The organism is Kutzneria buriramensis (genome assembly GCF_003387475.1).
GTDB classification, from domain to species: Bacteria; Actinomycetota; Actinomycetes; order Mycobacteriales; family Pseudonocardiaceae; genus Kutzneria; species Kutzneria buriramensis.
Map to the genome: position 1 here is coordinate 1 of NZ_QUNO01000017.1, position 56,216 is coordinate 56,216.

Here is a 56,216-nt window from a genome sequence, read left to right on the forward strand (position 1 = left end):
ACGCCGACCAGCCTGGCCGACAAGTTCACCCGCTTCGCCCGGCACGGGGCGGTGCACGGGTTCAACATCACGCCGTACCTCATCCCCGACGGCCTCGACGACATCGTCGACCTGCTGGTGCCCGAACTCCAGGAACGAGGCGTGTACCGAAGCTCGTATGCCGGGACGACGCTGCGGGAGCATCTCGGGCTGCGGCCGCCGCTGACCCACCGCGATGAGGCGGCGCGCGCGTCATGAAGTTCCTGGCGATCACCCTGATCGCGCACACGGCCGATCCCGCGACCGGGGCACCGAAGCCGACCCGGGCCCGCTTCCAGGAGGTGCTCGACAACGCGGTGCTGGCCGAGGAGCTGGGTTTCGACGGTTTCGGAGTCGGCGAGCGGCACGAGCGGCCGTTCATCTCCTCCTCGCCGCCCGTCGTGCTCAGCCACATCGCGGCGCTCACGTCGCGGATCCGGTTGTTCACGGCCGTGACGACGCTCAGCCTGCTCGATCCGGTGCGGGCCTACGAGGACTACGCGACCCTGGACAACCTGTCCGGCGGCCGACTGGAACTGATCATCGGCAAGGGCAACGGTTCCGCCCAGCGGCAGCTGTTCCACGTCACCGAGGACGACCAGTGGGACCGCAACGCGGAAGGCTACGAGCTGTTCCGGCGGCTGTGGCGCGAGGACGAGGTCACCTGGAACGGCCGGTTCCGGCCGCCGCTGGCGGACGCGGAGGTGTGGCCGAAGCCGTTGCAGCGGCCGATCCGGGTGTGGCACGGCAGCGCGACCAGCACGGAGTCGGTCGATCTGGCCGCCCACTACGGCGATCCGCTGTTCTCGGCCAACGTGACCAACCCGATCGAGCCGTACGCCGCCCTGGTCCGGCATTACCGGGAGCGGTGGGAGTTCTACGGGCACGACCCGGCGGACGTGGTCGTCGGGGCGGGCACCGCCGGCTACTACTCCACGCCGAGGTCCCAGGACGCGATCGACGCCTACCGTCCGGTGTTCGAGGCCAGCCTGGCTTTGCAGCAACGCCTGGGCCTCACTCCGGTCTTCACCACACTGGAGGATTTCGTCGAGCGAAGTTCGGCCCTGATCGGCAGTCCCGAGCAGGTCATCGACAAGGTGCACCGCTACCACGAGCGGCTCGGTCACACCGTCCTGCACCTGCACGCCGACGCGGGCGGTTTGACCGACGCCCAGCACCGCGAGTCCCTGGAGCTGTTCCAGCGGGACATCGCGCCGGTGCTGCGCAAGGACATCCCGGATCCGCCCTGGCCGCCGGAGGAGCCGTCATGACCCCGCTCACGGTCCTGGATCTGGTGCCGATCTCGTCCGGATCGACCGCCGGCCAGGCGCTGCGCAACAGCGTCGACCTGGCTCGGCGGGCCGAGGAGTTCGGCTACGCCCGCTACTGGGTCGCCGAGCACCACCTCAATCCCGGCGTAGCCGGCACGTCCCCGGCGGTCGTGCTGGCGCTGACCGCCGCCGCGACCTCGACGATCAGACTCGGGTCGGGCGCGGTGCAGATGGGGCACCGCACAGCGCTGTCCACAGTGGAGGAGTTCGGCCTGCTCGACGCCGTCCACCCTGGCCGCTTCGACCTCGGACTCGGCCGGTCCGGCGGTAAGCCCCGCGAGCCGGCGCCAGCTTCGGCACCGGCTCCACATGCGTCCAACGGATTGCTGATCCCGGCCCGGTTCTCGTACGCGCAGCTGCTGGCCTCGCCGCGGGTGGCGTTGCAGCGCAGGCTGTTGCAGCTGCCGAACGCACAGCCACAGGACTACGCCGACCAGGTGGACGACGTTCTCGCCCTACTCGCCGGAACGTACCAATCGGACGGTGAGGAGGCCCACGTCGTGCCGGGCGATGGCACCGAACTGGAGCTGTGGATCCTCGGCAGCAGCGGCGGCGAGAGCGCGACTGTCGCCGGCCGTCGTGGGCTGCGGTTCGCCGCCAACTACCACGTCAGCCCGGCCACCGTGCTGGAGGCCGTCGAAGGTTACCGCGCCGCGTTCCGTCCGTCGGCAGAGCTCGAACGCCCGTACGTGAGCGTCTCGGCGGACGTTGTCGTCGCCGAAACCGATGCAACGGCACGAGAACTGGCCACGGGGTACGGTCCGTGGGTGCACAGCATCCGCACGGCGCTGGGCGCCATTCCCTTCCCGACGCCCGACGAGGCCCGCGCGCACAGGTGGACGGACGACGACCGGCAGCTGGTCGCCGACCGGGTGGACACGCAGTTCGTCGGCACACCGGCACAAGTGGCCGATCAGCTGGAACTGTTGCGGGACGCCACCGGCGCGGACGAGCTGATCATCACCACGATCACCCACGACCACACCGACCGTGTCAGGTCCTATGCACTGTTGGCCGAGGAGTGGCACGGGCGCTGAGCGGAGCGGCGTCCCGGGCAGGGGACGTCACACGTCGCCCGGCGCCGCCGCCACCATGGTCGGTTGGCCCGCACGGACGTCGATGTCCTCCAGGGACAGGTGCCGGGTCTCCTCGGCCCAGGCGAGGCAAGCCAGGAAACCGATGAACGTGATGCCCGCGCCCAGCGACAACGTGGCCGAGGTGCCGAGCGACGTCAGCGCCAGCGGCACGAGAAAGGTTCCGACGGCCGCGCCGAACCGGGTCAGCGCGATGGCCACGCCCAGTGCGGCGGCGCGGACCCTCGTCGGAAACAACTCGTTGGGATAACCCCATTCCAGGATGCCGGGTCCACCGGAGAACAGCGCGTACAGGCAGAAGCACGCGACCGCGAACGGCGCCGGAGCGTGCGCCCACACACCCAACGCGAGCAGCGGCAGCACCATCAGACCGAAGGACCAGATGATGGTGCGCCGCCGGCCCACCGTCTCCAACAGCTTCATCGCCGGCAGGCAACCGATGGCGAAGACCAGGTTGATCAGCGCGGTGCCCAGGTTGGCCGCGTTGCCCGTGCCCAGGCCGAAAGCGCCCAGCAGTTGCGGACCGAAGGTCAACAGCGCGAACAGCGGGATGATCGCACAGGTGAAGAACACGACCACGAAGGCCATCCGGCGCAGGTGACCGCCGCGGAACAACTCGAGCAGGCTGCCACGCTCGCCGTCCCGGGGAACGTCGGCGAGGTCGGCAGCGCTGACCCGAACGCCGACCGCTCGCTCGATGACCTCCCGCGCCTGCTCGGACCGACCGGCGCCGACCAGCCAGCGTGGTGACTCGGGCGTGCCCAGCCGAAGCAGGAAGATCACCCCGGCCAGCACGGCCGCGCTGCCCAACATCCAGCGCCAGCCGCCGTCACCGACCACCGCCGTGATCAGGTAGCCGACCAGGTAGGCCAGGGCCGTGCCCACGTACCAAATGATGATCACCGAGGCGAACAGGCCGGCCCGGCGCTTGCGCGGCAGCCACTCGGTCAGCAGCGCGGTGGCGATCGGGTAGTCGGCGGCGATGGCGACGCCGATCGCGAACCGCAGCACGATCAGCTGCCACGCCGAGGTGACGAACACCGACAGCAGCGACGCGAGAAGGAGGACCAGCAGATCCACCGTGTACATGGGTTTGCGTCCGATGCGATCGGTGATCGGGCCGAACACCAGGCCGCCGAAGAACATGCCGACCAGGGCGGCCACGCCGATCACGGCGGACGTGGTGGTGCTGATGTGAAGCTCTGTGGTGATGCCGGTGAGGGCGATGCCCACGATGCCGAGCAGATACCCGTCCAGCAGTGGTCCGCCGCTGCACGCCGCGGTGAGCTTGCGGTGGAAGCCGGTGACCGGCGCGTCGTCGATGGCGGCGAAACTCATGCTGCCTCCTGCTCGGCCGGTGCGGGGTGGGTCAGAACGGCCGGTCGCCCACGATCGCGACGCGTTCGGCGACGCGTGCGTGCGGGTGGTAGTCGTTGACCGCGTAGTGCTGGGTGGCCCGGTTGTCCCAGAACGCCACCGAGTTCTCGCGCCAGCTGAACCGCACCTGGAACTCGGGCGTGTGGGCCTGGAGGAACAGGTAGCGCAGCAGCTGGTCGCTCTCGTCGCGGTCCAGGCCGACGATGTGCGTGGTGAACGCCTGGTTGACGAACAACGTGCGCCGGCCCGTCTCCGGGTGGGTCCGCACGACGGGATGGGTGACCGGGGGAAACGTGTCCTGCCACCGCGCGAGCAGCTCCGGGTCGGAGAATCGGTCGAAGCCGGGGATGTAGTCGTGCACGGCGACAAGCCCGTCAATGCGCTCGCGCACCGCCTCGGGCAGGTTGTCGTAGGCGGCAGCCATGTCGGCCCACAGGGTGTCACCGCCGATCGGCGGCACGTCGATCAGCCGCAGCACCGAGCCGAGTGCGGGCTCGGGTCGCCAGGTCACGTCGGTGTGCCAGATGTTCTCGTAGCCGGGCATGGCGGCGGTGCGTTCGAAGCGGGTCACCTCGGCGTTGTCGCCCTGGGGTATGAACGGGTTGGTCTCCAGCGCCCCCCAGTTGAGCGCGAAGGCCCGTTGCTGGGCCGAGGTGATGTCCTGGTCACGGAAGAACAACACCTTCCACTCCAGCAGCGCGCGGTTCAACTCCGCCCGCAGCTCGGGCGTCACCGGATCGCTGAGATCGACGCCGTCGATCTCAGCGCCGATCACCCTCCCCAAGGGGCGCAACGTGAACAGGTCGTACGATGCGGTGGACCCGGTCGAACGGCGCAGCACACGGGGACCTTCGAGGATGCCGTCCGCGGGCGTGCTGGCCGTACGAAGACGGTTCTGCATGGAGACGTCCACGGGCATGTCGCTGCTCCTGACACAATTCGCGGCGCCGCACCAGCACCGCCGCGTCCTCCTCGACCAACTGCTCGTGGATGCGGCCGAGCTGTCCGCCGCCGGGCTCGGCACTGGCGAACGTGGTCCTCATCGTCACCACGTTTCCCGCTCACCGTCAAGGATTCCACATGATGGACACGATCAGCCGAACCCGACGATGCCTCCCGACTGGCCGTCCACAGGCACGCGAACGGCGACGAATCGTGTCCGGCGGCGTAGTCGGAAGCCGAGCGTCTCGTACAGGCGGATCGCGGTGGTGTTGCCGGCGCGCGCGTGCAGGAACGGAGTGTCGCCACGGTCGACGATGCCGGCTGCGACGGCGAGCACGAGACGGGACGCCAGACCCTGCCCGCGGTACGCCGGGTCGGTGCACACGGCGCTCACTTCGGTCCAGCCGGACAGGCGTAGTCGTTCCCCGGCCATGGCCACCAGTCGACCGTTCCGGCGGATGCCCAGGTACCGGCCCATCTCGATGGTGCGTGGCAGAAACGGACCGGGCTGCGTCCGGGCGACGAGGTCGAGCATGTCGGGCACGTCGCCGTCGTGGAGGCGGACGGCCTCCACCTCCGGTGCGGTCGGGATCTGCTCGCCGGTGAGTTGGACGCCCGCCATGTCGGCGACGATCTCCCAGCCCGGTGGGGGCGGTGCCGTGATGGCGGACAGCGCCACCCTCGCACCGGGCCCGACCAGAGCGGCGAGGTCCTGCCAGTCCCGTGGACCGGGCTCGGCCGGCATGGTCACGAACCCGGCCACGTCCGGCCGGTAGCGCACCACCTGGCCGCGATGCACCGCGAGGTGCGAGTGCGGGCCGAGCAGTGCGGCGCGGGCCGGGTTGTCCAGCACGTGCTGGACAACCCGTTCCTCAGCAGTAGTCATGAACGCACCGCGCCGTCACGAGTTGGTGAGCGGGAGGCCGGGCGGATTGACCTCGGACTTCGCCACGGCCTCGCTGTCGAGGTGCCAGGCGCCGAGCCACTGCTTGTACTGGCCGTTGCCGATCAGGTGGTTGATCGCGGCGGCGAGCGGTTCGACGAGGCCACTGTCCTTCTTGGCCGTCGCGGCGATCAGGCCCTGCAGCGTGTCACCCGCGCCGGAGTGCGTGCCGGCGAGCTTCTTCGGGTGCGGTGAGCTCTTGCTCTGGCTGATCTGGTACAGCGCCCCGGGGCTCGGGCCGAGGTAGGAGTCGATCTGTCCGGAGTTGAGCGCCAGTTGCGCGGCGTTGATGTCCGGGTAGTAGGAGACCGTGAAGTCCTTGCCCTCGGCGCGCAGCTTGGTCTGCCACTCGAGCAGGATCTTCTCCTGGTTGGTGCCCTTGCCCACCGAGATCTTCTTGCCGGCCAGCACGTGGTAGTCGCCGGTGAACGTCCACGGGTTGCTCGCGAGGGCCTCGAAGGCGAGGTTGTCCTCGCGGTAGCTCGCGAAGTCGTACTTCTCCTTGCGCTTCTCGGTGTCGGTGATGTTGGAGAAGCCGACGTCGACCCGGCCGCTGTCGATCCCGACGAACAGGTTCTCCCACGTCGAGTTCTGGAACTCGACCTTGAGGCCGAGCACCCCGGCGACGAGCCGGGCCAGGTCCGGCTCGGAACCGGTGATCGTCTGGTTGTCGGTGCCGACGAACGCGAGTGGCGGGCTGCCCGACGGCAGCGCGCCGATACCGATCTTGAGCGTGCCGCCGTCGCGGATCTTCTGCGGCAGCTTGGCCCGGATCTCCTGCACCGCCGCGACGGTGATCGGTGTTGCCGTGGCCGCGCCGTTGGACAGGGCGCCAACGGTGACCGTCGTGGTGCCGTCCGCCGAGGTGACGGCCGACTGCGCGCTGCCGCACGCGGTGAGCGCGGCGGCCAGGGCGGCGGCGATCACCGGGAGGACGGCGCGACGGGCGAGGTGTCTGGACATCGTTCTCCTGAAAGTTCAGAGGACCTTGCTGAGGAACTCGCGGGTACGTGCGTGCCGGGGTTGGTCGAGAACTTGGCTCGGCGGCCCCTGTTCGACGATTCGGCCGCCGTCGAGGAACACCACCTCGTCGGCGACCTCGCGGGCGAAGGCGATCTCGTGCGTCACGATGATCAGGGTGGTGCCGGTGCTGGCCAGGTCCTTGATCGCGGAGAGCACCTCGCCGACCAGCTCCGGATCGAGCGCCGAGGTCGGCTCGTCGAACAGGATGACCCCGGGCCGCTGCGCGATCGCGCGGGCGATCGCGACCCGCTGCTGCTGCCCGCCGGAGAGCTGCCGGGGGTAGGCGTCCTCCTTGTCGGCAAGTCCGACGCCGGCGAGCAGCGCCCTGGCCTGCTCGAGCGCTTCGGACCTGGTCGCGGCGCCGGTGGTGACGGGTGCTTCCGCCACGTTCTGTACCGCGGTGAGGTGCGGGAACAGGTTGAAGTTCTGGAAGACGAAGCCGATGTGCCGGCGCTGCGCGAGAATGGCCCGCTCGGGCAACTCCTTGAACCGGTCACCGAGCCGTCGCACCCCGATGGGCTCGCCGTTGACGCTCACGTAGCCCTGGTCGAGCTTCTCCAGATGGTTGATCGCGCGGAGCAAGGTCGACTTGCCGGACCCGGACGGCCCGATGATGACGGTGACCTTCCCCGCCGCCACGGTCAGGTCGATCCCGTCGAGAACTGTGTGTGCGCCGAAGGATTTGACCGCGCCGTGAACCTCGACCGCGGCCGGGCGGACGTCTTGGTCGGTGGTCATCGCGGCACCGCCACACGTGCGCGCAGCTGGGTGAATCCACGGCGTAGCCGCTGCAAAGGGGTCGGTGGCAGCGTTCGCAGCGCGCCTCGGGCGAAGCGCCGCTCGACGTAGTACTGCACGATCGACACGACGCTGGTGAGGATCACGTACCAGACGGTCGCCACCAGCAGGAGCGGGACGATGTCACCGGGATAGGTGCTGCCGAGACTCTGCACGGTGCCGAACAGGTCGAGCAGCGACACGTAGAACACCAGCGACGTGCTCTTGACCAGACCGATCAGCAGGTTGACGTAGTTCGGGATGACCGAGCGCAGCGCCTGCGGCAGCACGATGCGCCGGAACTGAAGGTAGCGCGGAATGCCCAGCGCGGCTGCCGCTTCGTGCTGGCCCTGGTCGACCGAGAGAATCCCGGCCCGCACGATCTCCGCGGCATAGGCGGACTCGTGCAGCGTGAGCCCGAGGATGGCGATGACGGTGTCGGTCGCCAGCGCGGTGACACCGAACGTGATGAACGCCGGTCCGAACGGAATGCCGATGCTCAGCGTCTGGTAGAGCGCGCTGAAGTTGTAGAGGAACAACAGCACCACGATCAGCGGGACGGACCGGAACAGCCAGATGTAGGTCCAGCTCACGGCCTGGAGAACGGGACTGCGCGAGAGCCGTGCGAGCGCCAGAACCGTGCCACCGGCCAGGGCGAGCACGGCGCTGGCCGCCGTGACGTAGATCGTGATCACCAGGCCGTCGAGGACGGCCGGGTCGAAGAAGTAGTGGGCGAACCGACCCCATTGGTAGAACTGGTTGGTCACCAACCCGTGCGCCACCTGGGCGAGCAGGACCAGCACCACAATGGTGGCGATCCACCGACCGGGATGGCGTAAGGGGATGACACGCCGAGCGGCGGCGTCAGGCACTGGTGCGGCCGGCGCATCGGGCGTCGACACGTCGGTATGCGCGGTTGGGGGCACGGTCGACTCCAGACTTCGCGCATGCGCGAGCAACGAGTGATCAGATCCTGGTGCACAGGCGAGCCCGAACGGGTTTTTCCCGCTCAGCACAGTGGTTACCTCGGTGAACGACTCAGCATCAACACGACGCGCTGGATACCCGCAGGAGGTCGATGTGGCGCCGGGAGCGCAGCAGCGACCGGCTGCGGCGGCGCCACCCCACGGCCCATCGACTCGCGTTCATCCGGCTCTCCAACGGTTCTGTGCCCGCTCACGAACGGATCGAAAGTACGAAGCGGCCGGCACCGGCGTCAACGAGTCCCACAGTGTGGTTGCCCGCGGTCCGGCCATTGCGTGCTCACCCGCCGGAGACCACTCGGGGTAGGACCGGATCGGCAGGCGTCCCTTCCCAGTACCTCGCAGACCGACGTTTCCCACCTCGTGGATCGACTTAGTTTCACGACTCGCAATGTTGACCGCCGGATCGCCCGACTTCCATGATGAACGGCGAATCAGGTGCGAAATTGTTTCTGCCTGATGCAGGAAATCCCGTAGCCGCATCCTCGGGAGAGGTATGTCATGAGACGTTGGCGGAGCGTGGTCGCAGTCCTCGGCTTGCTGGTATTGGCCACGGGCTGCACCCCATCGAACACGGCCGAAAATTCGACCGGCGACTCGTTCGGCAACGGATCGGTGACACTACGCATCGGCGATCAACAGAAAAGCCTGGAACTGCCGCTGCAGTTGTCCGGGCAGTTGGCGGACCTGCCGTACAAGGTCCAGTTCGACCAGTTCAACAGTGGGCCCCTGGTGGACCAGGCGTTCTCCGCCGGAGCCGTCGACGCCGGGTTCATGGGCGACACTCCGGCGATGTTCGCCCAGGCCAGCGGGATTGCCGTGCAGGTGGTCACGGTGAGCAGGACCGACGGCCCCTACGACTGGCTGGTGGCACGGCCGGGCAGTGGCATCCACACCCTGGCCGATCTGAGGGGCAAGAAGGTCGCGACCACCAAGGACACCGCGCCGCACGGCTTCCTGCTGCGCGCACTGGCGAAGGCCGGGCTGAGCCAGCACGACATCACGCTGGTCGACGTGCCGTTGCTGCAATTGGGAAACATCCTGCAGTCGGGCACGGTCGACGCCGCCACCGTCAGCGTCCAACAGGCGGTCAACTACCAGAACCAGAACCCCGACGCGGTCCGTCTGGTCAGCGCGCAGCAGATCGCGCCGACCTACGGGTTCGGTCTGGCCACCCGCACGGCGTTGGCCGACCCGGCGAAGCTGGCCGCGCTGGAGGACTTCGCCCGTCGGCTGGTGTTGGCCAACGTCTGGAAACGCGGCCACGTCGACCAGTGGATCAGCGCCTACTACGTGCAGTACCAGAAGCAGACGCCGGCGAACGCGAAAATCATCTATGACGGCTCCGGCGCGACCACCTATATTCCGGTCGACGACACCGTACGCGCAAATCAACAGCATCAGGCCGACCTGTTCCTGCAGAACGGCCTGATCTCGAAGCCGGTCGATTTCACCGCACAGTTCGATCCGACCGTCATCGGCGAGTTCAACAAGGCCATCTCCGCCGTCACCGGACAGCAGTAGCACCGAAACCGAAACGGAGAACACGCATGACCGCGGTACAGGACACACCCACCGGCACGATCACGGTTCGGCCGGTCGCCGGCCACATCGGCGCCGACATCTCCGACGTCGACATCTCGCGGCCGTTGGACGAGCGGACGGTGGCCGAGATCCGGGACGCGCTGCACCGGTACAAGGTGATCTTCTTCCGGGACCAGGTCCTCGACCACGCCACCCAGATCGCCTTCGGCCGCCAGTTCGGCGAGCTGACCTACGCCCACCCGCACGACGACGCCCCGCCGACCGAGCACCCGGAGATCTTCACCATCGACCCGCGCCGGTACGAGGACCGCTACGGCGCCGACTTCCGCAAGGCGATCCGCCGGCAGTACAGCTACTTCAACGGGTGGCACACCGATGTCACCGCCGCGGTGAACCCGCCGGCCGCGTCGATCCTGCGCGCCGACGTCGTGCCGGAGATCGGTGGCGACACCCAGTGGACGAACCTGGTCTCGGCCTACGAGGGTCTGTCCGAGCCGGTCCGCCGCTTCGTGGACACCCTGCGCGCCGAGCACCGGTACGGCGGCTCACGGCCTGCGGAGGACAACAGCGCCTATGCCAAGCGCATCAACGACAACCTGCTGGTCGCCGTGCACCCGGTGGTGCGGGTCCACCCGGTCACCGGCGAGCGGGCGCTGTTCGTCAACCCTGGCTTCACCAGCCACATCGTCGACGTGTCGCCCGCCGAGAGCCGCGCCATCCTGGAGTTGCTGTACGCGGAGATCACCCGGCCCGAGTACACGGTGCGGTTCCGCTGGGAAGCCGGCAGCGTGGCGTTCTGGGACAACCGCGCCACCGCCCACCTCGCGCCGCGCGACATCGAGCACCTGGACCTCCAGCGGCGGCTGCACCGCATCACGCTGATCGGCGACGTGCCCAAGGGGCCGGACGGCCGCGAGTCGGACCTGGTGGCCGGCAAGCCGTTCACGAACGAGCACACCGTCGTCGTCGACTGACGCACGGCGGTCCGACTACCGACACGGGACATCGCATGTCGACAATCGACGCGCTGACGGCGGCCGGGTCCCCGGCCCCGGCTTTCCGGGAGGGCCGCCGGGAACTGGTCGAGGCCCGCACCGTCGGCGGCCGGCCCGGGTGGCGTGTTCCGCTGCCCCGGCCGGTCCGCCGGCTGGCCGGACCGGTGCTGCTGGTCGTGATCTGGCAACTGCTCGGCTCGCTGGGCGTGGTGTCCGACGCCGTGCTGGCGCCGCCGAGCGCGGTGCTGGCCGCCGGCTGGGACCTGGCCAGCACCGGCGAGTTGTCCGCCAACCTGGTGGCCTCGCTGGTCCGCGCGGCCGACGGGCTGGCCATCGGCGTGACCGTCGGGCTGGCGCTCGCGGTGCTGGCGGGACTGTTCCGGCTCGGCGAGGACCTACTCGACTCCACCATGCAGATCCTGCGTGCGTTGCCGGTGCTGGGCCTGGTGCCGCTGGTGATCATCTGGTTCGGCGTCGGCGAGGTGCCGAAGGTGGCGCTGGTGGTGTTCGCCACCCTGTTCCCGGTCTACATCAACACCTACGCCGCGATCCGCGGCGTGGACAACCGGCTGGTCGAGTCCGGTCGGGCCTTCGGGCTCGGCCGGCTAGGCCTGGTCCGGCACGTGATCCTGCCCGGCGCGGTGCCCGGTTTCCTCGTCGGACTGCGCTATGCCCTGACGACCAGCTGGCTGGTTCTGGTCATCGCGGAACAGCTCAACGCGACCACCGGGGTCGGCTACCTGATGAACGAGGCGCAGACCTGGAACCGCACGGACATCATCGTGTTGGGGCTGCTCATCTACGGCGTGCTCGGCCTGGCCTCGGACGCGCTGGTGCGGTTGCTGGAGCGCCGGCTGTTGGTGTGGCGGCGCGGATTCGGCGGAGCGTGACCACTTGACGACGACAACGACGCCGGCGGTGCGGGTGACCGGCCTGCGCCGGGCGTACGGTGAGCGAGAAGTGCTGGCGGGGCTGGACCTGGAGATCGCGCCGGGCGAGTTCGTCGCGCTGCTGGGCCGCAGTGGCTCCGGCAAGAGCACCATGCTGCGCGCGCTGGCCGGGCTCGACCCGGACTACGCCGGCAGCGTGCTCGTGGCCCCTCGCCGGGCCGTGGTGTTCCAGGAACCACGGCTGCAACCCTGGAAACGGGTAGTGGACAACGTGGCCATCGGGCTGCCGGGCAGGGACGCTCGATCACGTGCCCGGCAAGCGCTTGCGGAGGTCGGCCTGGCCGGACACGAGCGGGCCTGGCCGGCCACGCTGTCCGGCGGCGAGGCGCAGCGGGCAGCACTGGCGCGGGCGCTGGTGCGCGAGCCGGATCTGCTCCTGCTGGACGAGCCGTTCGGCGCCCTGGACGCGCTGACCCGGATCCGGATGCACGCGCTGCTGCGGCAACTGTGCGCGCGGCACCGGCCGGCCGTGCTGCTGGTCACCCACGACGTGGACGAGGCGATCATGCTCGCCGACCGGATCACCGTGCTCGGCGAGGACGGCCGGCTCGGCTCCGACGTGCCGGTCCGGCTGGCCGGCCCGCGGCAGCGCGACACGACGGAATTCGGGGCGTTGCGCGCCCACCTGCTCACCGAACTCGGGGTCACCGAATCCGAATGACCACGGTAAGCACCAGTCATGGGACCGACATGAGCCGTGGTCGTCACGAGCATGGCTCATGTCGAGCGGGTCAGGCGACCTCAATACCGGTCTCGGTCTGGACGGCGGCCTTGAACTCGTCGTCGGTGAAGGTCAGCATGCCGCAGTCGGTGCGGTGGATGAGGATCACCTCACGGGTGCCGAGCAGGCGCTGGCTGATGGCGAATGAACGGATCTCGTCCTCGGTGACGACGCCGCCCGCGTTGCGGATGACATGGGCGTCGCCCTCGGCGAGTCCCAGAATGGCGTAGACGTTGAGACGAGCGTCCATGCGTGCGACGACAGCGATGTGCTTGGCGGTGGCAGGGGCAGCCTGGTGACAGGCTTCGTCGAACAGGCGGAGGCGTCGGGTCGGCCGGAAGGCCTCGAGCGACGTCGTGCCCATGGCCCAGCTCATGCCGGGCGACACGACCGGTCGCGGTGATCGTCGAACGCAGGTCGTTTGCGGCTCTTCAGGGTTTCGCGTCCTTCTCTGCTCGGCGGCAGCTCGGTCACCCCTTCCTGGGCAGGTAGCCGTAGAGGAAGGTGTGTACGCCGGCACGGGCGACGCGGTCGATCTCGGACTCGAGGGCAGTGGTGCTGACCTCGGCGCGACCGATGGTGGCGTCGGTGATGAGCGCCATGAACTGCTGGGCGGCGAGTTCGGGATCGGGCATGACCAGCAGGCCGCGGTCGGCCAGGAGGGCCATCCGGGCGGCCAGGGCGCGGCGAGCACGGAAGGGGCCGGCTTCCTGCCAGCTGCGCACGACCTCGCGGGGGAAGCGGTCGGACTCCGCCCGCAGCCGACGCACGACACGGAAATGGTCCTCGAAGTCCGGATTGGGCCGGACCCATTCCTTGGCCAGCGCGATCAGCGCGCTCTCGAGGTCGGTGACGACACCGAGGTGCTGCTCGACGAGGGCCTCCCGGGTGACGGCGACCCGGGTGGAGCTCTCCAGCAGCACAGTGGAGAACAACTCCTCCTTGTTCTCGAAGTGGTTGTAGATGGTCCTGGTCGAGACGTCGGCCTCGGCGGCGATCATGTCGATGCTGGCGCCGAGGTAGCCGACGCGGCCGAACACCCGCAGCGCCCCGTCGAGGATGGCGCGGCGCTTCTGTGTGCGGCGACGCGGCGCGCTCGTGGTCGGTCCGGTCACTCCCACTCCTCGGGAAGTCGTCGGGTTCCGCGGCACTAATTGCCATACACGTTGTACTTTACCTCAGGGCGGGGACCGTGCCGCGCCACGTGCCGGTTCGGCTGGGGGATGAGGAGATCGATGAGCACTACCGTTGCTGTCGTCGGTGGTGGCTACGGCGGCGTCACCGCCGCGAAGGCCCTTGACGAGTTCGCCGACGTGGTCCTGGTCGAACCGCGGGACGCCTTCGTGCACAATGTGGCCATCCTGCGGCAGCTGGTCGACCCGGACTGGTCGGGGCGGCTCTTCTTCCCGTACGACCGGCTGCTGGCCCGCGGCAGGGTGATCCGCGACCGGGCGATCGCCGTGGACGCCACCGGAGTGATGCTCGGTTCCGGCGATCACGTGCCGGCCGACTACATCGTGCTGGCGACCGGCGCGCACTACCCGTTCCCGGCCAAGGTCGAGGAACTCACCGCCGACGAAGCCGCGGCCACGCTGCGCACCGCCCACGACGCCCTCGCCGGCGTCACCGGCGCGCTGCTGCTCGGCGCGGGCCCGGTCGGCCTGGAACTCGCCGGCGAGATCAAGGCCAGGTGGCCGGGGACCGCCGTGACGATCGTGGACCCGGCGCCGGACATCCTCGGCGCGACCGCGCTGCCCGGGGAGCTGCGGGCCGAGCTCCGGCGGCAGCTCGACGAGCTGGGCGTCGAACTGGTGCTGGGCACTGCTCTCCGGGCGGACCCGCCAGGCCGGCCCGGTGACGCCGGCACGTTCACCGTGACGACGGAGTCCGGTCGGGACATCACCGCCGGCATCTGGTTCCGTTGCCACGGCGTGGTTCCCACCACCAGCTACGCCGGTGGCTCGCTGGCCGCCGCCCGCGACGCCCGCGGGCACCTGGTCGTCAACCCCGACCTGCGGATCCCCGGGCACCCCACCATCTTCGCCATCGGCGATGTGACCGCGATCCCGGAGGCCAAGATGGCCAAGGCCGCCGAGCAGCAGGCCGTGGTCGCCGCCGCCAACATCCGGACGCTCATCGAGGGCGGCGGCGAGCTGGCGACCTACTCCCCCGCTTCACCCGGCATCGCGCTGCCACTGGGCCCCGCGGGCGGCGCGTCCTACAACGAACAGGTCGGCGTGCTGGGCGCGGCCCAGACGTCCCAGATCAAGGGCTCGAGCCTGCGCGTCGACTCCTACCTTCGACTGCTCAACCTGGACCAGTGAGCGGCCGGTGGCGGCGTCCTCAACCAGCAGGTTCGCGCCGCCCTCAGCCGCCCGGGAGACTACTGCAGCCCGGCCCGAACCGACGTGATGCGCTGGGTGTTGAAGCCGAGCCAGTGCATGCGGCCGATGTAGCGGGCGTGTTCGACCTTGATGCAGCGGTCCATGATCACGGTCACGCCGCCCTCCTCCGCGATCCGCCCGCCCTCGGCGTTGATCACGTCGAACTGGCTCCAGAGCGCGCCGGCGCCGATGCGCACCGTCTGCTCGGCGATCTCCGGCAGCGCATCGGGCGCCCGGAAGACGTTGACGATGTCCACCGGCTCCGGCACGTCGAGCAGGCTCGCGTAGCTGGTCTCGCCGAGGATCTCCGAGACCTTGGGGTTCACCGGGACGACCCGGTAGCCGTGCCGCTTGAGGTAGTAGCCGACGAAGTAGCTGGCGCGCAGCTCGTTGTTCGACAGGCCCACGATCGCGATGGTCCTCGCGGTGTTGAGGACCCGCTGGATCTCGAGGGGATCCTGGTAGCGCTGGGGCACGGTCATCTGGGGCACGGTCATGCGGACGCGACCTCCTCCCGCACAGTGGCGGCGACGTGGACGAAACCCTGTTCGAGGTCCCACACCAAATCCTCGACCGACTCGGTGCCGACCGACAGGCGCACCGTGCCCGGGCGGACGCCCGCCGCCAGCAGTTCCTCGTCGGACAACTGGCGGTGCGTGGTGCTGGCCGGATGGATGACCAGACTCTTCGCGTCCCCGACGTTCGCCAGATGCGACCACAGGGTAAGGCCGCGGATGAGCGCTTGCCCGCCGGCGCTGCCACCCGCGACGTCGAAGGAGAAGACCGCGCCCGCACCGCGCGGCAGGTACTTCTCGACCAGGCGGCGGTACGGGTTCGCGGGCAGCCCCGGGTAGGTCACCGCCGACGCGAGGTCGTGGGACGACAGGAACTCCGCGATCCGCCGCGCATTCGCCACGTGGCGGTCCATGCGCAGCGACAGCGTCTCCATCCCTTGCAGGATCAGGAAGGCATTGAACGGCGACAGCGCGCCGCCCAGGTCGCGCAGCGTCTCGGCCCGCAGCTTCATCAGGTAGCCGTAGGTCCCGAACGTCTCGTGGAACCGCAGCCCGTGGTAGGCGGGCGACGGGTCCGCGACGACGGGGAACCGCCCGTTGGACCAGTCGAACGTGCCGGCTTCGGCGACCACACCGCCGATGCTCGTGCCGTGCCCGCCGAGGAACTTGGTCGCCGAGTGGACGACGATGTCGGCACCCCACTCGATCGGGCGGCACAGGTAGGGCGTGGCGAACGTGTTGTCGACGACCAGCGGCACCCCGTGCTCGTGGGCGACGGCCGCCACGGCCTCGATGTCGAGCACGTTGCCCGCGGGGTTGCCGATGGTCTCGGCGAAGAACGCCTTGGTCTCCGGGCGCACGGCGGCCCGCCACGCGTCGATGTCGTCGGGGTCGACCCACGTCAGGTCGACGGTCATCTTGCGCAGCAGGTGTTTGAGCTGGTTCACCGTGCCGCCGTAGAGCGCGGAGGACGAGACGACGTGGTCCCCGGGCTCCAGCAGGGTGAACAGCGCGGCCGCCTGGGCGGCGATGCCGCTGGCGAAGGCCACCGCGCCGGCCGCGCCCTCCAGGTTCGCGACGCGCTCCTCGAACACCGCGACCGTGGGGTTCATGATGCGGGAGTAGGTGTTGCCGTACTCCTGCAGGTTGAAGTAGGCGGCCGCGGACTCGGGGTCCTCGAACACGTAGCTCGTCGTCTGGAAGATCGGCACCGCGCGGGCTCCCGTGTTCGGGTCCGGTCGCTGCCCGGCGTGCAGCTGCCGGGTGTCGAACCCGAACGCGTGCTCCTGCTCGATTCGGGGGGAATCGTCGGTCACCAGTACCTCTTTCTCACGCGGCCAGGAACCGGCGGACGATCGGCGTCTGTCGTCGTTCTTCCAGCAGGAAGCAGTCGTGGCCGTACGGCGCGTCGATGACGTGCAGCTCGGCCGGTTTGCCGAGCGAGCGCAGCGCCGCGTACAGGTCCTCGGACGCGGCGGGCGGGTAGAGCCAGTCGGAGCTGAACGCGATCAGCAGCGTCCTGGCCGAGACGTCGGTGAGGGCCTGGGTGAGCGCACCGCCGCCGTACTGCCGCGCGAGGTCGAAGTAGGTCAGGGCGCGCGACATCGTCAGGTAGGTGTTGGCGTCGAAGCGCCGGACGAACGAGTCGGCTTGGTGCCGCAGGTAGTTCTCCACCTCGAACTCGGGTTCGGTGAGGGTGTAGCGGAGGTCGTCGGCGAACTGCAGCCTGCGGCCGAACTTCTCGCCCAGGGCCGGCGCCGAGAGGTAGGTGACGTGCCCGACCATCCGGGCCACGCCCATGCCGGCGTCGGGGCTGCGGCCCGTGTCGTGGTAGCGGCCGCCCTGCCACGCGGGGTCGCGCATGATGGACTCGCGGGCGATCGCGTTCCACGCCACGCCTTGCGGGTGCAGGGCGTGGGTGCTGGCGATGACAACGATCGAGTCCACCTGATCGGGGTACAGGATCGCCCATTCGAGGGCCTGCATTCCGCCGAGCGAGCCGCCGGCCACCGCGGCGAGCCGGTCGATGCCCAGCACGTCGAGGAACGCGCGCTGGGTGCGAACCATGTCGGCCACGGTGAGCACCGGAAAGTCCGGTCCGTACGGCCTGCCGGTGGCGGGGTCGACGGACGACGGGCCGGTCGTGCCACGGCAGCCGCCGAGCAGGTTCGTGGACACCACGAAGTACCGGTCGGTGTCGAACGCCTTGCCGGGTCCGATCATGCCGTCCCACCAGCCGAGACCGGCGCCGGCCGTGCCGTCGCGGTCCTCGGCGCCGAAGCCGTCCCGTGTGCTCGCCTCGGGCCGGACCGCGGAGACACCGGCGGCGTGGGCGTCGCCGCTGAGCGCGTGGCACACGAGAATCACGTTGTCGCGCCGTGGTGAGAGGGCGCCGTAGGTCTCGTATGCGACGCGGACGGGAGACAGCTCGCGGCCGCAATCCAGGCGCACCGGATCGGGCAGGTCGAGGTACCGAGTCCGCACCTCGCCGACGGATCCGGCGGCCGGCGCCGAGCCGATGACCATACCGCCATCATAGGCACACCGGCGCGTTCACCCGCCCGGCCTCAACCCGTGTCTCGAAGTCTGAGACGCAGGTCAGCGCCGGTGTACCGTCCGTCACATGACGACGATCGACCGCGCCGACAACGGCGTCAACGTCCAGGCACTACTCGACGCCAGGGAAGCGCTCAAGGGCGCGCCCGAGGCCGCCCAGTTCACCTGGCGGTCCACCACGCGGTGGGAAAGCGGCGTGCACACCACCTCGACGGTCAAGGACTTCTTCGGGCTCGGCGCCGAGCAGACCCACAAGGCCGAGTCGACGTTCACGGCCGACCACCCGGAGGTCTTCGCGGCCGAGGACCACGGCATCACGCCGATCGAGTACCTGCTCGTCGGACTCGGCAGTTGCCTGACCGCCGGCGTCGCGTCCGTCGCACAGAACCGGGGCATCCAGCTGCGCTCGGTGACCGCGACCATCGAGGGCGCGCACGACATCCGAGGGATCCTCGGCGCCGACAGCGACGTCCGCAACGGCTACAACGGCATCAAGGTCACGTTCGAGGTCGACGCGGACGCGTCCAAGGAGGACATCGAGGCGCTGGTCGCCCAGTCCCAGAAGCGTTCCGCAGTGTTCGACGCGCTGACCAACCCGACGGACGTCACCGTCGAGGTTCGCTGAGTCCTGGCGTGCGCACCACCACGGTCGTCATCGGCGCCGGGCACGCGGGCCTGGCGGCGAGCCACTTTCTGTCCGAGCGGGCGATCGACCACGTGGTGCTCGAACGGGGCGAGGTGGCCAACTCCTGGCGGACCGAACGCTGGGACTCGTTGCGGCTGCTCACACCCAACTGGCAGAGCCGCTTGCCGGGCCACGACTACACCGGCCAGGATCCCGACGGCTACATGACGATGGGCGAGGTGGTCGAGTTCATCGACCGTTTTGCCGCGCATACCCGCGCGCCCGTCCGCACCGGCACGACCGTCACGGCGGTGCGGCGCACCGAGGACGGCTACCGCGTGACCACCGACCGCGGCGAGATCGCCTGCCGCACGGTGGTCATCGCCAGCGGCGCGTGCAACCTGCCCGCCGTGCCGAAGCTCGCCGAGGCAGTGCCGGGCACCGTCGAACAGGTCACGCCGTTCGATTACCGCGGCGCCGACGCACTGCCCGACGGCGGTGTGCTCGTCGTTGGTGGGTCGGCGACCGGCGTGCAGCTCGCGGCCGAGCTACAACGGTCGGGCAGGCCGGTCACCCTGTCCACCGGCGAGCACGTCCGGATGCCGCGCACCTACCGCGGCCGTGACGTGCTGTGGTGGATGGACGCCGCGGGCGTGTGGGACCAGCGCTACGACGAGCTGCCCGACCTCACTCGGGCCCGGCGGCTCGGTTCACCACAGCTCGCGGGCACGACGGACCGGACGTCGCTCGACCTCAACGTGCTCACTGACATGGGCGTCGAGGTGGTCGGCCGGGCCGCAACCGTCCGGGACGGCGAAATGCTGTTCTCCGGTGGGCTCCGCAACGTCGTATCGCTCGCCGACCTCAAGATGGACCGGCTGCTGAACACGTTCGACCAGTGGGCGGCCGCGTCCGGGACCGACGGCGACGTCAAACCGCCCGAGCGGTTCGACGCCACCCGCGTGCCGGAGCGCGCCCGGTTACGGCTGGATCTTCGCAGCGGCGAGATCCGGACCGTCGTGTGGGCGACGGGTTACCGGCCGGATTACTCATGGCTGGACGTGCCCGTGCTCGACGGCAAGGGCCATCTGAGACACGACGGGGGCGTCGTCGACAGCCCCGGGCTGTACGCGCTGGGCCTGCCCGTCCTGCGCCGGCGCAAGTCCACATTCATCCACGGCGCCTCCGACGACGCGCGGGACGTCGTCGACCACCTCGCCCGACACCTGGCGGCCCGCGCGACAGTGCCCGGGTAGCCGACCACGCCACCAAACAAATGACCTTGGTGTTTGTATAGCGCGACGGCCGCCGTTGCTGTCCTGTACGGCTCAAAACCTGTGGCTGCAGTTCAGGTGCTCGGCTTCATCGCCCAGGATGGCGGTGGACCCGACGTCTTCGTGCGCTACTCGGAGATCCAGGGCACCGGCACGTCCGCCAGCAGGGCCGTACGGATGCCGAAGAGCGGTCCCGCAAGCGTCTCACCGTTGATCTCGCCGACCGTTGCGAAACGGCTGCCCCACAATCCACGCCACGAGCGGGTCGATGTCGGCTACGAGACCCAACTCTTGGCCGGAGCCACCCTGCGAGCGCAGCGTCCGCCGGTGGCTGGGGCTGCACGCCAGAAAATCGAAAAGCACCCGTCTGGGTGACTCACCTGGTGTTCCCTGAGCCCTGACGCGGATCACCGGCAGGACCACCATCCCTCCCGCCGTGCTGCTACGCCACCCCGACCTCGCCCGCACCGGCCTGGTCACGTCCACACGGCGCCACCGACGAACAGCACGACTGAGCGACACCGGGCGCCGCGGTGCATCTCATTTCTGCTGACGCTGCCTCACGTTCGACCGATCAGCGCCGCGAGGAGGGAAACGTGCCGCCGGCGCGGCCCAGAGCGATCAGCGCGGTGTACTGGTCCTGCCACGAGCGTTCGGTCGTCAACAGGTCCGCCAGGTGCTGCACCCATGTCTCGTCAACGGGCGGGGCGCCGGCCATCAGATGACTCAGGGTCTCTTCCCTGGCCTTGACCCACTCGGCCAGCGTCGGACCGATCACGGGACCGCCAGCCGCTGCCGTCATGCCTCGACAGTACTCCCGGCTTTCACCCCATGGCAGCGCATTCTGGGGTACGGTGGGCCCTGCCGAGGCTTTTCGCACGCCGGCACCCGAACCGGTGGCGCACTCGGCAACCACACTGGCCGGATCCGTCCGGCCAGGGACGGGAGCGTCCGCATCACGTCGGCTCGCCTGTTCGGATGTCCTTCTTGGCCCTGTGGCCATCGAGCCGCCGCGGCAGACCGTTTCTCGCGACGACGAAGCCGTAGGCGCCCACGATGAAAGACGCCGAGCCACCGGACTCCTCGTAGCCGGCCTTCCACACCGGGCTGCCGGCGGCCACCCGCCACCGGCCCGGCTCCTTCTGCGAACGGAGTCCGCATGACCCACGTGCGACCGGCTGGACCGGGCAACGAACGAGGTCGACTTGCCCACACGGGGACTCTGACCATGGTGGTGGATCTCGCACACCGGGCCAAGGCTGCCCGCACCGTGGCGACCAACGCCACAGACGCCCAGGACTGCCGGACGCTGCTGTCCATGCTCGGACTGGAGCCGGAGCACCAGGCCCACGACCGCACGCCGCCCCAAGCACACGACGACGCGGCAGCCGACTGCACGCCCGCCCTGACACGCGGACTCGCCGGCTATCTGCACGCCGTCGCAGAAGCAGTTGGCGTGCCCGTCGACGGCACCTCGTATGAAGTCAGTGATACCGCGACCGCCTACCTCGCGTTGATCCGCCGCACGTCCGACCGACCGGGCCGCGATCTGATGCTGGTGTGGAGCGAACACGATGGATGGGCGGTGTCGGTCGAGACGGAACCACTGGAACCGCCGATCCTGCTGTCCTTCCACGGCGGTGAGGATCCAGTGCCCGACCCGCGGATCGTCGCACACTTCGTGACCGAGGTACTCGACGGTCGTCGAGGAGCCGGCCGGCCCACCAGCCCGCGCGGCCGCGCGCATCTGGCCGAACGACTGACGTCTTACGCCGTTGCCGCCGAGCCCATGTGTTGATGTGTGGCCGGGTCTACGGTGACGCCGATGGATTGTGCTGCGCCGGCACCAAATCCCACTGAACGTAGCGAATTCGCCGACCTCTGCGGTGTCATGAGCGGCACAGGCTACCGAGCCGGATCCCGCAGCCAACCTCACAGCGGTCTGCCCCTGCTTCCTGCGGCAGTTCCTTCTGCACCAACGCATCCCGCACAACGAGCCAGCGCTGCCCGCCGCGCCCCAGATACTTCGCCACCCTCGTGCGGCCGGAACACTCTTACGCTCCAAGGACAGCGGGACAACGGTCTGTCGAATAACACCGTCAGCCTCGATCTGTCACGCATTCCCTGCGGGATGAGGATCGCGGCAGGGCCAGATTCCGAAAGGGACAGTGCCGGCACCCGCCGGCCGCTCAGCTCCGACGCGCACCGACCCCGTTGGCCAGGCAGACGAACCGCCTGAGGGAACGCCGGCGCTCACCGTTGCCGTGCCGCACCCCGCGCCCCGGCCGTCTCCAGGACTATCCATACCGGTCAGGAAACGCTGCGACCACGCCGCGTTCCACCACCCCATGCCCTGGTTCGATGGGGTAGGCTCGGCCGAGATGGGACACGAGCCGTCGGCATCCAGCCGGCGCGGTCCCCACCCAATCCCACCGCGCGGGTTTCTCCGCGCGGGGACGGGAGCACTGCTTGCCCCCGGACCACTCACGCACACCACCAGCTTCCTTATCTGGCATGCGTTGTTACCCGGCCGCACCGATTCTTCCCGTCTCCGTGCGCAACGGCGGCGACCCCAACCGGCTGCGGCCACAGGGCCCTGTCCATCGGCGAAGGCGGCATGGATGAGGCAACCCGGACCGGATAGACCACCAGGGTTCGCCGACGCGCGGGCCTCGGCCGAACAAGCGGAAGCGGCCCAGCGTCGTCAGGCCGCCCGGCTGGTGGCCGGCAAGTCCCTCGACGCGGACGACTGCCGGGAATTGCTGTCCATGCTCGGTCTGACCGGCCGGCGCTGAGCACGGCGCCGGCGCATGGTCCCGGCCTTCCTACACGGGTCCGGGATCAGCACTCGTACCACCCAGACCGGGTCACCCCCGGCGCATTCCAGTTGGCAGAAGGAGCATGCGCATGACACAGGGAACCGTCAAGTGGTTCAGCGGCGCCAAGGGGTTCGGTTTCATCACTCCCGCCGGCGGCGGACGGGACCTCTTCGTGCACCACTCGGAGGTCCAGGACTACGACTTCACCGGGCTCGCGGACAATCTGGCGGTCGAGTTCGAGGTCAGCGAGGGCCAGAAGGGCCCACAGGCCAAGTCGGTCCGCGTTCTGTGATGCCCTGACGGCGTAGGCGGACCCGGACACATCGCTGTGTCCGGGTCCGCCCAGCACCGCCACGGGCCGCTGCACTGGCCGTCTTGTCGGCGTCGGCGGACATAGCGGCTAGGGCAGGGCAGTACCGCACGCCAGTGACAGCTTCCTTACGTCATTGAGGGCGTGATGACCATGGCTGATGCAGGGTGGTGGATGCCCGGCAGCGATTGGCAGATCACGCTCACCGACTTGTCGGCACTGTTCACGGCGATACCGCCGGCGCAGGACGGCAGTGCTGACTTGTCGTGGCAGTTGCGCGTCAACACGGGTGTCGGGTGGGGAATCCCCCTCGTTCGTGTCGCATCGCTGGATGAGGCGATCGGGGAGATACTCGATCAGCCGGCGGTGCGCCATTGGCTGGCCGGTCCGCATAACGCGGCCCCGTGGTGGCACATGGGCATCGATCGCGTAGAGCACGTCCTCTACATGACCGCACGCGGTGGTTGTGCGGTTGGTGGGCGGGCTGGGGCGGACGGACGTGACGACGGTGCGCAATGCGCTGGTGAGATGCGTCGTCGACGAACCATTGGGCATGGTCGTCCACCTCGGCCAGACGACGGTGGTGACGCCTGTGGGGGTCGACGTTTCTCGGCGGCGTCGCCGGCAACGTGGCTGGCTGGGCCGGCCTCCAGGTCGTCCTAGGGGCGCGCTGGGTCGTTCCCGAGAACTACTGCGGGCCAACGCGATCGACGCTATGTGCCCACCTGAACGTTGCTTCCGGAGGCGATCCAGGGCCCGCGTTCCGCCAGCTCGTGCCGCAGGAGCTGCCGGAGGCCGACCGGAGCTCAGCCGCCGGCCGACGCTTCGTCGCCGAACTTGCCGGGGGGCTGGCGGATCGACGACGTGACCGACAACGCGTGTTTGATCGTCACCGCACTGGTGGAGAACGCCGTCCTGCACGGCCACTCGTCGGCACGGCTGCGGCTCGAGCTTCACCGGAGTCTGCTCACCGTCGCGATCCGCGACAGCTCTCCCTGCCGCCGGTGCCACAGCCGCCCGACGGTTCGTCGCCCGGAGGCCGTGGCATCTTCCTCGTGGACGCCGTGTCGACGATCTGGGGAGCTGCCAGCGTCCGCGATGTATGCCGAGAATGTCGAGACGAGGGTCACGAGCACCAGGTCAAGCACAACGTCCACCGGCATGCGCTCCACGCGGTACGGACACGGCGCTGTGGCGTCCGGCCGGCGGTCGTGCAGCTGCGCAGCCGATGGAGCTGGTGGGTGACACACTGGCTTGACAACTACAGCCACGAAGGACGCGGTGACGCGATGAGCACCCTGCCCGAGGACAATCAGGCGATCGGCCAGCAGGGAGAGATCGACGCGGAGACGGCCGAATCGGTGGCGGCGATGTACGCCGAGTTCAGCGAGAAGCAACATCGCCTCGACCAGCGCGAAGCCGACGTGGCGGAGCGGGAACGACGGGCTGATCTACGTGATCGCCAGGCCGAGGACCGCGACCGTCAGGCTGACCTACGCGACATGCACGCGAACCTACGTGACCGGCAGGCCGACCAACGGGACCGCCACTCTGACGGCCGCGACCGGCAGGCCGACCGCCGCGACCGCGAAGTCAATCAACGCGAACGGCAGGCCGACCAGCGGGAGATCGACGCTCAGATCCAGCCCGGGAGTTGACCGGGGACACCCTCCCACCCCTACCCGGCGCGACCGGCACCCCTACCGCGCTGGTCCGCATCACCCGCCTCGACTTCGAGCACGACCTCGTCACCGCCGTGGCGCGCACCGGCGCGACACGGCGTCCGCACCATGCTGGAACTCGGATTCCTTGAGGTGCGGGAAGGTCGTCGCCGGCGAACCGAAGGTTGTCCCCGTAGCACACGGTCCACGGCGTGGTGGCGTGTATGGCCATGGCGGCCAGTGAGGCGCATCGCTGGTCAGGCGTCGGAGCCGCTGGCGATCACGTCGGACGGCGTGACCGGCACGGACCGACCCGGCTCCAACGAGATCGCGAACCGGGTCAGCCCCCGGGCCGACGCCGGCCAGTTCACCAGCACCGGGCCGACACTGCCGGCGGGCACGTCGAACGCGGCCAGCCCCTTGGGACCGGAACCGTCGACCAGGCCCCAGGCCACATACGTCTGGTTCGCGGCGTTCGGGGCCATGCCCAGCGGCATCACGACCGCCCCGGACGGGCTGGTCACGAGCAGCGCGGCGGGCTTGCCGCCGGCGTTGGTGAGCACGGCGCGCTTCGCCGCGGGATCCGCGACGACGGACCGCACCAGCGCGTCGCCGGCGGCCTGCGCCCGTTGCTGCGCGTGGACGTTGCCGAGCTGCACCCCCAGCACGGTCGTGGCGCCGCCCAACGCGACCAGGACCACCGCGGCGGCCGCCAGCAGCACGCGCGTGGGGCGCCGACGCTGGCGACGGGCCGCGTCGAGCGACACCGGCGGCGTGGCGGTCACCGACGGTCGAGGCGCGTCCTGGATCGCCGCGAGCACCCGCTCGCGCAGCTCCGGCGGCGGGCTGTCCCCCGGCACGGCCGCGGCCAGCAGAGCACCGACCTGCTCGGTCGCGCGCACGGTCTCCTGGCACACCGGGCACGTGGGAAGGTGCGCGCGGATGGCGTGTTCGTCCTGGGGTTCCAGCGCGTACAGCGCCCAGCCCACCGTGTTCTCCAGCTGCGGGCAGTGGCCGTCGTCTCGGACCGCGTCCATCACTGCACCTCCCATCCCTCGTTGTCGTCGTGTCCCACGGTCAGCGCGGCCAGCAGGTGCCGCAGACGTTTGATCCCGGCGAACGTGCGGGACTTGACCGTGCCCAGCGGCAGCCCGGTGATCGAGGAGACCTCGGCCTGGGTGTAGCCGCCGAGGTAGGCCAGCCCGATGACCTGGCGCTGGTCCGCGGACAGCTGCCGCAGGGCGTCGCGGACCAGGCCGCTGACCACCCCGCCGATCGCCTTCTCGTCCGCGCCGCCGGTTGCCGGCGTCGCCTCGTCGATGAGTTCGTCGCCGAACAGGTTGCGCTTGCGGTGGTTCGCCTGTCGCCTGACGACGTCCACCGAGCGGTGGTGCACCAGCGTGAGCAGCCAGCCGGCGAACCCGCCGCGGGCTGGGTCGAACCGGCCGGGTTCCCGCCAGACTGCCAGGAAAGCTTCTTGCACGGCCTCCTCGGCGAACTCCGGGTCCACGCAGACGCGCCGGGCGAGCGAGTAGGCCTGCCGGCAGTAGCGGTCGTACAGCGCCGCGAACGCCGCCTGGTCACCGGCGGCTACCGCCTTGACCAGGTCCGCGTCCGCGGCCTGCGTCGCGGCGCTCGAGTCGGCGTCCATGCAGATCGTCACCTCGGTAGTTCGGCCGTGACCGGTGATCCGGTTCTGAGGAGCCGGCACGGCAGACCGTCCATCCCGTTCTCCTTCGCGCGGGGTGCGTGGTGGCGCCAACCCCCGATGGCGGCGGCACCACGCACCGCCGGTTGTTCGCGCGCCGACGCCGGATCGGTTCGCACGGCATCGGTCACGACCCGCGTCTGCGCCCCGACGCCGGGCGTCGGGGCGCAGAAGGTCGCGCGGGTCCGCTCAGCTCCCCGGGGTGAGCACCTTGTCGATGACGAAGACGGTGGCGTTGCCGGTGGGGATGTTGCCGCACAGCACCTTCGCGCCGTTGACCGTCATGCCAGACGTCTTGTCACCGCTGATCTTCACCGTGCCGCCCTGGAGGGTCTTCTCCGAGCCGGCGGCGATCAGACCGTCGGCGTCGAAACGCTGCGGCAGCACGTGGTACTGCAGGATCGGCGCCAGGGTGGCGGGATCCTTGGCCAGCGCGGCGAACTTGTCCGCGCCGAGCGCGTCGAACGCCGGGTCGTACGGGGCGAACACGGTGATCGCCTTCTGCGAGTTCAGGGTGTCGCCGAGGTTGGCGGCGCCGACGGCGGCGACGAGCTTGGTCAGCAACGGATTGTTGCTCGCGGCGGTGGCGACCGGGTCGGAGGCCATGCCGTTGAGGGAACCCTTGCCGCTGCTGGGAATCTGGCCGCAGGCGGGGCCGAAGGTGTCACTGGTCTTGGTCACGCCGTCGGACGCGCTGGTGGTGGTGGTGGTGGTCGGCGCCATCGAGGTCGTGCTGCTGGCACCGGAGGAGGCGGTGCCGTTGCCGCAGGCGGCCAGGGAGACGGCGGCCGTCGTGATGACCGCAGCGGCGGCGACGCGGTGGAACGTGCGCATGCGAAATCAACTCCATACGTTGGGGGAGAAAGACGTTCCGCTCTGACGGGGGGACGTCGTCTGCATCTGCCCTCACGTTCGAACCGCCTAACGGGACCGGTTCGCCACCCCGGGTAACGGTCGAGTAACGCGGTGCTCGTGGCGCAGCCGTCGACCAACACCTCATCCCCGCCGGCCCGTCCGGAGACGCCCCCCGCCGCGACCGGCCGCACCCACCCACCGAACGCGTCTGGACCACACCCGAGAAGGTCCTGCGCGCCGCCGAGCAGGCCGGCATGCTCCGCGAAGTCCAGGCCACGCACGTATGGCCGCGCCTCCAGCTCTCACGCCACCCCGGCGGTCGCGCCGCCTGCGCAATCCAACTCGACGACCGCGACCTGCCGACTGCCGCGGGCGAGGCCGCCGAGTGGATAGGCGTACACCCACGCGAGGTCGTCGTCCCGCAGACGACTCCACCGCGCCGCCAGCGCCGGCGGCGACAGCGACCGCGCGGCAGATCGGGGCCAGAGGCCTCACGCCGGCGTCTGCCAGCTCGCCGCCGACGACGACCAGTTCCGGGTTGAACATTGTGACGGCCTGAGCCACGCGTCGCCCGCGTCCTCCACGGCGCGGATGCCCCCACCGGACCAGATCCGTGACCTCCACCGCCGACAGCCGGTGGCCGGCGCGTGCGCGAGCAAGTGACCGATGGCCTTGCGCACATCGGCGTCGCGGAACTCCGTTGGACGACGCCGGTACGCCAAGCCCCTGTCGTCGTCGATCGACGGGATCGTGATGCCGGCCTGAAATCTTTCAGCGCGGAACAGGAATATTTCAGCGCGAAACAGGCCCTGACCTCGGGCGCTCCCATCGGAAAGCACAATCCGTTGACTTCTCAGATGCGGCGGCCAACTCTCCGACCAGCCGACCTCACGGTCGGTAGCCCCTTCCGCACCTCCGTCTCGGACACCGTGGCGGACGTCTTCAAGGAGTGAGGACCGAAGTGTCCCGAACCATCCAGGCGCTGCGCGCGGGCGCGGTGTCGCTGGCAGTCACCGCGTCGGTGCTCTCGCCGCTGACGGTGACCGCGGCGCACGCGGCCACACATGTGGCCAACCCGTATGTAGGCGCCACCCAGTATGCGAGCCCGGACTACGCAGCCGAGGTCAACGGTCAAGCCGCCGCCGACCAGGCAACGAACCCGACGCTGGCCGCGGCCGAGGCCAAGGTCGCCAACGACCCGACCGCGGTGTGGATGGACAAGATAGCCGCGATCAGCGGCGACACCGTCCACCATGGCCTGCAGTGGCACCTCGACCAGGCGCTGGCCCAGCAGCAGGGCAGCACGCCGATCACGGTCGAGGTGGTCATCTACGACCTGCCCGGCCGCGACTGCGCCGCGCTGGCCTCCAACGGCGAGTTGCCGGCGACCGCCGCCGGCCTGGCCACGTACGAGTCCCAGTACATCGACCCGATCGCGGCGATCCTGTCCAACTCGAAGTACGCCAACGAGCGGATCGTCGCCATCATCGAGCCGGACTCGTTGCCCAACGCCGTCACCAACTCGAGCAAGCCGTCCTGCGCCACGGCCACTCCGTACTACGAGGCGGGCGTCGAGTATGCGCTGAACAAGCTGCACGCGATCTCCAACGTCTACAACTACGTGGACATCGCGCACTCGGCGTGGCTGGGCTGGTCGAGCAACATGCCGCCGGCCGCACAGGAGTTCGCCAAGGTGGCCAAGGCGACGACCGCCGGCTTCGCCAGCGTGGACGGCTTCATCTCCGACACCGCCAACTACACGCCGACCACCGAGCCGTTCCTGCCCAACTCCACCCTCTCGGTCGGCGGCCAACCACTGGACTCGGCGAAGTTCTACCAATGGAACCCGTACTTCGACGAGAAGAGCTACGACGAGGCGATGTACTCGCAGCTGGTGGCTCAGGGCTTCCCCTCGACCGTCGGCATCCTCATCGACACCTCGCGCAACGGCTGGGGCGGCCCGAACCGGCCGACCTCGCTCAACTCCTCGCCGACCACGCCGGACGCCTACGTCGCGGCCAACAAGATCGACCAGCGGTCCTTCCGCGGCGACTGGTGCAACCAGAACGGCGCGGGCCTGGGCGCGGCGCCCACCGTGCAGCCCTACGGCGCCGCCGACCCGATCATCGGCTTCGTCTGGATCAAGCCGCCGGGTGAGTCCGACGGCGACTACCCGACCGCCTCGCACAGCCACGGCGATCCGCACTGCGACCCCAGCGGCATCAACTCCGACGGCAATGGCGGCACCTACCCGACCGGCTCCATCCCCGGCTACGACGTGCCGGCCGGCCAGTGGTTCGGCGCCCAGTTCCAGCAGCTGGTGACCAACGCGTACCCGTCGCTGATCTCCGGCGGCGGCAACGGCTCGGTGACGGTGACCAACCCGGGCGACCAGACCAGCAGCGTGAACACCGCTGCCAGCCTTCAGATCACCGCGACCGACACCGCCGGCGGCACCCTGACCTACAGCGCCACCGGACTGCCGGTCGGCCTGTCGATCAACGCCACGACCGGCCGCATCTCCGGCACACCTACGACCGCCGGCGTCTCGACGGTGACCGTGACCGCCCGTGACACCAGCAACGTCGCCGGCTCAGCCTCCTTCACCTGGACGGTCACCTCGTCCACCGGTGGGGGTGGTGGCGGCTGCTCGGCCACGTACACCATCGGCAGCTCCTGGGACACCGGGTTCACGGCGAACGTGACGGTGACCAACACCGGCACCTCGGCCACCCAGTCGTGGAAGGTCACCTGGACGTGGTCGGGCAACCAGCAGATCACGAACGCCTGGAACGGGACCGAATCGCACAGCGGCCAGAACGAGACCGTGTCGAACGCGGCCTACAACGGTGCGATCGCACCGGGGGCGAACACCTCGTTCGGCTTCCAGGCCGGCTACAGCGGAACGAACACGAACCCGACGCTCACCTGCTCCGCGAGCTGACCGGCGGGCGGCCCCGCACCGCCGTGCGGCCCTGCGGGGCCGCCCGCATCGCCACGGCCGCCACCGTGACGCGCATCGAACCCCCTGCACCACAGGCGCTTCCCTGCCTCGGTTCGTCCGGGAGCGCTGCCGCCGCCGGAGTGCGGCGGACTTACGAGAAGGTGACCCCTGATGGTCCTACGCTTCACCAGGCTCCGCGCGGCCGTGGCCGCGGCGGCGATGACGCTGGCCGCCTCGGCGATCGCCGCCGCGGTCGGCGCGCCGACCGCGGCGGCCGACACCTCCACCTGTTCCGGCAGCGGCACGATCTCGGCCGGGGACTACATCATCCAGGCCAACGAGTGGAACTCCTCCAGTCAGCAGTGCCTCAACTACTCCGGCGGCACCGCGTGGTCGGTGAGCCAGGCCGACTTCAACCTGCCCACCAACGGCGCCCCGGCCACCTACCCGTCCATCTACAAGGGCTGCCACTGGGGCATGTGCACAGCCAACAGCGGCCTGCCGATCCAGGTCAGCAGCCTCGGCAGCGCGGCCTCGTCCTGGAGCACCGTGCAGCCCGGCTCCGGGGCCTACGACGTCGCCTACGACATCTGGTTCAACTCCACCCCCACCACGAGCGGCCAGCCCGACGGCACCGAGATGATGATCTGGCTCAACAGCCGGGGTGGCGTGCAGCCGTTCGGATCGCTGACCGGCACGTCCAACGCCGCCGGCTACAACTGGAACGTCTGGACCGGGCAGCAGGCCTCGTGGAAGATCATCTCCTACACGCTCAACCCCGGCGGCACCTCGTTCAACAACCTTGACATCAAGGCTCTGGTCAACGACGCGGTCGCGCGCGGCTCGCTCAACCCCTCGCACTACTTGATCGACGCCGAGGCCGGCTTCGAGATCTGGCAGGGCGGCCAGGGGCTGGCCACGAACAGCTTCTCCTTCAACGCCACCTCCGGCAGCAACAGTGGTGGTGGCACCGGTACCGGCGGCGGTGGCACCGGCGGATGTTCGGTTGCCTACACGGTGAGCAACCAGTGGGACACCGGCTTCACCGCCAACGTGACCGTCACCAACACCGGGACGGCGCCCACCAACGGCTGGAAGGTGACCTGGTCCTGGGGTGGCAACCAGCAGATCAGCAACGTCTGGAACGCGACCGAGAGCCACAGCGGTTCGAGCGAAACCGTGACGAACGCCGGTTACAACGGCGCGATCGCCCCAGGCGGCAACACCTCCTTCGGGTTCCAGGCCGGCTACTCGGGCGCCAACCCGGCGCCTACGCCGGTCTGCACGGCGAGCTGACGAATCGAATCGACTCGAATTCGACGGGTCCGGCCGATCCATTGCTGGGCGGCCGGGCCCGTGAGTTGGGACCCGCGCCCGGAAGCGTCACCTCCGCCGCGTCCGGCCGGTGTCTGGACGTCAACGGGGCCAGCACGGCTCCGGGCAGCCAGGTCCAGATCCGGGACTGCGACGGTGCGGCCAACGAGGGCTGTGTCCAATCAGGACTGTGCCTCGACGTGACCGGAGCCGGCACCGCCAATGGCACCCCGTCGAGCTGTGGACCTGCAACGGCCAGAGCAACCAGCAGTAGAGCATCCACTGACCGCTGGTCAACTCACCGGCCTCGGCTACACAGCATCCCGTTCAGGCGGCGACGCCGACAGTCCACGTCACGGTCAACGCCCACGAGGGCCTGGGCAGCACTGTGCCGAGCACCGCGTACGGCGCCGATTAGGCGTTGTGGGACAACAACATGAACACGCCGGCCACCGCGGACTGGGTGCGGTACGCCACCATCATCAAGGGCTACCAAGACCGTCCTGCCGATCGTCGGGCCCTACATCGACGTCGCCATCGTGCACTACTACCCCGACCACATCACCGCCGCCGACGTTCTCCAGCAGGCCGGCCTGCTGCCGGCCGAACTGGCCCGGCTGCGCCAAAAGATCAACACATCCGCCGGTCCGAGCGGACGCCATTCATTGAAAACCCTTTCACGAGGCGAGGTTTCGTCGAATTCGCGTCGAAGCGCCCGCGATCGTTCGCCGGCAAGCTTTCCCCAGGTCAGATGGACCGCAGACCCTTGACGTGAGGGACGTTCATGCCAATGATTTGAACCGCTTCACGCAGCCCCTCAACGGAGAGGACATCTCTCGTGCTTCGTACTCCGCTCGACCGCGGGATCACCGGGTTGAAGCGCACGATCATCGCGCCGGTGGTCGCGCTGCTCGCCGCCTGCCTCGCCCTGGCGGTGACCGCCGCTCCCGCCTACGCCGCTGCCTGGGGTTCCAGCGACAGATGGGCGTCCTGGAGCGACGGCGGCTACACGCTATACAACGACGTCTGGGGCGACGGGGCCGGGCCGCAGTCGATCTGGGCGAACTCCTACAGCAACTGGGGCGTGTGGTCGGACCAGCCCGACACCGGGGGCGTGAAGTCCTATCCGAACGCCACCAAGTGGGTCGGCACGCCGATCAACTCGCTGAACTCGGTGACGTCGGGCTTCACCGTCTCGGTGCCTTCGGGCGGCGCCTACGAGACCGCCTACGACATCTGGGACTCGTCCAACTCCAACGAGATCATGTTGTGGCTCAACCAGACGGGGCCGGTCGGCCCGATCGGCTCCTACGTCACGACCGTGTGGCTCGGCGGCTACAACTGGAACGTCTACAAGGGCTGGAACGGAGCCAACAACGTCTACTCCTTCGTCAACACCGGCAGTTCGACGTCCGGGACCGTCAACATCCTCGACGTCATGAGGTGGCTGGAGAACAGCGCCCACTGGATCGGCAACGTCACCCTGGGCAACGTCCAGTTCGGCTGGGAGATCACCTCCTCCGGCGGCGGCATGAACTTCCAGACCAACAGCTACTGGGTCTCCTACAACTGACGGCCTCGAACGGCTGTCCTCTGTGGAGTTTCCGCCCAGGGCACCCCCGACATCGTCCAGAGCCCGCCCCGGCACGACGGTGCCCGTCACGATGAGCACCGCCGTGGCCGGGGCCTGCGGTGGTCGTGGCTCCCGCGGACGCCGCCGACACCGTCGTCATCTCAGGGAGACACACGGGGGGCATCTACATGGTGACCTCGTCGAACTACGTGAACCAGTGGTGCTGATTCGACTACGGCAGCGGTGAAACCTCGCACACCGACACCGGCAACGCGACCACGAACGCCATCGAGTGGGGCACGGCGTGCTGGTTCGGCAACTGTGTCGGCACCGGCCCGTGGGGCGCGGCCGACCTGGAGAACGGCATGTACCACAACGAAACCGGCTCCAACAAGGACCGGCGACAACAGCCCGAGCGGCGCCGGCGAGTGTGGCCGGAACCGACGCGTCAAGTCCATGACGGACCGACAGTGGCGCGCCAGCGCGAGCCTGCGGTCCCGACCGTCAAAGGAAGATGCGTAATGTCAGGATATAGATCCTTGTTCAGAGGGTCCGCCACACGACAACGGCGGCGACCTCCGGCTGCGGCACCTACGGCTACAAGTTGTCCCGCTGCAGGCTTCGACGGGTGGACCGTCACACCAGCCTTGCCACTCGACGAAGAGCCAACGGCAGTCGCGGTTCGTGTTGTGGCGTCGCCGGCCTCGACATCTTGACGGCGCGTCCGCCTTGGAGCGATAGTGATGGCCGCCACCCGCAGCCCCCGGAGTCCATCTGAACCTTCTTCTTCGCCGACAGGAATGTTAGCGCTAACAGTACCGTTGGCCTGCGGGCGACCGGTCACCACCACGATGAACAAGGGAGTTCACCTATGGTCTTTCGACCGTGGAAGCCACGCACCGGACGGCTACTCCTGGCCGCGGGTGCCTCGGCGCTGCTCGCGGCCGGCGTCGCCGTCGGCACGGCACCGATGGCGCCGGCCGCTACCCAGGGACCGTGTGACATCTACTCGGCCGGCGGAACGCCGTGCGTGGCCGCGCACAGCACCACCCGAGCGCTCTACGGCTCGTACTCGGGCAGCCTCTACCAGGTCAGACGCTCGTCGGACAACGCTACCCGGGACATCGGCGTGACCAGCGCCGGCGGATACGCCGACTCCGCCGCGCAGGATTCCTTCTGCGCCAGCACGACGTGTCTCATCACGGTCATCTACGACCAGTCCGGCAAGGGCAACAACCTCACCCAGGCGCCGGGCGGCGGCGCGGCCGGCGGCCCCGACAACCTCGCGAACGCCACGGCTGCGCCGACGACCCTCAACGGGCACAAGGCCTACGGCGTCTACGTGGCCGCCGGCACCGGCTACCGCAACGACCACACCTCGGGCATCGCCACCGGCGACCAGCCGGAGGGCATGTACGCGATCTTCGACGGCACGCACTTCAACGGCGGCTGCTGCTTCGACTACGGCAACGCCGAGACCAGCAACAACGACACCGGCAACGGCCACATGGAGGCCATCTACTTCGGCAACATCAAGGTCTGGGGGTACGGCGCCGGCAACGGCCCGTGGGTGATGGCCGACCTGGAGAACGGGCTGTTCTCCGGGGTGAACGCCGGATACAACGCCAACGACCCGAGCGTCAACTACCGCTACCTGACCGCCATGGTCAAGGGTGGCGCGAACCAGTGGGCCATCCGGGGCGGCAACGCGCAGTCCGGCGGGCTGTCGACGTTCTACAGTGGACAGCGTCCGAACGTCTCGGGCTACAACCCGATGCACAAGGAGGGCGCGATCATCCTCGGCATCGGCGGCGACAACAGCAAGGGTTCCGCCGGCACCTTCTACGAGGGCGTCATGACCTCCGGCTACCCCTCGGACGCCACCGAGAACTCGGTGCAGGCCAACATCACCGCGGCCGGCTACGGCGCCGGCGGCACCGGGACGAGCAGCGGCCCGCTGCACGCGGTCGGCGCGGGCAAGTGCCTGGACGTGCCGAACGGGACCACGACCCTGGGCACCCAGACGCAGATCTGGTCCTGCAACGGTCAGGCCCCGCAGAACTGGACGCGCAGCTCGTCGAACCAGCTGACGGTCACGCTCGGCGGCACGACGCTGTGCCTGGACGCCTACGGCCAGGGCACCACTGCCGGCACCAAGGTGGTGACGTGGTCCTGTAACGGGCAGGCCAACCAGCAGTGGAACCTCAACTCCGACGGCACGATCACCGGCGCGCAGTCGGGGCTCTGCCTGGACGTGACGGGCGCGTCCACCGCCGACGGGGCGCTGGCCGAGCTGTGGACCTGCAACGGCGGCAGCAACCAGCAGTGGACCCTGGGGTAGCCGAGAGCGGCTGCCGCAGTCGCGTGCCGGGGCAGACCCCTATCCCGCCCCGGCACGTTCCGGTGCTGCGCCGTAAGGGACGAACAGGAAGTGCGGTTCGCCGCCGTAGAACCCGTGCCGGCCCATGCGAGCCGGCGGGCTGAGTGATCCGGATCAACGGCACCGGTCGCCAGCACGGCCAGCACCGAGCCCGAGGGTGGCTCGCAGGCGCCCCACAACGCCTGCGAGCCACTCACCCCCCGAACGGAGGTCGCCGTCAACCGCCGGACACCGCGGCGACGATATCGATCACGAAGACCAGCGTGTCATCGCCTTCGACAGCGGGCTTTGCCGCTTGGCCGTAGCCCAGTGCCGGTGGCACGGTGAGCAACACTCGACTGCCCACCGGAAGACCGCCCAGTCCCTGCTCCCACCCTGGCAGCACCTGGCCGGCGCCGAGGACGAACGTCTGCGGGACTCCGTGCTGCCACGACGAGTCGAACTGCTTACCGGTCCGCCAGACCACGCCGCTGTACTGCGTGACCACGGTCTGTCCGCTGAGGATCGGCGGTCCGCTCCCGCGCCGCAGGGGCGCCGTGGCGAGCTTGTCCGGCGGTTTCGACTCGGTGGGCACGGTGATCTCCGACCCGTGCAGTCCGTCCTTGACACTCGGTTGGTCGGCCGTGGGGTGATAGGGCTGCATCGCGCCGTCCGCGGCCGCGGTGGGCGCGATCGCCTGGAGCACGTCGAACACGAACACCAGGGTGTCGGTGGCGGTCACGCTGGCCGCCGGATTGCCGGACGAGCCGAATCCGTCCTTGGGCGGCACGACCATCATGACGCGAGAGCCGACGCGAGAGCCGGCCAGGTGCTGCCATGCCGGCATCGCAGTGGACAGCGGCAATCCCTGTGGCGCCCGGTTCGTGTAGCTGTCCACGACCGATCGGTTGCCCTGCCACACCTTTCCCTCGACGTTGACGAGCACGTAGTCACCGGACTCGACCACCTGGCCGGTGCCGGGTGAAGTTTGCCCCGATCTTGGTGGAGGCGCCGGTGTCCAGCGCGCCGTTCCAACTGGCGTAGGTCACCGTGACCTGCGCGCCGGACCGCGACCAGGTGCCGTTCCAGCCCTGCTGGACCTTCTGGTTGCCCGAATACGAATACTGGAGCGTCCAGCTGGAGATCGCCGGACCGGTGTTGGTGATGGTGATGGAGACGCCGAATCCGCTTCCCCAGTCACTGGTGACGGCATAGGCGACCTGGCAGGACGCCGCGGTGGCTGCCGGCCGTGGGCCGCGGCGCTGCCGCTGGTGGCGGCAACCACCACGCAGGCCAGCAGGCAGGCAAGTGTGGTGACGAGCCGGCGCACCCGGTGCGATCGCCATCGCAGGGTGAGCGTCCACATGGTCTTCCTCCGGATGTGGGGTGACTCCGAGGCTGAGTTCGTGCCCGCCCCAACCGCGAGAAACTGCCACGTCGGACAGTCCACACTGGCCCGACAAGCCCCTCTGAGCAGCGCAGACGTCCGGGGAGCCCGTCGGCTGCCACTGAAATCTTTCAGGCCGACTCGCGGACGACGAGTTGGGTGTCCAGGACCGCTCGGCGGCGGTGCGGAGCCGGCGTCTGGATCAGCGTGAGCAGCTCCCGGACCATCAGGCCGCCCATCTCCTCGATCGGCTGGCGCACGGTGGTGAGTTGGGGTTCGGTCTGACGGGCGATCGGTGAGTCGTCGAAACCGACGACGGCGATGTCCTGGGGCACCCGGCGGCCGTGCCGGCGTAACGCGCGTAACGCCCCGGCGGCCATCAGGTCGGAGGCGCAGAAGATCGCGTCCACGTCGGGTCGCCGGTCCAGCAGCAGTTGCACGGCATGGTCGCCGGAGGACTGGCCGAAGTCGCCGTATGAGATCAGCCGGGGATCGAACAGGCCGGCGTCCAGCAGCGCCGCCCGGTAGCCGGCGAGCCGGTCCACTCCGACCGCCATGTCACCCGGGCCGGCGATCGTCGCGATCACGCGACGACCGGAGTTGATCAGATACCGCACGGCACGCTCCGCACCGCCGCGATTGTCCGCGTCCACGTAGCACAACTTCTCGGCGTCCGGACCGATCGGACAACCGCAGAACACCACCGGCACGGACACGTCCTCCAGATCGATGGGATACCGCCCGTGCATGCTGACCAGCAGCGCCCCGTCGACGCTGCCGCCTCGCAGATACCGCACGGCGGCGGTCTGGTAGTCCTGAGGCGAGCGAAGCATGAGCAGCACCAACTGCATCCCGGTCGGCGCCAGTTCGCGGCTCGCACCCCACAGCACGCGCGCGAAGAACGGGTCGGAGAACACGCGGGTGCCTTCCTCACACACGATGAACGCGATCGAACCGGTGCGCTCCGGCTCGGTGTCGCGCGTCGACCGCCGTCGCGCATAGCCCAGTTCCGCCATCGCCTTCTCGACCTGCCGCCTGGTCTCGGGCCGAACCTGATGGAACCCGTTCAGCACCCGAGACGCGGTCGCGGGCGAGACGCCGGCCGTGCGCGCCACGTCCAGCAGTGTCGGGCGCTCACGCGAAGTCGGCACCGTGGTCACAGCCACCTCCTGGTCACAACAGCACACACACCGTTACACCGGTGTCACCGGATGGAACTTGTGGCGACAACCTCCGTCAACTACGAAGTGGCCGAACGCAGGCACAGGCCATGAAAGTTTCAAGCGACCGGATCTCCACCACACGACAGCACCAGACCGGTGAAGTCACGCCGATTCGCGCAGCACCAGGCTGGTCTTCAGGACGGTCGCGCGGCAGGACTCGTCGGCGACGAGCAGCTCGGCGACCGCCCGCGCGCCCATCTCCTCGACGGGCTGTCGGACCGTGGTCAGCCGCGGCATCGTGTGCCTGGCCAGCGTGCCGTCGTCGAACCCGACGACGGCCACCTGGTCCGGCACCCGCACGCCCAGCCGGCGTAATCCGCGTAGCGCGCCGAAGGCCATCAGGTCCGAGGCCGCGAACACGGCGTCCAGAGCCGGATACCGATCCAGCAACCGCAGCATGGCATGCTCACCCGAGTCGACCGTGAAGTCCCCACGGCAGACGATCCCGTCCGGCGCCAGACCGCCCTCCGCCAGCGCGCTGCGATAGCCGGCCAGGCGGTCGTCGGCCACGATCATGTTGCTCGGTCCCGCTATCGTGGCAATGGCCTGTCGACCCGAGGAAATCAGATACGACACGGCCTGCCGGGCCCCACCCGTATTGTTGGCATCCACATAGGACAGTCCGGCGACGGCGGGGCGGCCGACACACATGACCGGCACCCCGGCCTCCCGCACCACCTGTGCCGGCGCTCCGTCGGACGGCATGCCCACCATCACGACGCCGTCCACGTGGCCGCCGCAGAGGTAGCGCAGCAGCGTGTCCCGAGGGGCGTTCCGCAAGGCCGTTGACACGACAAGCTCGCGACCGGCCCGCAGCGCGGCGCGCTCGGCTCCGACCAGTAGCCGGCTGTAGAAGGAGTCGCGCTGGTAGCGCAGCATGTCGTCGAACACGACCACCGACACCGCGCCGCTGTGACCGCGCGCGAGGTGCGGCGACCGCTGCCGCACGTAGCCCAGGTCGGCGACGGCCCGCTCAACCCGGGCCGCGGTGTCCTCGTTCACCGGCGCCGACCGGTTGAGCACCCGTGAGGCCGTCGCCACGGAAACACCGGCCCACCGAGCCACGTCAGCCAGCGTCGGCTGACGGTCGGGTGCGACCATCAAAGCACTCCTCACCAGAGCACGCGCCTCGCGACCTACGCGCTCGCCGCCGCCCGAATCGAGCGTCCGACCGACGGCCGAGCCCTGCCACAATCGAGACAATCGACGCCGCGGATCACACAATGCCGATCGGTTGCCATCGCAGGAGGCAGAGGTGAACCGAACCGCCTACGGAAGATTCCACCACGCCCACGGCCGAGCTCGACCCCGAACCTCTTTCCGTATTTCATGCGACTGTCCGGATCGCGAACGCCACAGCTCAGTTCAGTGTGCACAACTTGTCAAGCGGCCCATGACGCTCACGGCTGTTGTAAATGTTTTCACTGCTGGGCCTGACGAACTGGTCGCGTAAGCACCGGGTTCATCGGCACGCCCCTGGCGCCCGCGCTCAGCACCACGGGCCACGGCGACGACGCCTACGCCCTGCTCCTCCAGCAGGAATACCCGTCCTGGCTGTACGCCCTAAAACATGACGCGACCACCGTGTGGGAACGCTGGGACAGCATGCTGCCCGACGGCACCGTCAATCCCCCCGGCGAGATGACCTCCTTCAACCACTACGCCCTCGGTGCGATAGCCCAGTGGCTGCACACCACCGTCGCGGGACTTTCCACGGCGGCGCCGGGCTATGGGGAGGTCGTTTTCCGGCCCCGACCAGGCGGAGGACTGACCTGGGCCGAAGCAGCCCACCAATCGCCCTACGGCCGAGTGGCGATCCGACGGGAACTGCACGCCTCGCGCATCGAGGTGCGCACCACCGTGCGCACCGGCGCCAGCGCGCGAATCGAGTGGCCCGACGGAAGTGTCACGAACGTGCCGACCGGCACCACAACCACACTGCGGCCGACGTAGACCAGCGCCACTGTCCGTGCTCGAAACCATGCCGGTGACGCCCGGACGGCGACCGCCCCGGACCAGGTCGTGCTGTTTCTACACGGCAGCGCACACATCGACGAGATCAACGGCTTGCGCCGGCCACCGGCGTCCAGGCCGGCCGCCAGGTCGAGGTTCCCGGTCTACGCGTTGGCTCCGCAGTCTCAGCCGTCGACGCGAAATCGGCGCAGGCCATTGATGATCAATTCCAGGCCGAAGGTGAACTCGTCCGCCAACGGCACCGGCAGCGAATCGGCGACGGTGAGGGTGGCGGGAAACTCGGACGGATCCAGGCCGTGAAAGAGGGTGGACGCCTGCCCGTCGTCGGTCTGGCCGGCGGGACCGGCGAGCTGAATGGCGAAGCCCAGGACGAATCGGGCGAGCGTGGCGTAGGCGCGGGCGGCCACCGGTGGCGGAAAGCCGCTGCCGAGCAGGCGGGCGAGACATCGTTCGCGCAGGATCAGCGCGTTCGGCCCGATCGGTATCTGCCCGACGAGCAGCGGCGCGACATTCCGGTGCCGGCCGAGAGCGTCGAACATGGCCTCGGCGACCGTTCGGCAGGCCTCGTCCCAGTTCATCGTGGCGAACACGTCGGGAGCGAGGTCGACCTCGCCGAACACGTGGTCGACGACGCGGGCGACCAGCACCGTCCGGTTGGCGAAGTGCCGGTAGAGGGTGGCAGTGCTGGAGTCGAGCCGTTGCGCCAGCGTCCGCATGGAGAGGGCCTCGCCGCCGTCCTCGTCGACGATCTGCAGCGCCGTCGTGATGATCCGCGCCACCGGAAGGGCCGGGCGGCCGCGAGAACGGCGGCCCGTGGCGGATGTCTCGTCCGCGGCGCGGTCATTGGCCTTCACGGGTGGTGAGTATGCCGTCTCTTGACACACCCGGTGAATAACGGCAACACTGTTGTCGTTATGACGACCTCGTGCGAGATGGATCCCGACTCCCGGTACGCCACGGTGGACGGCGTCCGAATCCACTACAAGCGCGCTGGCCACGGACCTGCGGTCGTGCTGCTGCACGGCAGCGGATCGTCGGCGCACGGCTTCGAACGAGTGGCGGAGATGGTGTCGGCGTCGTTCGACGTCATCCGCCCCGACCTGCCCGGATTCGGTCTGACGGGCCCGCGCCCCGACCGCGACTACCGCGTCACGACGTACGCGGCGACCGTCGAGCGCTTCATGGCCAAGCTGGAGGTGCCGCGCTACGCGGTCGTCGGCAACTCGCTCGGTGGCAACATCGCGTGGAACCTGGCGCTGGACCAGCCGGACCGGGTCGACCGACTGGTGCTGATCAACGCGACGGGCTACCCGGAGAAGTCCCTGCCCGCTGGTCTCCGGTTGGCGCGCAACCCACTGCTGCGGCCGCTGCTGCGGCGTTGGCTGCCTCGCAGTGACTTCCGTTGGCAGTCGGTGTTCCGGCCCAACATCCGCCTGGCCGAGGGATACCGACGCGGGCGCGTCTTCCTCGCCGGCGACGCCGCCCACGTGCACACTCCGGCCGGCGCGCAGGGTCTGAACACCGGGATCCAGGACGCCTACAACCTCGGTTGGAAACTCGCCCAGGTGCTGGCCGGCGCCGATCCCGCGCTGCTGGACAGCTACGAAGCCGAACGACTGCCGATCGCCGCGAACGTGCTCGGCCTGTCCACCCAGAAGTACGAGGGCATCTCCAAGCTCTCCCCATCGAGCATCCGTCGCGGCAAGGACGAACAGCAACTGTTGTTGACCTATCACGGCGGCCCGCTGGCACCAGGCCACGGCGAACGCACGAAGACGCTGCGGGTGGGCGACCGTGCCCCGAACGCCGACCTGCTCCGCGCCGACGGCACACGGGTGCGGCTGTTCGACCTCTACCGCGGGTCCCACTTCACCGCCGTAGGCTACGGCGTCCGCGGCGTCGCCACCCTCGGCCTTCTCGACTCCCCCGCGTCCGGCGCGCCTCTCGAGCGGGTCGCGGTCGACGCGGGCTTCCACACCGCCAGAAGCGACGGGGTCCAGACCCTCGCCGACAACGCGGACTCCTTTCGCCGCGCCTACGGCGTGAGTCAGGACACCGTGCTGCTCATCCGTCCCGACGGCTACATCGGACACATCGCGACCAACGACCTACTCGACTCGACTCGCGCCGTCGTGCAAGCGATGACGCCCCCGGCATCGCCGGCCACGATTTCGGGGGTGGAGGAATGAACCGGACCCTGCTGCGAGGCGCTCGGGTGATCACCATGGCGCCGCACCGGCCCGACGTCGAACGTGCCGACATCCTCATCGACGGCGACTGCATCGCGGCCGTCGGACCCGATCTCGACGACCCCGCGGCCGAGACCGTCGATTTCTCCGACCGCATTGTCCTGCCCGGGCTGGTCAATGCGCACCTGCACACCTGGCAGACCGCGTTGCGCGGCGTAGGCGCCGACTGGACTCTGGCTGCGTACCTCGCACACATGCACGGCGACGTCGCCCGGAAGTTCACGCCGGACGACATGCACATCGCCACGCTCGCCGGCGCCTTGAGCCAGATCAACTGCGGCACGACGACCTTGGGCGACTGGTGCCACAACAACCCCACTCCTGACCACACCGACGCCGCCGTCGACGGACTGCTGCGCTCCGGGATCCGTGGCGTCTACCTGCACGGCACGCCCTACGTCTCGCCCAGCGCGGCGCACCCGGTGCACGAAGTCGACCGCTTGCTCGACGGGCCGGTCCGCACGCACGACCTGCTCACCGTCGGAATGGCCGTCCGCGGGCCGCAGCTGTCCACGCCCGAAGTCGCGGTGGCCGACTTCCGAGCAGCACGCGAGCGCGACATCATCGTGTCGACGCATCAAAGCGTCGGCATCCCCGGGTCCGGCTGGCAGGCGGTGCGCGCCGCCGGTCTGCTCGGGCCCCGCACGAACGTCGTCCACGGCGCCGGCCTCTCCGAAGACTGGGTTCAGACCTTGATCGAGGCTGGGGCCAGCTTCACCTGCACCCCCGAGAACGAACTCGGCCAAGGCCACGGCGCGCCCATCACCGCGCGATTGCTTCCGCTCGGAGCGGCGCCCTCCCTGGGCACCGACACCGACGCCGTCGTGCCTGGCGACGTCCTCACCGCCGCGCGGATCGCGCTGGCCCACCAGCGCGGCCTCGATCACGATCGTCTCCGGCAGTCGCCGACCGGGCAGTTCACCATGGAGCCGACGATCAGCGGCAAGCAGGCGTTGGCTTGGGCGACGGTCGAAGGCGCGCGGGCTCTCGGCCTGGCCGACCAGGTCGGCAGGATCGAGCCGGGTATGCAGGCCGATCTGGTCGTCGTCGACGGCCGCCGGCTGAACCTGTGGCCGGTGCACGACCCGATCGCCGCGGCGCTGCACGCCGGTGTCGGCGACATCGAGGCCGTCATGATCGCCGGCCGGTGGCGCAAACGCGACCACATCCTGACCGACGTCGACATCGCGGCATTGAAGGAAGAACTCCAGGAATCGGGTGATCGCCTGGCCCGCCGGTTGAGCCGCACCGGTCCCGTTGCGGGGTTACGCCGGCGAATCGTGCGGCGCGTCGTTCGGCAGAGCATGATCCGGCAGATCCGCACTCCCGGCCGTGAGGCCCCCTGACCGCGCCGACGTGGCGGTACGCGCTCTCAGGCTGACGGGCTGGAATGAACATGGCCTCTACTACGTGGCCATCTGTGGATCCAGTTCGTTCACGGCGGCAGCGAACGAACTGCTCGTGGCTCATCCCTCGCTGTCGCAGCAGATGAGTACGCTGGAGGCACTGGGGGCCGAACCACTCGAACGCGACCGCCAGGGCTTCGCACGCGTCCTCGTACCCAGGGCGATTCGAATCCGAGCACAACTCGGCCTCTGAGCTTGAAGCCGCCAAGTGGGTGCGCTCTCTCCACACGGCCTGACAAGCCCTCGGGCTTCGTCATGAGTATCCACGGACACGGCGCGACGCCGCTCTCTTCCGGGCTACGCGCCTACGAGCGGTCTGTTGAGATGTCAACACACCCGGGTTAAGCTGACGCCATGGAGAAGCTGACCGATGAGGAGATGGCGTTGTGGCAGGCATGGAAGCTCGCCTCCGAAACGGTGCGCACCCACATCGCCGCTGACATCACGGCAGCGACCGGACTGTCCGATCCGGACTTTGGCGTGCTGACTCGTGTTGTGGAGCTCAGCGGAGGCCGGATGCGGCAGAACCGATTGGCGGAGCTGATGGGCTATCACCGCAGCCGCCTGTCACATCACTTGGCGCGCATGGAAGAGCGCGGTTTGATCAGCCGAGAGGCCGTCGGTTCCGGGATGGAGGTCGTCGCCACCGCGGCCGGACGCGAAGCCGTGGCATTGGCCCGGCCCGTGCACGCGGCGGCCGTCCGTGAACACCTCATCGAACCGCTACGACGCGCTGATCCCAGCGTTTTCCTGGCCGGGCTGCGTGAGCTCACACCGTCGAAATAGGCCCCCAAACCGAAACAACCCCAGTTCATGCCTGGACCGGTCCCCCGCCACTGCCACTGGCCCCGCTCAGGTCCAACTCGGCGCATCCACGGCAGCGCGATTTTCACGACCATGGCCCGGGGTCATGTCCGGTCAGCGCGGTCGCGACATGCCGAGTTCGGCGGCCACCGCGCGTCCGATGCCGCGGGTCGCGCCGATGGCCTGCACGACCCGGGCGGAGGTGGTCACCATGTCAGTTGCACCTCGTCCTCGAACACGGCACCGGTCGGGCCGTCCTTGGGCAGTGTGGCCAGACGGATGGCGACCACGGCGGCTTCGGCGGGCCCGCGAGTACCGCGGAAGTTGTTGAAGTCGGTGGCCACGTGGCCGGGAGCCGCACCGTTGATCTTGATAGGGGTGTCGGCCAGCTCACGCGCGTAGTGGACGGTAATGGCGTTGAGCGCGGTCTTGGAACTGGAGTAGGCCATGTCCGGTTGGCCCACCCACGCGCCGGGCTCACCGATCGAGCCACGCTTGCTGGTGACGTTGACGATGCGACCAGCGGGTGACGCGTACAGGAGCGGCAGGAACGCGTTGATCATCCGTACGACGGCGAAGACGTTGGTCTCGTAGACGAACCGGAAGTCCTCGACGGTCTCCTCGGTCGGCTTGGGCAGGTGATCCAGCGGACGGTGGTTGAGCGTGTTCACCCCGGCGTTGTTGACCAGTACGTCGAGGTGGTCCCACGTGTTCTTGACCTGCGCAGCCGCCGACGCTACCTGCGCGTCGGAGGTGACGTCGAGTTCCATGACGCGGACGTCACCCAGTTCCGAGAGCTGGACAGCCGTCTCGGCGCCGCGTTGTGCGTCGCGCGCTCCGACGTAGGTGACGAAGCCCAGTGTGGCCAGCTCGGCGGCGATTGCCCGCCCTATCCCCTTGTTGGCGCCGGTTACCAGGGCCACTCGCGCGGCGGACGACGTCTCATGCGGTGTTGTCATATCAACACCATAGGTTCACCCATGTTGATATGTCAACACGCGCAGTCCGCCGTAGGATCGCGCACCGGCCGCACCACAGACGAAGTGGACCTGGCCTGGCCGGCGTTCCCGCGCCGGTTCGACATCGAGCACACCTTCCGCATGCTCGAGCAGACCCTGGGCTGGACCACCCCGAAACTCCGGTCCGACCGCTGGACCTGGCTGCTGCCGGCCGCCTGCACCCAACTGCGTCTGGCCCGCGTCCGGCGCGGGTATCGGCACCTACGCCGGCCCATCACGTGTCCGGCCGGTGTCCCGAAACCGTCCCGGCCCGGCCCCGGACGCCCCGCGGGAGTGCCCAACCGCCGGCCTGCCCGCCAACTGCAGTACTCGTACGGCGGCACGGTGATTCACAGCGGCGCTGCTCAGGTCGGGGTACAGGTCAGCGCCGGTGACGCTGCCGCCCCGGTGGCCTGGATCCCGAAGCTCGTGCTGCCACCCACACCGATCGAGCCGTTCCACCCGGCGTCCGTGGCGACCACCCTGCTGCCGTTCTGCTTCAGGCTGGTGTTCCACGAGTTGACGACCTGCTGGTCGCCGGGCCACGTCCAGCTCACCCGCCACCCGGTCATCGGCGTGTGGCGGTCATTGGTGACGGTCACCGTCGCCACGTGTCCGGTGCCCCAATCGCCGTTGATGTGCAGGCTGGCCGAGCACCCGGCCGCCGGCAGCACCAACAGCGTGATGGAGTTCGCCGGGTACGTCGCGTCGACGTGGCCGTTGCTCACCTGGAGATCACCACCGCGCACGATGGCTCCCAGGTTGTCTGGGCTGTAGGTGAACCGCTGCGCCGCGGCGGCGTTGTCGAAACCGGCAACCGACAGCGACGAGGTCAGGTCGCCGCCGGTCTTGTTGACGACCATGACCGTGAGCGCCTCGTCGGAGGAGCGCTGCGCCGCGTACACCGCCAGTTGGCCCTGGTCGGCCGAGGTCGCCGACACGCTGACGTCACCGAAGCGGCTGCCCGCGCCGTCGTAGTCGCGGTACATCCGGAACGCGTACGCGCCCGGATCGGTCGGTTTGGGCTCACCCCACAGCATGGCCAGGTCGAGGCCCTCACGGCCGAAGATGCCCAGGACGTCGGCCTCGGCCAACGCGCCGTTGATGTCGTCCAGCGCGCCCCAGTTGTACTCGGTGATGGCGGTCTTGGTGCCGGGGTTGTACTGGGCGACCCAGGACTTCATGGTGCGGACGAACTGCAGCGGCGGCGCGTTGACCCCGCTGGGGCCGATCCAGGACTCATCGACGTAGGTCGGGTCCCACAGCGACCGGGTGGACCGCAGTCGCAGCGCGTCGGACGCCGGGTCCGTGCCGCCGCTGATCTGCGGGTAGTAGTGCTGGTCGAAGTAGTCCAGGTAGCGCTTGCCGCCGTGGGCGTCGCTGTAGTCCTTCATGTTCTTGAGGTACCACTGGGAGAGGTTGAGCCCGCCGTGCGCGGCCGCGTCGGCGCCGGGCGCGCAGCCGTCCAGCCCGGAGGCAACCCACTCGCAGTAACCCCAGCCGGACGGGCCGAGGACCGCCGCGCTCGGGTCGGCCGCCTTGATGGCCGCCGCGGCGGCGGTGCCCTTGCCGCCCAGTTCGTCGTCGGAGACAGGATCGGGGTGCACGTCGCGATGCGTGCTGGACCACAGCACCGGTTCGTTGTCGAGCTCGTAGACCGGCACACCGCCCTGCGCCGCCGTGCCGAACTGGCTCACCAGGTGCGACACCATCTCGCCGTCGAAGGCCGCGTCCTGCGGGATCGAGGTGTCCGTGGGCACACCGGTCAGCTGCTGCCCGTTGAGCTGACCGTTGCCGCAGTTGGGGTCCCACTGGTCGAAACCGTCCTGCTGCGGAAACCGGGTCGCCGGAAAGCCGCAGGCGTACGGGTGCGACGCCGGCGAGTCCTTGGCCACCCACCCGATCAGGGGCACGGTGACGACCGGCTTGATGCCGCGGTCGAGGTTGGACTTGACCACGCCTTCGACGGAGTGTTGGTCGTCGGCGACGATGTTCTCGAAGTACCAGTCGCTGCCGGTGTTGTAGGTGTGGTTCTTGAAGTTGTAGCGGGTCGACGCGTTGCCGCCCCAGCGGGCCACGGTCTGGCCGATCTCGGCGCTGAAGGCCGGATCGCCGCCGTTGAGGCCGTAGATGTCGGGGCTGATCGCGTGGCGGGCGGCGGACACGTCCACAGACAGCGCGGGCCCGGCGGTCGCCGCCGCGGCGTTCATGGCTGCCGGGTTCGTCAACATCATTGCCACGACAGACGCCGCCAGGCCGACAGCCGTGACCGGTTGTCGCTTCCGCCATCGCCGAGTACCCACCACGGAGGCCTCCGCCCGATCCAGTGCGCGGACATTCTTGATTGGCCGACAGGATGCTGGAGGACGTGCGACATCCGTCAAGTCGCCCGTGACCGCCGGCGGCAGGAGCCGTCCGCCGCTGCAATCGGAAACCCTTGCTGCACCGTCACGTCAATGCCGTTGCGCCTCACGGCGTTCGACCGCCGGCTCTCCCGCGCCGTGTCACAGGCGACCGGTCAAGCCTTGGCTCTACCAGGGGATCTGGCGCCGGTAGCGCGGACACGTCAGCCGCGGCACGCGCCGCCTGCCCCACTGGGAAAGGCGGCGATTTCGCTTCTGTGCGTTGCGGGTTCGACTCCCGCGCCCTTCCATGACATCCCCGGCAGGCACGGAGGTGCTGGCACTGAAACTTACATGACCGGTGCTCTACGCGATCACGCATTGCCTGATCTCGTGTTTCGCCCAGCACACCGTGCAGGTGTTGGCCCTGCGCAGCTGCGTGCCCGTGGGGGCGTGGGAACCGTCGACCGTGACGGTGATGGGCGATGCGATCCACGCGATGAGTTCAGCACTGGACATCGGCGCCACATCGCACTGCGCGACGCGCACGTCCTCGGTGACGAACTGCTCGCCGTGGCCGGCGGGGTAAGGCCACGGCCACGTGGCGGTCGGCGTGAACAGGTGACGGGTCACGGACGGTGGCCCACGTGTCGCCGCACCCAGCTCGCGGCTCAACAGGAGCCCCCGGCCCAGTGGGCCACCCTGAGTCTGCGCAGGTCAGCGACGCACGCGTGGCGCCAGAGCACACATGCGTCAGCCGTCAGAGAAAATCTATGCCAGCCGGGGTAGACATTCGGCCGTGGGTGCGTGTAGTGTTCTGCTCGTCACGAGAGAAAAAACGTCAGATGGCACGGGAGATGACGAACTACCCGTGGAGCACAGGTAAGACGGCCAGGCATATCGGAGCCGATCACGGTACGGGGTTCCGGTGGGTGGCCGAGGACCGTCGCTCCCACCGGGCAGATACACCAGAGCCCAGCAGTGACGGTCGCAGCATGGAACGCAAGAGGGATCGACGCGGGAGATGACGAACTACCCGTGAGCAGTGGCTAGACGGTCACCGGCCGGAACCGATCGGTGAAAGGGGTTCCGGCGGGTGACCGAAGCAGTGAGCCGAAGGGGATCGGATCGTTCACTCGGTCCCGCGCGGTGACGCAGGTTGGAAATGCACAAGGCACGACAGCAGGACGCGGGAGATGGTGGACCGCCCGCGAGTCAGGGATGAAGTGCAGGACGGTCAGGTGCGCCGGAGCCGATCGGTGAAAGGGGTTCCGGTGGGTGACCAGCGGCATCAGGTGCTGGGCCCGAGCAAGGTGAGGGGTTCCGGGCATGATCGCCGCGAGAGGACGAGCACGAAAGTCACACAGTGGTTCATCACGTGTGAACAGCAGTACAGCAAGTCGAAGTACAGCAAGCGCAAGTGGCAGTACAGGTAATGCACGTCAGGTAGTCAGAGGAGAAGGGAAGGGTTACACGCCGTCGGATCGCCCGCTCCAGGCTGTGTCGCGCCGGGCGGGTACCGCAGTCCCATCGGAATGGAAGGTGGTCTTCGGTTACGCATATGCGATCCCCGCAGGTTCTGCCTCTCAGGCGGGCCACGCGGACAACGGAAGCCGGTCTCACGGCCGGTTGATGGTGATGAACCCGAACCCCTGGGGCCCCGGCGCTACACGCGCCGGGGCCCCTCGTGATGCGGAGGCTCGATGATCCCAGACCAGCAGGACACGGCCGGCACAAGTGCGGCCGACAAGTTCGACGATGAGCACTACCCCGCCTACACGATGGGCCGCGCGGCGGAGATGCTCGGCACCAGCGCGGGATTCCTGCGCAGCCTGGACGAGGCGAAACTGATCGAGCCGCAACGCTCGGCCGGTGGCCACCGTCGCTACTCGCGCCACCAGCTGCGGATCGCCGCCCGGGTGCGGGAACTGGTTGATCAGGGCACCGCGTTGGACGCGGCCTGCCGGATCATCACCCTGGAAGACCAACTCCACGAAGCCCAACGTGTCATCGCCGAACGAGACGACCAACCCTGACCACAGGTCCCGGTTGACCGGTCGAGGGTGTTGCTGAGGACGGTCGTAGCGGTCGGTGTCATCATTGGTCGGCCTCAGCAACTGTTCGCCCCGACGCGGCGCACGGACAACGCCTTCGGCATCGCACCGTCTGCTGGTTGCCCGTCAGCTTGTGGGGCTCGGGAACGCGATTCCATCTCCGACCCGGGTCTGCCTGGCCGCCGACCGGCGGGCTGCGACATCACGTAGTGCTGTTGTCGCTGCTCCACCTGATCGTGCGAGGCAGCGGTGGCTCAGCGGTTCGGAAGCGCGTAGCGAAGGATGCGTCCCCAGGTGGAGGCGTACTGCCGGAACAATGGGCCGGTGACGTAGGGAAGGCCGTAACGCTGGCAGATCGCGCGTACCCGGGGCGCGAGCGTGGCGTAGCGGTTGCTGGGGAGGTCGGGGAAGAGGTGGTGTTCGATCTGGTGACTGAGGTTGCCGGTGAGGATGTGGAAGAGGGGGCCGCCCTCGATGTTGGCCGAGCCCTGGATCTGGCGGAGGTACCACTGGCCGCGGGTCTCCTCCTGGACCTGCTCCTCGGTGAAGGTCTGGACCGCGCCGGGGAAGTGGCCGCACATGATGATGGTGTGCGACCAGATGTTGCGTACGGTGTTGGCGCAGAGGTTCCCCAGCAGGCAGGGAACCGCCGAAGGCCCCGCGAGTGCGGGGAAGAGCAGGTAGTCCTTGGCGAGTTGGCGCAAGGCCTTGGCCGCCAGTCTCGCCGCGTCGTTGACGAGGCGGCGAGGGCTCCTGCCGCCGGACAGGACCACGTCCGGTTCCAGGTCGTACAGCGCGATTCCCCATTCGAACACGGGGGCGAGCAGCGCGTTGACGAGCGGTTGGGCGAGGTGGGCCGGGTGCCAGGGCTGCTCGGGGCTCATCCGCAGGATGGTGTAGCCGAGGTCGCGGTCGCGTCCGACGACGTTGGTCCAGGTGTGGTGTTGGTGGTTGTGGGTGCGTTTCCAGGCGTCGGCCGGGGTGAGGAAGTCCCATTCCCACGTGCTGGAGTGGATCGCCGGGTCGCCCATCCAGTCCCATTGGCCGTGCAGGACGTTATGGCCTAGTTCCATGTTCTCCAGAATCTTGGCGGTGCTGAGCATCAGGGTCCCGCAGACCCAGGCGGGTGGGAACAGCGAGAACGCCAGGGCGATCCGGCCGGCGATCTCGAAGGCCCGCTGGTTGGTGATGATCCCTCGGATGTAGCGGGCGTCGCGCTCGCCGCGGGTGGCGATGACCTCGGCCCGCAGGCGGTCGAGTTCCTCCCCCAGTGCTTCGACCCACTCGGGCTGGGGCAAGGAATCGGATTCTGCGCCAGACGCGCGCACGCTGGGTTCTCCTTCGGGTCTAGATGTCGAGGGCGAGGCGACCGGCTGCGGCCGACACGCAGGTCTGGATCAACCGGCCGGGTTCGTCATGGATCTCGCCGGTCCTCAGGTCGCGCACTCGACCGTGTACCAGCGGGGTGAGGCAGCCGAAGCACAGGCCGCGACGGCATCCGTAGGGCATCGTGACGCCCGCCTGTTCGCCGATGTCCAGCAGGGGGACGGTGGTTGCGGCGTCGGTGTCGACACCGGTGCGGAGAAAGCGGACGCGGCCACCGGCGGTATCGCTTTCGTGCGGCGGAAACGGGGCCAGGCGGAAGCGCTCCACGTGCAGCTGCTCGGTCAGCTGGGCGTCGGCCCAGTGCGCCTCGACGGCGTGGAGCATCGCTTCGGGGCCACAGGCCCAGGTCTCTCGTTCGCGCCAGTCCGGGCAGAGGTCGGCGATACGCCCCGGGGTGACATGCCGGGACGGCTCACCGCCAGGGCGGGTGTGGTGTGGGACGAACCGGAACCAGGGCAACTGTCGGTGCATGGCCTGTAGCTCGTCGCGGAACAGGCACTCACGGATGGTGCGGCTGCTGTGGATGAGGAGCACATCAGGGTGCGCACCGGTCGGGGGGCGTTGGGCCAACGTGCGGAGCATGCCCATCACCGGGGCGATGCCGCTGCCGGCGGTGACCATCAGGATGCGCGGCGGGGGCGGGTCAGGAAGGCTGAAGTCGCCTTGCGCCGGCCCCAGTCGCAGCACCGTTCCCGGTGGCGTGTCCTGGGCCAGACGTGGCGAGATGCGGCCGCCGGCAACGGCCTGGACGGTGATGGACAGGAGCCCGTCGGTGGGCTCGGGCGGACAGGTCAGCGAGTAGGTGCGCCAGTGCAGCGCACCGTCGATCCGCACGCCTATGGGCAGGTACTGTCCGGCTTTGTGTCCGGCCCACCCCCGGCCGGGTTTGATCAGGAGTGTGGTGGCCTTGCCGGTCTCGGGCCGCGCCGCCACGACACGTCCGGCCGGGTGGCGGGCGCACAGCAGCGGATCGATCAGGCCGAGGTAGTCGTCCACAGTGAGCGGGCTGGTCAGCCAGGTCGCCGCGGCCAACAGGGGGTTGCCGCTCCAAGCTGGACGCAGAGGGAGTGCGGGCATTCGAGGGCTCCTCTTGCCTCAACTGCGCAGGGGGTGCTCGTACTCGCCTGCCCGCCCGGTCCGACTTCTTTCCTGCGGGAAGCAGTCGACCCCGGACGCACCCGAGCTTGCCTCGGGAACGCGCCGCGTGGGAGCCTGTCAGAACGCCAAAATTGTTGCGGTGCAAGGCGTTCGCCCTCCACCGCCGCTGTCCGAGGTCGGTTCTTATTGTGAGCCAGATACGGGGGTGGGGACAGGGGGCCATTGACGGCCTGCTGGCGGGGCTCAGTGCCAGCGATACCGCACAGGTCCGTGCTACGACGACAGCTCAACGGTCTGATCCGCTACGAGCCCACAGACCGATTCTGGCTGGCCGCACTGTCGTCGCTGCTGGCGTGCCGTCCACGGTGCATCCGGTCGCGGTGGCCGAGCAGGTGGCGCTGCTGGATCAGCTCTCTGGCGGCCGGTTCCAGCTGGGCGTCGGGCGTAGTGGGCCGTGGGTGGACCTGGAGGTGTTCGGCACCGGCCTGGACCGTTGCGAGCAAGGCTTCGCCGAGAGCCTGGACCTGCTGCTGACGGCCCTGAGCACGGGCCGGGTCCGGGCGGGCGGCGAGCGCTTCGCGTTCCGCGAGGTGCCGATCGTGCCCACCCTACGGCGGGCATCACCGCCGGTAGTGGTGGCGTGCACCTCGCCTGGCACCGTCGAGACGGCGGCCGCGCGCGGGTTGCCGATGCTGCTGGGATGCACATCGGCGACGAGGAGAAAGCCGCGATAGTGGCCCACTACACGAAGACAGCCGCCTGTAACGGCCGCGACCCCCACGCGGTGCGGCACACAACAGATGACAATCATTGTCAGCCGTACTGGGCGTCGTCGTGCGTGGCAGAGGTCGAGCCGGTTGTCAGCGGGACGGACCAGTCGGTCGCCGACGCCGGCGATGGGTCAGTGCTCGTCGACGTGGTCGCCGTGGACGGCGTGTCGGTGGCCGTCGTGCACGTAGTCGACGTGGTCGCCGTGCGGCACCGCGACGTGCCCACAGCCCTCGCCGTGAACGTGCCCGTGCGCGTCGTGGATGGTGTGGTCGGCCGGCTCGCACTCGTCGACGTGCCCCTCGTGCGCGCGGTGCAGGTGACCATCGTGGGCGTAGTCGACGTGGTCGCCGTGCGGGAGTGCGACATGACCGCAGCCCTCACCGTGAACGTGTTTGTGGCCGGAGTGCTCGACGTGAGTCGTCGTCATAATGTTGCTCGCTTCCTGGAAGCGTGATGCATGTCCAGACGTTCGAGACAACCGCCAGTGTAGTGACAGCAGCCAGCCAGCACCTGCGGATCCTCAGGGAGGTCCGTGCCGTGCACTGCCAGCGGCACGGCCACGAGATCGCCTATCGGCTGGTGGACGAGCACCTCGCGTGCATAGTGACCAGTGGTCGCGCGATGCCCACCGCGGCAACGCGTGGATCCTCGGACTCGGTGTCCTCTTCCTCACCGTCTACCCCACCAGCCGCAGCACCGCCAACGGCTCAGCCGGCGCCACCGTCCTGTTCGGATCGACCTTCGGCATCAGCTCCAGTGACGCGATCGCGGCCGCCGCCGTCGGCGCGGCAGTTTGCGTGCTGATGGTGGCGCTGGCCCCGACCGTTGCTGTTCGCGACCCTGGATCCCGCCGTCACCGCCGCACGCGGACTTCCCGGGGGGTAAGACGAGGACCTCCGTGGCATGACGGCGAACGGGGCACGTCGGGTTCACCACTACGAGACCCAGCAGCGGCGAGCAATCCTGCACGCGCTCGCCCGCGCTCCCGGCTTCCTCAGCGCCCAAGCCCTGCACGCCCACATGCACGCCGCCGGCCACACCATCGCGTTGACTACCGTCTACCGCGCCCCGCACGTCTACGCCGACACCGGGCGCATCGACAGCACCTACGACGCGACCGGCGGGCGGCTGTTCCACCTGGGACCCGACACCGGCCGCAGCCACTACCTGGTCTGCCGCGGCCTCCCCCTCGACGCAGCCGTCGCACGGGACTGGGCCGCAGCCACCGCCGCGGACAACGGGTTCACCGACATCAACCCAGTCATCGAACTCACCGGCATGTGCCCCGCCTGCAGCGCCTCCTGACCTCAAAGGCCAAGGCAACGTGGCTGCCATGCGGCGGCGAGGTACGGGCCGTGGGGTCCGTCTGCCTGGCCAGGCAGACGGACCCCGGTGCCAGGGACTACCGGCGGCGAGCGGCGAGCCGGAGCGCGAACAGGAGGCCGGCGCCGAGCGCGAGCAGTCCGGCCGCGATGCCGATCAGCGCGCCGGAGTTCACACCGGTGTTGGCCAGCGCGGTGTTCTCCACCGACGGGGCCGTTGTCGTCGGCGTCACTGCCACTGCGGTGCTGGTCGTAGTGGGCGCCGTCGTGGTCACCGTGGTCGTGGTGGTCGTCGTTGTGGTGGTCGTCGTGGGCGGCGGCGTGCTCTTCTGGCAGGCCGCGGCCGACAGCTTCTTGGTGAACGACCAGCCGTTCGTGCCGTTGGCGTCGTCCCACGCCTTCACCGTGACCACGAACGTCTCGGCCACGTCACTCGGGATGGTCGTCGCGTCGTGGAACGTCGCGTGGTACGAGTCCTGGAACGTGGTGTCGACCAGGCTCGTCGCCTTGTCCGCGCCGGACTGCTGGACCGTGGCCGACACCGTGTTGGGGTGGCTGCCGTTGTAGTCCTTGAGGTCGATGGTGAGCGTGGTCTGCCCGTCCGCGCATCCCGCGGTCACGGTCGGCGTGTGCGCGTTGGCGGGCGCGGCAAGCAGAAGTGCGGCGCCGAACGCGGCAGCCGCCGCGGAGCCGATGCCGAACGACCGTCGCGCTGTGGGTGTCATCCGTCGTTCCCGTTCTCTGATCAGCCAGGGGAGAGCAAGGATCGAGCGACCCTATGAGCCACGACGGGCATTGGACGAGAACGCCCAGCGCGCATTTGGGTATCGGATTGGTGACGATCGGTCCAGCCCACTACACCCAAATGCACTCGAAGGGGCCCTCACGGGTGGCGCCGGCAGGTGTCGACGCCACCCGTCACGATTTGTCAGGCGGCCAGGCGGGCGGCCTGGTTCAGCAGGTCGTGGGCCTGGTCCAGCAGCTGACAGCCCTGCCGGTCGACGGGACGACCGTGGAAGGCGGCGTCCATCAGCACGGCGCCGATCCGATTGGTCAGCTTGTCCCGCTGGTCACCCAGATCCGCCAGCCGCTTGGCCGCGGCGGGATACGCGGTCGGGTCACCGCTGATCGCCTTGGTGGACGCGGTGAGCGTGTTCCGGGCGAACTGCCCGTTCGCGGCGAGCAGCTGCTTGTACGCGTCACCGAGCTGGCGCACGGTGTCTTGGTTGAACCGCAGCGACCACGGCAGGTTGCCGGGCTTGAGGTCCTCGACGAGCACGCGGCCGTCGTCCTGGTACCGATCGCTGAGTCCGGTCAGCGCGAGAATGGTCGGCCGGTTGTCGGTCTGATCGGCCCACGTCGTCCGGTCCACGCCCCGATGCGCGACGCCGGGACCGGCCAGCCCCAGCCAGATCGTGGCCATGTCCGGCCACAGACCGCCGTGGTTCCAGGCGTACCCGGACGAGGTGTACACGCACGGCTTCTGGCAGTTGGGCGCACCGCCGCCGATGTAGTCGTCCTCACCGGAGAACGCGGTGAACGTCGGCGTCCGGGCGGCGTCCGGTCCGACGAAGTGCAGGATCTTCTCCTCCACCTGGTCGGCGAT

General features: G+C 69.0%; 56 protein-coding genes and 4 pseudogenes (1 of these 60 running past the window's edge). 31 read left to right on the top strand and 29 right to left on the bottom strand.

Annotated features, from left to right (window positions below; translation table 11 throughout):
* From BCF44_RS39855 to BCF44_RS39865, 3 genes and pseudogenes are all read left to right on the top strand, one after another.
* Positions 1-237: pseudogene (locus BCF44_RS39855) on the top strand (F420-dependent methylene-tetrahydromethanopterin reductase); the annotation flags it as partial.
* The gene (locus tag BCF44_RS39860) at positions 234-1,289 is read left to right on the top strand and encodes an LLM class flavin-dependent oxidoreductase (RefSeq protein WP_116179703.1); all 1,056 of its coding nucleotides are present in this window, start codon (positions 234-236) and stop codon (positions 1,287-1,289) included. The pseudogene BCF44_RS39855 and the gene BCF44_RS39860, both read left to right, overlap by 4 nt.
* Positions 1,286-2,386, top strand: coding sequence for an LLM class flavin-dependent oxidoreductase (locus BCF44_RS39865; protein WP_116179704.1), 1,101 nt, complete (start codon positions 1,286-1,288; stop codon positions 2,384-2,386). The genes BCF44_RS39860 and BCF44_RS39865 overlap by 4 nt, the downstream gene beginning before the upstream one ends.
* Positions 2,387-2,413: 27 nt before the next feature.
* On the opposite strand, the gene BCF44_RS39870 is transcribed toward BCF44_RS39865, so the two are convergent.
* The 6 genes from BCF44_RS39870 to BCF44_RS39895 form a co-directional block, all read right to left on the bottom strand.
* Entirely contained in the window at positions 2,414-3,781 is a 1,368-nt protein-coding gene (locus tag BCF44_RS39870) for an MFS transporter (RefSeq protein WP_116179705.1), read from the bottom strand.
* A 31-nt stretch (positions 3,782-3,812) separates the two neighbouring features.
* Positions 3,813-4,739 (bottom strand): TauD/TfdA dioxygenase family protein, encoded by a 927-nt coding sequence (locus BCF44_RS39875; RefSeq protein ID WP_116179706.1) that lies wholly within the window; start codon positions 4,737-4,739, stop codon positions 3,813-3,815.
* A 174-nt stretch (positions 4,740-4,913) separates the two neighbouring features.
* Positions 4,914-5,648 carry a GNAT family N-acetyltransferase gene (locus tag BCF44_RS39880; protein ID WP_116179707.1) on the bottom strand — a complete coding sequence of 245 codons (735 nt, stop codon included), beginning with the start codon at positions 5,646-5,648 and terminating at the stop codon, positions 4,914-4,916.
* Positions 5,649-5,663: 15 nt separating this feature from the next.
* On the bottom strand, positions 5,664-6,668 hold the full coding sequence (locus tag BCF44_RS39885) for an ABC transporter substrate-binding protein (RefSeq protein ID WP_116179708.1): 1,005 nt from the start codon (positions 6,666-6,668) through the stop codon (positions 5,664-5,666).
* Positions 6,669-6,683: 15 nt separating this feature from the next.
* A complete protein-coding gene (locus tag BCF44_RS39890) occupies positions 6,684-7,466 on the bottom strand; it encodes an amino acid ABC transporter ATP-binding protein (RefSeq protein ID WP_116179709.1) in 783 nt (260 codons plus the stop codon).
* The gene (locus tag BCF44_RS39895) at positions 7,463-8,431 is read right to left on the bottom strand and encodes an amino acid ABC transporter permease (protein ID WP_116179710.1); all 969 of its coding nucleotides are present in this window, start codon (positions 8,429-8,431) and stop codon (positions 7,463-7,465) included. Before BCF44_RS39895 ends, BCF44_RS39890 begins: the two co-directional genes overlap by 4 nt.
* 576 nt (positions 8,432-9,007) lie before the next feature.
* Between BCF44_RS39895 and BCF44_RS39900 the strand changes: the two genes are divergently transcribed.
* From BCF44_RS39900 to BCF44_RS39915, 4 genes are read left to right on the top strand one after another with little or no spacing between them, the layout of a single operon-like run.
* Positions 9,008-10,012 (top strand): PhnD/SsuA/transferrin family substrate-binding protein, encoded by a 1,005-nt coding sequence (locus tag BCF44_RS39900; protein WP_170217995.1) that lies wholly within the window; start codon positions 9,008-9,010, stop codon positions 10,010-10,012.
* Between the two features lie 26 nt (positions 10,013-10,038).
* Positions 10,039-11,007: a TauD/TfdA dioxygenase family protein gene (locus BCF44_RS39905; RefSeq protein ID WP_116179712.1), complete on the top strand. Its 969-nt coding sequence runs from the start codon at positions 10,039-10,041 to the stop codon at positions 11,005-11,007.
* Between the two features lie 35 nt (positions 11,008-11,042).
* Entirely contained in the window at positions 11,043-11,918 is an 876-nt protein-coding gene (locus BCF44_RS39910; protein WP_116179713.1) for an ABC transporter permease, read from the top strand.
* Between the two features lie 4 nt (positions 11,919-11,922).
* Positions 11,923-12,639, top strand: coding sequence for an ABC transporter ATP-binding protein (locus BCF44_RS39915; protein WP_211353440.1), 717 nt, complete (start codon positions 11,923-11,925; stop codon positions 12,637-12,639).
* Positions 12,640-12,718: 79 nt separating this feature from the next.
* Here BCF44_RS39915 and BCF44_RS39920 read toward each other — a convergent pair.
* Positions 12,719-12,990, bottom strand: a pseudogene (locus tag BCF44_RS39920) (beta-class carbonic anhydrase); the annotation flags it as partial.
* A gap of 179 nt (positions 12,991-13,169) precedes the next feature.
* Positions 13,170-13,814, bottom strand: a complete 645-nt coding sequence (locus BCF44_RS39925) for a TetR/AcrR family transcriptional regulator (RefSeq protein ID WP_246016074.1) — start codon at positions 13,812-13,814, stop codon at positions 13,170-13,172.
* A gap of 120 nt (positions 13,815-13,934) precedes the next feature.
* On the opposite strand from BCF44_RS39925, the gene BCF44_RS39930 reads away from it, so the two are divergent.
* Positions 13,935-15,023, top strand: coding sequence for an FAD-dependent oxidoreductase (locus tag BCF44_RS39930; protein ID WP_116179715.1), 1,089 nt, complete (start codon positions 13,935-13,937; stop codon positions 15,021-15,023).
* A gap of 59 nt (positions 15,024-15,082) precedes the next feature.
* Here the strand turns inward: BCF44_RS39930 and BCF44_RS39935 are convergent, their stop codons facing one another.
* Genes BCF44_RS39935 through metX form a run of 3 tightly spaced genes read right to left on the bottom strand, consistent with a single transcriptional unit; the run spans position 15,083 to position 18,124 of the window.
* Positions 15,083-15,580 carry a CoA-binding protein gene (locus BCF44_RS39935; RefSeq protein ID WP_246016075.1) on the bottom strand — a complete coding sequence of 166 codons (498 nt, stop codon included), beginning with the start codon at positions 15,578-15,580 and terminating at the stop codon, positions 15,083-15,085.
* Positions 15,577-16,914, bottom strand: coding sequence for an O-acetylhomoserine aminocarboxypropyltransferase/cysteine synthase family protein (locus BCF44_RS39940; RefSeq protein ID WP_116179716.1), 1,338 nt, complete (start codon positions 16,912-16,914; stop codon positions 15,577-15,579). The genes BCF44_RS39935 and BCF44_RS39940 overlap by 4 nt, the downstream gene beginning before the upstream one ends.
* A 13-nt stretch (positions 16,915-16,927) precedes the next feature.
* Positions 16,928-18,124, bottom strand: coding sequence for a homoserine O-acetyltransferase MetX (metX, locus tag BCF44_RS39945; protein WP_116179717.1), 1,197 nt, complete (start codon positions 18,122-18,124; stop codon positions 16,928-16,930).
* Positions 18,125-18,221: 97 nt separating this feature from the next.
* Here metX and BCF44_RS39950 point away from each other — a divergent pair, with 97 nt between their 5' ends.
* From BCF44_RS39950 to BCF44_RS58055, 3 genes are all read left to right on the top strand, one after another.
* A complete protein-coding gene (locus BCF44_RS39950; RefSeq protein WP_116179718.1) occupies positions 18,222-18,779 on the top strand; it encodes an OsmC family protein in 558 nt (185 codons plus the stop codon).
* 8 nt (positions 18,780-18,787) lie between these two features.
* Positions 18,788-20,035, top strand: coding sequence for an NAD(P)-binding domain-containing protein (locus tag BCF44_RS39955; RefSeq protein ID WP_116179719.1), 1,248 nt, complete (start codon positions 18,788-18,790; stop codon positions 20,033-20,035).
* Between the two features lie 96 nt (positions 20,036-20,131).
* Positions 20,132-20,428, top strand: a complete 297-nt coding sequence (locus BCF44_RS58055; RefSeq protein WP_246016076.1) for a S1 domain-containing protein — start codon at positions 20,132-20,134, stop codon at positions 20,426-20,428.
* A gap of 199 nt (positions 20,429-20,627) precedes the next feature.
* Here BCF44_RS58055 and BCF44_RS39965 read toward each other — a convergent pair whose 3' ends face one another.
* On the bottom strand, positions 20,628-20,855 hold the full coding sequence (locus tag BCF44_RS39965; RefSeq protein ID WP_147328808.1) for a hypothetical protein: 228 nt from the start codon (positions 20,853-20,855) through the stop codon (positions 20,628-20,630).
* A 154-nt stretch (positions 20,856-21,009) separates the two neighbouring features.
* Complete coding sequence (locus BCF44_RS56005) at positions 21,010-21,174, bottom strand: hypothetical protein (RefSeq protein WP_170217996.1); 165 nt, start codon at positions 21,172-21,174, stop codon at positions 21,010-21,012.
* Between the two features lie 107 nt (positions 21,175-21,281).
* Between BCF44_RS56005 and BCF44_RS39970 the strand changes: the two genes are divergently transcribed.
* The 4 genes from BCF44_RS39970 to BCF44_RS39985 all read left to right on the top strand — a co-directional run bounded on the left by BCF44_RS39970 (position 21,282) and on the right by BCF44_RS39985 (position 24,840).
* Positions 21,282-21,851 (top strand): DUF6292 family protein, encoded by a 570-nt coding sequence (locus BCF44_RS39970; RefSeq protein ID WP_116179721.1) that lies wholly within the window; start codon positions 21,282-21,284, stop codon positions 21,849-21,851.
* Positions 21,852-22,674: 823 nt separating this feature from the next.
* Positions 22,675-22,848, top strand: a complete 174-nt coding sequence (locus BCF44_RS56010; RefSeq protein WP_170217997.1) for a hypothetical protein — start codon at positions 22,675-22,677, stop codon at positions 22,846-22,848.
* A 112-nt stretch (positions 22,849-22,960) separates the two neighbouring features.
* Complete coding sequence (locus BCF44_RS39975; RefSeq protein WP_116179722.1) at positions 22,961-23,164, top strand: cold-shock protein; 204 nt, start codon at positions 22,961-22,963, stop codon at positions 23,162-23,164.
* Between the two features lie 1,307 nt (positions 23,165-24,471).
* Positions 24,472-24,840: a hypothetical protein gene (locus BCF44_RS39985; RefSeq protein ID WP_116179724.1), complete on the top strand. Its 369-nt coding sequence runs from the start codon at positions 24,472-24,474 to the stop codon at positions 24,838-24,840.
* Between the two features lie 260 nt (positions 24,841-25,100).
* Here the strand turns inward: BCF44_RS39985 and BCF44_RS39990 are convergent, their stop codons facing one another.
* The 3 genes from BCF44_RS39990 to BCF44_RS40000 form a co-directional block, all read right to left on the bottom strand.
* Entirely contained in the window at positions 25,101-25,880 is a 780-nt protein-coding gene (locus BCF44_RS39990; RefSeq protein WP_170217998.1) for an anti-sigma factor, read from the bottom strand.
* Positions 25,880-26,494: an RNA polymerase sigma factor gene (locus BCF44_RS39995; protein WP_116179726.1), complete on the bottom strand. Its 615-nt coding sequence runs from the start codon at positions 26,492-26,494 to the stop codon at positions 25,880-25,882. The genes BCF44_RS39990 and BCF44_RS39995 overlap by 1 nt, the downstream gene beginning before the upstream one ends.
* A gap of 246 nt (positions 26,495-26,740) precedes the next feature.
* Positions 26,741-27,385, bottom strand: coding sequence for a fasciclin domain-containing protein (locus BCF44_RS40000; protein ID WP_116179727.1), 645 nt, complete (start codon positions 27,383-27,385; stop codon positions 26,741-26,743).
* A gap of 668 nt (positions 27,386-28,053) precedes the next feature.
* On the opposite strand from BCF44_RS40000, the gene BCF44_RS54900 reads away from it, so the two are divergent.
* The 7 genes and pseudogenes from BCF44_RS54900 to BCF44_RS40035 all read left to right on the top strand — a co-directional run bounded on the left by BCF44_RS54900 (position 28,054) and on the right by BCF44_RS40035 (position 35,578).
* Positions 28,054-28,359, top strand: a complete 306-nt coding sequence (locus BCF44_RS54900; RefSeq protein ID WP_147328809.1) for a hypothetical protein — start codon at positions 28,054-28,056, stop codon at positions 28,357-28,359.
* A gap of 8 nt (positions 28,360-28,367) precedes the next feature.
* Positions 28,368-30,350 carry a glycoside hydrolase family 6 protein gene (locus tag BCF44_RS58060; protein WP_116179729.1) on the top strand — a complete coding sequence of 661 codons (1,983 nt, stop codon included), beginning with the start codon at positions 28,368-28,370 and terminating at the stop codon, positions 30,348-30,350.
* Between the two features lie 171 nt (positions 30,351-30,521).
* Entirely contained in the window at positions 30,522-31,646 is a 1,125-nt protein-coding gene (locus BCF44_RS40015; protein ID WP_116179730.1) for a glycoside hydrolase family 12 protein, read from the top strand.
* Positions 31,647-32,203: 557 nt separating this feature from the next.
* Positions 32,204-32,434 carry a hypothetical protein gene (locus BCF44_RS54905; protein ID WP_147328810.1) on the top strand — a complete coding sequence of 77 codons (231 nt, stop codon included), beginning with the start codon at positions 32,204-32,206 and terminating at the stop codon, positions 32,432-32,434.
* Positions 32,435-32,502: 68 nt separating this feature from the next.
* A complete protein-coding gene (locus BCF44_RS40025; RefSeq protein WP_246016077.1) occupies positions 32,503-33,237 on the top strand; it encodes a GH12 family glycosyl hydrolase domain-containing protein in 735 nt (244 codons plus the stop codon).
* A 239-nt stretch (positions 33,238-33,476) separates the two neighbouring features.
* A pseudogene (locus BCF44_RS58065) lies at positions 33,477-33,953 on the top strand (arabinofuranosidase catalytic domain-containing protein); the annotation flags it as partial.
* 155 nt (positions 33,954-34,108) lie between these two features.
* Entirely contained in the window at positions 34,109-35,578 is a 1,470-nt protein-coding gene (locus tag BCF44_RS40035; RefSeq protein ID WP_170217999.1) for an arabinofuranosidase catalytic domain-containing protein, read from the top strand.
* A 256-nt stretch (positions 35,579-35,834) separates the two neighbouring features.
* Here BCF44_RS40035 and BCF44_RS40040 read toward each other — a convergent pair whose 3' ends face one another.
* The 4 genes from BCF44_RS40040 to BCF44_RS40055 form a co-directional block, all read right to left on the bottom strand.
* Positions 35,835-36,563: an FKBP-type peptidyl-prolyl cis-trans isomerase gene (locus BCF44_RS40040; RefSeq protein ID WP_116179731.1), complete on the bottom strand. Its 729-nt coding sequence runs from the start codon at positions 36,561-36,563 to the stop codon at positions 35,835-35,837.
* Positions 36,547-36,960, bottom strand: a complete 414-nt coding sequence (locus BCF44_RS40045; protein WP_211353441.1) for a cellulose binding domain-containing protein — start codon at positions 36,958-36,960, stop codon at positions 36,547-36,549. The genes BCF44_RS40040 and BCF44_RS40045 overlap by 17 nt, the downstream gene beginning before the upstream one ends.
* A 154-nt stretch (positions 36,961-37,114) precedes the next feature.
* The gene (locus tag BCF44_RS40050; RefSeq protein WP_116179733.1) at positions 37,115-38,143 is read right to left on the bottom strand and encodes a LacI family DNA-binding transcriptional regulator; all 1,029 of its coding nucleotides are present in this window, start codon (positions 38,141-38,143) and stop codon (positions 37,115-37,117) included.
* Positions 38,144-38,308: 165 nt separating this feature from the next.
* Entirely contained in the window at positions 38,309-39,307 is a 999-nt protein-coding gene (locus BCF44_RS40055; RefSeq protein ID WP_116179734.1) for a LacI family DNA-binding transcriptional regulator, read from the bottom strand.
* Between the two features lie 354 nt (positions 39,308-39,661).
* Between BCF44_RS40055 and BCF44_RS58740 the strand changes: the two are divergent.
* Both BCF44_RS58740 and BCF44_RS58745 read left to right on the top strand, forming a co-directional pair.
* A pseudogene (locus BCF44_RS58740) lies at positions 39,662-39,895 on the top strand (alpha-L-rhamnosidase-related protein); the annotation flags it as partial.
* Positions 39,893-40,159 (top strand): alpha-L-rhamnosidase C-terminal domain-containing protein, encoded by a 267-nt coding sequence (locus tag BCF44_RS58745; protein WP_281283200.1) that lies wholly within the window; start codon positions 39,893-39,895, stop codon positions 40,157-40,159. The pseudogene BCF44_RS58740 and the gene BCF44_RS58745, both read left to right, overlap by 3 nt.
* Positions 40,160-40,344: 185 nt before the next feature.
* Here the strand turns inward: BCF44_RS58745 and BCF44_RS40065 are convergent, their stop codons facing one another.
* Positions 40,345-41,034, bottom strand: coding sequence for a TetR/AcrR family transcriptional regulator (locus BCF44_RS40065; RefSeq protein WP_211353442.1), 690 nt, complete (start codon positions 41,032-41,034; stop codon positions 40,345-40,347).
* Positions 41,035-41,094: 60 nt separating this feature from the next.
* Between BCF44_RS40065 and BCF44_RS58750 the strand changes: the two genes are divergently transcribed.
* The 4 genes from BCF44_RS58750 (at position 41,095) to BCF44_RS40085 (ending at position 44,621) form a co-directional block, all read left to right on the top strand.
* The gene (locus BCF44_RS58750; RefSeq protein WP_116179735.1) at positions 41,095-42,369 is read left to right on the top strand and encodes an alpha/beta fold hydrolase; all 1,275 of its coding nucleotides are present in this window, start codon (positions 41,095-41,097) and stop codon (positions 42,367-42,369) included.
* Positions 42,366-43,775: an amidohydrolase family protein gene (locus BCF44_RS40075; protein WP_116179736.1), complete on the top strand. Its 1,410-nt coding sequence runs from the start codon at positions 42,366-42,368 to the stop codon at positions 43,773-43,775. Before BCF44_RS58750 ends, BCF44_RS40075 begins: the two co-directional genes overlap by 4 nt.
* A gap of 64 nt (positions 43,776-43,839) precedes the next feature.
* Entirely contained in the window at positions 43,840-44,028 is a 189-nt protein-coding gene (locus BCF44_RS59345) for a LysR family transcriptional regulator (protein ID WP_394468240.1), read from the top strand.
* A 161-nt stretch (positions 44,029-44,189) separates the two neighbouring features.
* The gene (locus BCF44_RS40085) at positions 44,190-44,621 is read left to right on the top strand and encodes a MarR family winged helix-turn-helix transcriptional regulator (RefSeq protein WP_116179738.1); all 432 of its coding nucleotides are present in this window, start codon (positions 44,190-44,192) and stop codon (positions 44,619-44,621) included.
* Positions 44,622-44,845: 224 nt separating this feature from the next.
* On the opposite strand, the gene BCF44_RS40090 is transcribed toward BCF44_RS40085, so the two are convergent.
* The 3 genes from BCF44_RS40090 to BCF44_RS40105 all read right to left on the bottom strand — a co-directional run bounded on the left by BCF44_RS40090 (position 44,846) and on the right by BCF44_RS40105 (position 48,612).
* Positions 44,846-45,598 (bottom strand): SDR family NAD(P)-dependent oxidoreductase, encoded by a 753-nt coding sequence (locus BCF44_RS40090; protein ID WP_116179739.1) that lies wholly within the window; start codon positions 45,596-45,598, stop codon positions 44,846-44,848.
* 404 nt (positions 45,599-46,002) lie between these two features.
* Positions 46,003-47,868: a glycoside hydrolase family 44 protein gene (locus BCF44_RS40100; RefSeq protein WP_246016078.1), complete on the bottom strand. Its 1,866-nt coding sequence runs from the start codon at positions 47,866-47,868 to the stop codon at positions 46,003-46,005.
* A gap of 477 nt (positions 47,869-48,345) precedes the next feature.
* Positions 48,346-48,612 (bottom strand): hypothetical protein, encoded by a 267-nt coding sequence (locus tag BCF44_RS40105; RefSeq protein WP_116179741.1) that lies wholly within the window; start codon positions 48,610-48,612, stop codon positions 48,346-48,348.
* Between the two features lie 1,070 nt (positions 48,613-49,682).
* On the opposite strand from BCF44_RS40105, the gene BCF44_RS40115 reads away from it, so the two are divergent.
* On the top strand, positions 49,683-50,015 hold the full coding sequence (locus BCF44_RS40115; RefSeq protein WP_116179743.1) for a helix-turn-helix domain-containing protein: 333 nt from the start codon (positions 49,683-49,685) through the stop codon (positions 50,013-50,015).
* Positions 50,016-50,287: 272 nt separating this feature from the next.
* On the opposite strand, the gene BCF44_RS40120 is transcribed toward BCF44_RS40115, so the two are convergent.
* Positions 50,288-51,331 (bottom strand): fatty acid desaturase family protein, encoded by a 1,044-nt coding sequence (locus BCF44_RS40120; protein WP_246016079.1) that lies wholly within the window; start codon positions 51,329-51,331, stop codon positions 50,288-50,290.
* A gap of 49 nt (positions 51,332-51,380) precedes the next feature.
* A complete protein-coding gene (locus tag BCF44_RS40125) occupies positions 51,381-52,415 on the bottom strand; it encodes a ferredoxin reductase (RefSeq protein WP_246016080.1) in 1,035 nt (344 codons plus the stop codon).
* Between the two features lie 455 nt (positions 52,416-52,870).
* Here BCF44_RS40125 and BCF44_RS58080 point away from each other — a divergent pair, with 455 nt between their 5' ends.
* Positions 52,871-53,251: an LLM class flavin-dependent oxidoreductase gene (locus BCF44_RS58080; protein ID WP_246016081.1), complete on the top strand. Its 381-nt coding sequence runs from the start codon at positions 52,871-52,873 to the stop codon at positions 53,249-53,251.
* Between the two features lie 167 nt (positions 53,252-53,418).
* On the opposite strand, the gene BCF44_RS58085 is transcribed toward BCF44_RS58080, so the two are convergent.
* Entirely contained in the window at positions 53,419-53,715 is a 297-nt protein-coding gene (locus BCF44_RS58085) for a hypothetical protein (protein WP_116179903.1), read from the bottom strand.
* Positions 53,716-54,191: 476 nt separating this feature from the next.
* Here BCF44_RS58085 and BCF44_RS40140 point away from each other — a divergent pair, with 476 nt between their 5' ends.
* Positions 54,192-54,593: a Fur family transcriptional regulator gene (locus BCF44_RS40140; protein ID WP_116179746.1), complete on the top strand. Its 402-nt coding sequence runs from the start codon at positions 54,192-54,194 to the stop codon at positions 54,591-54,593.
* A 97-nt stretch (positions 54,594-54,690) separates the two neighbouring features.
* Here BCF44_RS40140 and BCF44_RS56980 read toward each other — a convergent pair whose 3' ends face one another.
* Together BCF44_RS56980 and BCF44_RS40150 are read right to left on the bottom strand one after the other, a co-directional pair.
* Entirely contained in the window at positions 54,691-55,335 is a 645-nt protein-coding gene (locus BCF44_RS56980) for a hypothetical protein (RefSeq protein ID WP_211353444.1), read from the bottom strand.
* A 203-nt stretch (positions 55,336-55,538) separates the two neighbouring features.
* Positions 55,539-56,216 carry the 3' end of an alkaline phosphatase family protein gene (locus BCF44_RS40150; protein WP_116179747.1) on the bottom strand. Its footprint extends 1,428 nt past the window's final position, so only the last 678 of its 2,106 coding nucleotides appear in the window; its start codon lies beyond the right edge, outside the window; the stop codon is at positions 55,539-55,541.

Coding starts and splice junctions, on each gene's coding strand:
- BCF44_RS39970 (WP_116179721.1), top strand. CDS start 21,282: ATGGTGGTGGATCTCGCACACCGGGCCAAGGCTGCCCGCACCGTGGCG.
- BCF44_RS39885 (WP_116179708.1), bottom strand. CDS start 6,668: ATGTCCAGACACCTCGCCCGTCGCGCCGTCCTCCCGGTGATCGCCGCC.
- BCF44_RS40140 (WP_116179746.1), top strand. CDS start 54,192: ATGACGGCGAACGGGGCACGTCGGGTTCACCACTACGAGACCCAGCAG.
- BCF44_RS39870 (WP_116179705.1), bottom strand. CDS start 3,781: ATGAGTTTCGCCGCCATCGACGACGCGCCGGTCACCGGCTTCCACCGC.
- BCF44_RS58750 (WP_116179735.1), top strand. CDS start 41,095: ATGACGACCTCGTGCGAGATGGATCCCGACTCCCGGTACGCCACGGTG.
- BCF44_RS39875 (WP_116179706.1), bottom strand. CDS start 4,739: ATGCCCGTGGACGTCTCCATGCAGAACCGTCTTCGTACGGCCAGCACG.
- BCF44_RS40115 (WP_116179743.1), top strand. CDS start 49,683: ATGATCCCAGACCAGCAGGACACGGCCGGCACAAGTGCGGCCGACAAG.
- BCF44_RS40100 (WP_246016078.1), bottom strand. CDS start 47,868: ATGTTGACGAACCCGGCAGCCATGAACGCCGCGGCGGCGACCGCCGGG.
- BCF44_RS39990 (WP_170217998.1), bottom strand. CDS start 25,880: ATGGACGCGGTCCGAGACGACGGCCACTGCCCGCAGCTGGAGAACACG.
- BCF44_RS40035 (WP_170217999.1), top strand. CDS start 34,109: ATGGTCTTTCGACCGTGGAAGCCACGCACCGGACGGCTACTCCTGGCC.
- BCF44_RS56010 (WP_170217997.1), top strand. CDS start 22,675: ATGAGGCAACCCGGACCGGATAGACCACCAGGGTTCGCCGACGCGCGG.
- BCF44_RS39880 (WP_116179707.1), bottom strand. CDS start 5,648: ATGACTACTGCTGAGGAACGGGTTGTCCAGCACGTGCTGGACAACCCG.
- BCF44_RS39935 (WP_246016075.1), bottom strand. CDS start 15,580: ATGACCGTGCCCCAGATGACCGTGCCCCAGCGCTACCAGGATCCCCTC.
- BCF44_RS39995 (WP_116179726.1), bottom strand. CDS start 26,494: ATGGACGCCGACTCGAGCGCCGCGACGCAGGCCGCGGACGCGGACCTG.
- BCF44_RS58085 (WP_116179903.1), bottom strand. CDS start 53,715: ATGACGACGACTCACGTCGAGCACTCCGGCCACAAACACGTTCACGGT.
- BCF44_RS40055 (WP_116179734.1), bottom strand. CDS start 39,307: ATGGTCGCACCCGACCGTCAGCCGACGCTGGCTGACGTGGCTCGGTGG.
- BCF44_RS39985 (WP_116179724.1), top strand. CDS start 24,472: ATGAGCACCCTGCCCGAGGACAATCAGGCGATCGGCCAGCAGGGAGAG.
- BCF44_RS39860 (WP_116179703.1), top strand. CDS start 234: ATGAAGTTCCTGGCGATCACCCTGATCGCGCACACGGCCGATCCCGCG.
- BCF44_RS39890 (WP_116179709.1), bottom strand. CDS start 7,466: ATGACCACCGACCAAGACGTCCGCCCGGCCGCGGTCGAGGTTCACGGC.
- BCF44_RS39865 (WP_116179704.1), top strand. CDS start 1,286: ATGACCCCGCTCACGGTCCTGGATCTGGTGCCGATCTCGTCCGGATCG.
- BCF44_RS40075 (WP_116179736.1), top strand. CDS start 42,366: ATGAACCGGACCCTGCTGCGAGGCGCTCGGGTGATCACCATGGCGCCG.
- BCF44_RS39965 (WP_147328808.1), bottom strand. CDS start 20,855: ATGACGGCAGCGGCTGGCGGTCCCGTGATCGGTCCGACGCTGGCCGAG.
- BCF44_RS39905 (WP_116179712.1), top strand. CDS start 10,039: ATGACCGCGGTACAGGACACACCCACCGGCACGATCACGGTTCGGCCG.
- BCF44_RS39910 (WP_116179713.1), top strand. CDS start 11,043: ATGTCGACAATCGACGCGCTGACGGCGGCCGGGTCCCCGGCCCCGGCT.
- BCF44_RS39930 (WP_116179715.1), top strand. CDS start 13,935: ATGAGCACTACCGTTGCTGTCGTCGGTGGTGGCTACGGCGGCGTCACC.
- BCF44_RS40085 (WP_116179738.1), top strand. CDS start 44,190: ATGGAGAAGCTGACCGATGAGGAGATGGCGTTGTGGCAGGCATGGAAG.
- BCF44_RS39975 (WP_116179722.1), top strand. CDS start 22,961: ATGACACAGGGAACCGTCAAGTGGTTCAGCGGCGCCAAGGGGTTCGGT.
- BCF44_RS40090 (WP_116179739.1), bottom strand. CDS start 45,598: ATGACAACACCGCATGAGACGTCGTCCGCCGCGCGAGTGGCCCTGGTA.
- BCF44_RS40015 (WP_116179730.1), top strand. CDS start 30,522: ATGGTCCTACGCTTCACCAGGCTCCGCGCGGCCGTGGCCGCGGCGGCG.
- metX (WP_116179717.1), bottom strand. CDS start 18,124: ATGGTCATCGGCTCGGCGCCGGCCGCCGGATCCGTCGGCGAGGTGCGG.
- BCF44_RS39950 (WP_116179718.1), top strand. CDS start 18,222: ATGACGACGATCGACCGCGCCGACAACGGCGTCAACGTCCAGGCACTA.
- BCF44_RS40000 (WP_116179727.1), bottom strand. CDS start 27,385: ATGCGCACGTTCCACCGCGTCGCCGCCGCTGCGGTCATCACGACGGCC.
- BCF44_RS56980 (WP_211353444.1), bottom strand. CDS start 55,335: ATGACACCCACAGCGCGACGGTCGTTCGGCATCGGCTCCGCGGCGGCT.